This is a genomic window from Paenibacillus sp. 01T442, assembly GCF_056398345.1.
In genome coordinates this window covers 57,672-109,987 of record NZ_JBFTPF010000016.1, presented here as the reverse complement: position 1 = coordinate 109,987, position 52,316 = coordinate 57,672, and the positions used below count along the sequence as shown (strand labels likewise).

43 protein-coding genes and 2 riboswitches (1 of these 45 only partly in view) are annotated in these 52,316 nt (G+C 42.1%); of the genes, 38 read left to right on the top strand and 5 right to left on the bottom strand.

What is annotated here, in order from left to right:
- From AC1DLM_RS15905 to AC1DLM_RS15810, 20 genes are all read left to right on the top strand, one after another.
- Nucleotides 1–3,596, top strand: a 3,596-nt coding sequence (locus AC1DLM_RS15905; protein WP_477570523.1) for a beta strand repeat-containing protein, incomplete at its 5' end; no start/stop codon positions are given.
- Between the two features lie 71 nt (nucleotides 3,597–3,667).
- Nucleotides 3,668–5,722 (top strand): S-layer homology domain-containing protein, encoded by a 2,055-nt coding sequence (locus AC1DLM_RS15900; RefSeq protein WP_477570522.1) that lies wholly within the window; start codon nucleotides 3,668–3,670, stop codon nucleotides 5,720–5,722.
- 520 nt (nucleotides 5,723–6,242) lie between these two features.
- Nucleotides 6,243–7,013, top strand: a complete 771-nt coding sequence (locus AC1DLM_RS15895; protein WP_477570521.1) for a tyrosine-protein phosphatase — start codon at nucleotides 6,243–6,245, stop codon at nucleotides 7,011–7,013.
- A gap of 35 nt (nucleotides 7,014–7,048) precedes the next feature.
- A complete protein-coding gene (locus AC1DLM_RS15890; protein ID WP_477570520.1) occupies nucleotides 7,049–9,424 on the top strand; it encodes an S-layer homology domain-containing protein in 2,376 nt (791 codons plus the stop codon).
- 129 nt (nucleotides 9,425–9,553) lie between these two features.
- Entirely contained in the window at nucleotides 9,554–10,312 is a 759-nt protein-coding gene (locus tag AC1DLM_RS15885; RefSeq protein ID WP_171630259.1) for a YveK family protein, read from the top strand.
- On the top strand, nucleotides 10,293–10,982 hold the full coding sequence (locus AC1DLM_RS15880) for a CpsD/CapB family tyrosine-protein kinase (RefSeq protein ID WP_477570519.1): 690 nt from the start codon (nucleotides 10,293–10,295) through the stop codon (nucleotides 10,980–10,982). The genes AC1DLM_RS15885 and AC1DLM_RS15880 overlap by 20 nt, the downstream gene beginning before the upstream one ends.
- A gap of 67 nt (nucleotides 10,983–11,049) precedes the next feature.
- On the top strand, nucleotides 11,050–12,828 hold the full coding sequence (locus AC1DLM_RS15875; protein ID WP_477570527.1) for a polysaccharide biosynthesis protein: 1,779 nt from the start codon (nucleotides 11,050–11,052) through the stop codon (nucleotides 12,826–12,828).
- A gap of 74 nt (nucleotides 12,829–12,902) precedes the next feature.
- Nucleotides 12,903–14,129, top strand: coding sequence for a DegT/DnrJ/EryC1/StrS family aminotransferase (locus tag AC1DLM_RS15870; protein WP_477570526.1), 1,227 nt, complete (start codon nucleotides 12,903–12,905; stop codon nucleotides 14,127–14,129).
- Between the two features lie 4 nt (nucleotides 14,130–14,133).
- Nucleotides 14,134–14,763 (top strand): sugar transferase, encoded by a 630-nt coding sequence (locus AC1DLM_RS15865; protein ID WP_477570518.1) that lies wholly within the window; start codon nucleotides 14,134–14,136, stop codon nucleotides 14,761–14,763.
- Between the two features lie 15 nt (nucleotides 14,764–14,778).
- Nucleotides 14,779–15,498 carry a GNAT family N-acetyltransferase gene (locus AC1DLM_RS15860; protein ID WP_477570517.1) on the top strand — a complete coding sequence of 240 codons (720 nt, stop codon included), beginning with the start codon at nucleotides 14,779–14,781 and terminating at the stop codon, nucleotides 15,496–15,498.
- 42 nt (nucleotides 15,499–15,540) lie between these two features.
- Nucleotides 15,541–16,737: a glycosyltransferase family 4 protein gene (locus tag AC1DLM_RS15855; RefSeq protein ID WP_477570516.1), complete on the top strand. Its 1,197-nt coding sequence runs from the start codon at nucleotides 15,541–15,543 to the stop codon at nucleotides 16,735–16,737.
- 17 nt (nucleotides 16,738–16,754) lie between these two features.
- On the top strand, nucleotides 16,755–17,774 hold the full coding sequence (locus AC1DLM_RS15850; RefSeq protein WP_477570515.1) for a polysaccharide biosynthesis protein: 1,020 nt from the start codon (nucleotides 16,755–16,757) through the stop codon (nucleotides 17,772–17,774).
- Nucleotides 17,771–18,880, top strand: coding sequence for a capsular polysaccharide biosynthesis protein CapF (locus tag AC1DLM_RS15845; protein ID WP_477570514.1), 1,110 nt, complete (start codon nucleotides 17,771–17,773; stop codon nucleotides 18,878–18,880). The genes AC1DLM_RS15850 and AC1DLM_RS15845 overlap by 4 nt, the downstream gene beginning before the upstream one ends.
- Nucleotides 18,881–18,883: 3 nt before the next feature.
- Nucleotides 18,884–20,020 (top strand): non-hydrolyzing UDP-N-acetylglucosamine 2-epimerase, encoded by a 1,137-nt coding sequence (wecB, locus tag AC1DLM_RS15840; RefSeq protein ID WP_477570513.1) that lies wholly within the window; start codon nucleotides 18,884–18,886, stop codon nucleotides 20,018–20,020.
- Between the two features lie 7 nt (nucleotides 20,021–20,027).
- Entirely contained in the window at nucleotides 20,028–20,633 is a 606-nt protein-coding gene (locus AC1DLM_RS15835; protein ID WP_477570512.1) for a CatB-related O-acetyltransferase, read from the top strand.
- A gap of 16 nt (nucleotides 20,634–20,649) precedes the next feature.
- Complete coding sequence (locus AC1DLM_RS15830; protein ID WP_477570511.1) at nucleotides 20,650–21,849, top strand: glycosyltransferase family 4 protein; 1,200 nt, start codon at nucleotides 20,650–20,652, stop codon at nucleotides 21,847–21,849.
- 119 nt (nucleotides 21,850–21,968) lie between these two features.
- The gene (locus tag AC1DLM_RS15825) at nucleotides 21,969–23,258 is read left to right on the top strand and encodes a hypothetical protein (RefSeq protein WP_477570510.1); all 1,290 of its coding nucleotides are present in this window, start codon (nucleotides 21,969–21,971) and stop codon (nucleotides 23,256–23,258) included.
- Nucleotides 23,259–23,303: 45 nt separating this feature from the next.
- A complete protein-coding gene (locus tag AC1DLM_RS15820; RefSeq protein WP_477570509.1) occupies nucleotides 23,304–24,521 on the top strand; it encodes a lipopolysaccharide biosynthesis protein in 1,218 nt (405 codons plus the stop codon).
- Between the two features lie 14 nt (nucleotides 24,522–24,535).
- Entirely contained in the window at nucleotides 24,536–25,759 is a 1,224-nt protein-coding gene (locus tag AC1DLM_RS15815; protein WP_477570508.1) for a nucleotide sugar dehydrogenase, read from the top strand.
- Between the two features lie 123 nt (nucleotides 25,760–25,882).
- Nucleotides 25,883–25,971, top strand: a riboswitch (cyclic di-GMP riboswitch).
- A gap of 46 nt (nucleotides 25,972–26,017) precedes the next feature.
- Complete coding sequence (locus AC1DLM_RS15810; protein WP_477570507.1) at nucleotides 26,018–26,146, top strand: hypothetical protein; 129 nt, start codon at nucleotides 26,018–26,020, stop codon at nucleotides 26,144–26,146.
- 157 nt (nucleotides 26,147–26,303) lie between these two features.
- Here AC1DLM_RS15810 and AC1DLM_RS15805 read toward each other — a convergent pair whose 3' ends face one another.
- On the bottom strand, nucleotides 26,304–26,441 hold the full coding sequence (locus AC1DLM_RS15805; protein ID WP_171630222.1) for a hypothetical protein: 138 nt from the start codon (nucleotides 26,439–26,441) through the stop codon (nucleotides 26,304–26,306).
- Nucleotides 26,442–26,661: 220 nt separating this feature from the next.
- Here AC1DLM_RS15805 and AC1DLM_RS15800 point away from each other — a divergent pair, with 220 nt between their 5' ends.
- The 8 genes from AC1DLM_RS15800 to AC1DLM_RS15765 all read left to right on the top strand — a co-directional run bounded on the left by AC1DLM_RS15800 (nucleotide 26,662) and on the right by AC1DLM_RS15765 (nucleotide 31,818).
- Nucleotides 26,662–27,375, top strand: coding sequence for a hypothetical protein (locus AC1DLM_RS15800; RefSeq protein ID WP_477570506.1), 714 nt, complete (start codon nucleotides 26,662–26,664; stop codon nucleotides 27,373–27,375).
- Nucleotides 27,376–27,411: 36 nt separating this feature from the next.
- Complete coding sequence (locus AC1DLM_RS15795; protein ID WP_477570505.1) at nucleotides 27,412–27,975, top strand: hypothetical protein; 564 nt, start codon at nucleotides 27,412–27,414, stop codon at nucleotides 27,973–27,975.
- 23 nt (nucleotides 27,976–27,998) lie between these two features.
- The gene (locus AC1DLM_RS15790) at nucleotides 27,999–28,964 is read left to right on the top strand and encodes a copper amine oxidase N-terminal domain-containing protein (RefSeq protein WP_477570504.1); all 966 of its coding nucleotides are present in this window, start codon (nucleotides 27,999–28,001) and stop codon (nucleotides 28,962–28,964) included.
- A gap of 98 nt (nucleotides 28,965–29,062) precedes the next feature.
- Nucleotides 29,063–29,407 carry a hypothetical protein gene (locus AC1DLM_RS15785; protein ID WP_477570503.1) on the top strand — a complete coding sequence of 115 codons (345 nt, stop codon included), beginning with the start codon at nucleotides 29,063–29,065 and terminating at the stop codon, nucleotides 29,405–29,407.
- 238 nt (nucleotides 29,408–29,645) lie between these two features.
- On the top strand, nucleotides 29,646–30,569 hold the full coding sequence (locus tag AC1DLM_RS15780; RefSeq protein WP_477570502.1) for an NAD(P)/FAD-dependent oxidoreductase: 924 nt from the start codon (nucleotides 29,646–29,648) through the stop codon (nucleotides 30,567–30,569).
- A 26-nt stretch (nucleotides 30,570–30,595) separates the two neighbouring features.
- Nucleotides 30,596–30,835: a glutaredoxin family protein gene (locus AC1DLM_RS15775; protein ID WP_056624514.1), complete on the top strand. Its 240-nt coding sequence runs from the start codon at nucleotides 30,596–30,598 to the stop codon at nucleotides 30,833–30,835.
- 27 nt (nucleotides 30,836–30,862) lie between these two features.
- On the top strand, nucleotides 30,863–31,432 hold the full coding sequence (locus AC1DLM_RS15770) for a peroxiredoxin (protein ID WP_477570501.1): 570 nt from the start codon (nucleotides 30,863–30,865) through the stop codon (nucleotides 31,430–31,432).
- 116 nt (nucleotides 31,433–31,548) lie between these two features.
- On the top strand, nucleotides 31,549–31,818 hold the full coding sequence (locus AC1DLM_RS15765) for a hypothetical protein (protein WP_056624509.1): 270 nt from the start codon (nucleotides 31,549–31,551) through the stop codon (nucleotides 31,816–31,818).
- A 493-nt stretch (nucleotides 31,819–32,311) separates the two neighbouring features.
- On the opposite strand, the gene AC1DLM_RS15760 is transcribed toward AC1DLM_RS15765, so the two are convergent.
- Nucleotides 32,312–33,388: a LacI family DNA-binding transcriptional regulator gene (locus tag AC1DLM_RS15760; RefSeq protein ID WP_477570500.1), complete on the bottom strand. Its 1,077-nt coding sequence runs from the start codon at nucleotides 33,386–33,388 to the stop codon at nucleotides 32,312–32,314.
- A 218-nt stretch (nucleotides 33,389–33,606) separates the two neighbouring features.
- On the opposite strand from AC1DLM_RS15760, the gene AC1DLM_RS15755 reads away from it, so the two are divergent.
- Both AC1DLM_RS15755 and AC1DLM_RS15750 read left to right on the top strand, forming a co-directional pair.
- Nucleotides 33,607–35,022: an RNA-guided endonuclease InsQ/TnpB family protein gene (locus AC1DLM_RS15755; protein ID WP_477570499.1), complete on the top strand. Its 1,416-nt coding sequence runs from the start codon at nucleotides 33,607–33,609 to the stop codon at nucleotides 35,020–35,022.
- A 254-nt stretch (nucleotides 35,023–35,276) separates the two neighbouring features.
- Nucleotides 35,277–38,393: a beta-galactosidase gene (locus tag AC1DLM_RS15750; RefSeq protein ID WP_477570498.1), complete on the top strand. Its 3,117-nt coding sequence runs from the start codon at nucleotides 35,277–35,279 to the stop codon at nucleotides 38,391–38,393.
- A 67-nt stretch (nucleotides 38,394–38,460) separates the two neighbouring features.
- Here AC1DLM_RS15750 and thiC read toward each other — a convergent pair whose 3' ends face one another.
- Together thiC and AC1DLM_RS15740 are read right to left on the bottom strand one after the other, a co-directional pair.
- A complete protein-coding gene (gene thiC / locus AC1DLM_RS15745; protein ID WP_477570525.1) occupies nucleotides 38,461–40,230 on the bottom strand; it encodes a phosphomethylpyrimidine synthase ThiC in 1,770 nt (589 codons plus the stop codon).
- Between the two features lie 95 nt (nucleotides 40,231–40,325).
- Nucleotides 40,326–40,435, bottom strand: a riboswitch (TPP riboswitch).
- Nucleotides 40,436–40,559: 124 nt separating this feature from the next.
- Nucleotides 40,560–40,796, bottom strand: a complete 237-nt coding sequence (locus tag AC1DLM_RS15740; RefSeq protein WP_441991359.1) for an AbrB/MazE/SpoVT family DNA-binding domain-containing protein — start codon at nucleotides 40,794–40,796, stop codon at nucleotides 40,560–40,562.
- Between the two features lie 279 nt (nucleotides 40,797–41,075).
- Between AC1DLM_RS15740 and AC1DLM_RS15735 the strand changes: the two genes are divergently transcribed.
- The 7 genes from AC1DLM_RS15735 (at nucleotide 41,076) to AC1DLM_RS15705 (ending at nucleotide 48,788) form a co-directional block, all read left to right on the top strand.
- Nucleotides 41,076–41,930 carry a sugar phosphate isomerase/epimerase family protein gene (locus AC1DLM_RS15735; protein ID WP_477570497.1) on the top strand — a complete coding sequence of 285 codons (855 nt, stop codon included), beginning with the start codon at nucleotides 41,076–41,078 and terminating at the stop codon, nucleotides 41,928–41,930.
- A gap of 2 nt (nucleotides 41,931–41,932) precedes the next feature.
- Nucleotides 41,933–42,949: a Gfo/Idh/MocA family protein gene (locus tag AC1DLM_RS15730; RefSeq protein ID WP_477570496.1), complete on the top strand. Its 1,017-nt coding sequence runs from the start codon at nucleotides 41,933–41,935 to the stop codon at nucleotides 42,947–42,949.
- A 19-nt stretch (nucleotides 42,950–42,968) separates the two neighbouring features.
- On the top strand, nucleotides 42,969–43,751 hold the full coding sequence (locus AC1DLM_RS15725) for a glucosamine-6-phosphate deaminase (RefSeq protein ID WP_477570495.1): 783 nt from the start codon (nucleotides 42,969–42,971) through the stop codon (nucleotides 43,749–43,751).
- Nucleotides 43,741–44,922, top strand: a complete 1,182-nt coding sequence (locus AC1DLM_RS15720) for an N-acetylglucosamine-6-phosphate deacetylase (RefSeq protein ID WP_477570494.1) — start codon at nucleotides 43,741–43,743, stop codon at nucleotides 44,920–44,922. Before AC1DLM_RS15725 ends, AC1DLM_RS15720 begins: the two co-directional genes overlap by 11 nt.
- Before the next feature lie 99 nt (nucleotides 44,923–45,021).
- Entirely contained in the window at nucleotides 45,022–45,927 is a 906-nt protein-coding gene (locus AC1DLM_RS15715) for a helix-turn-helix transcriptional regulator (RefSeq protein WP_477570493.1), read from the top strand.
- Between the two features lie 25 nt (nucleotides 45,928–45,952).
- The gene (locus AC1DLM_RS15710) at nucleotides 45,953–47,032 is read left to right on the top strand and encodes a Gfo/Idh/MocA family protein (RefSeq protein WP_477570492.1); all 1,080 of its coding nucleotides are present in this window, start codon (nucleotides 45,953–45,955) and stop codon (nucleotides 47,030–47,032) included.
- A gap of 784 nt (nucleotides 47,033–47,816) precedes the next feature.
- A complete protein-coding gene (locus tag AC1DLM_RS15705) occupies nucleotides 47,817–48,788 on the top strand; it encodes a GNAT family N-acetyltransferase (protein WP_477570491.1) in 972 nt (323 codons plus the stop codon).
- A 54-nt stretch (nucleotides 48,789–48,842) separates the two neighbouring features.
- On the opposite strand, the gene AC1DLM_RS15700 is transcribed toward AC1DLM_RS15705, so the two are convergent.
- Complete coding sequence (locus AC1DLM_RS15700) at nucleotides 48,843–51,116, bottom strand: helix-turn-helix domain-containing protein (RefSeq protein ID WP_477570490.1); 2,274 nt, start codon at nucleotides 51,114–51,116, stop codon at nucleotides 48,843–48,845.
- Between the two features lie 335 nt (nucleotides 51,117–51,451).
- On the opposite strand from AC1DLM_RS15700, the gene AC1DLM_RS15695 reads away from it, so the two are divergent.
- Nucleotides 51,452–52,316, top strand: partial view of an ABC transporter permease gene (locus AC1DLM_RS15695; RefSeq protein WP_477570489.1) — the 5' portion only. It continues 41 nt past the right edge of the window; 865 of the gene's 906 nt are visible here — the first part of the coding sequence; it begins with the start codon at nucleotides 51,452–51,454; its stop codon lies beyond the right edge, outside the window.

The window sequence follows — 52,316 nt, the reverse complement described above, 5'->3', positions numbered from 1 at the left end:
GTACAGGAGCGGATTTTGCGGTAACGGACACAATCGGTTTAGCGCTTGATGGTACGTTGATATCCGCAGATAACCACTATACAGCGAAGAATGTAGTCGCTCATGCGGGTACGGGCAATTTTGGTTTGGCGCCAACAATTACGGGTATTACAGCTTCGAATACTGGGGGCAATCCTGGTGCGGAAATGAACGATCAGCTAACGATCACATTTAGCACGGCAACGAACCAGTCGACAGTCAATATTAATGATGTTACGGTGACTGCGGGCAATTTAGGTTCAGGAGCATCAATAATTGGTTGGTCTAGCCCAACTGAGTTGGAAGTTAAACTTGGTTCGAATCCAACGATCAAGTTTGGAGACACAATCAACCTTGCTAGCACAGCAGGCATTCGAAACGTTCAGAACCAAAGCGCGTTCTCTTCTGGCAGTCATGTCATTGATAGCGGAAGTTTTGGTGTAGGGATAATCCCTGCTATTGCATCGATTCAAGCCACAAACGATACAGGTCTAGGCGGTCCTAATCAGGGGGATAAGGTAATAATTGCCTTTACTGTTCCGACGAATCAACCAACGATAACGAGTGCGGTGTATGATTCTTTATTGCCAGTTGGAAAAACGTTTGGAGTGGGAGCAACAGCTGCGTGGAATTCGGTGGGCGATCAGTTGATCTTTACGTTAGGGACAGGTGCAACTGTAGCAGTAGGTGATATGGTTAACATTGGAATTGGCTTCGGAATTAAAGATTACAGCGGCGAGTCTGACCCGATAATCGACTCAGGCACGATTAGCGGAACATTTGGCGAGATCGTACAACCGATTTTGAGTAATTTATATGCAACGAATGGCGATGGCACTGCTGCTGTAGCTGAGGGCGATACATTGGAGTTTGTATTTAATACGCCAGTAGATCATTCTATGTTCAATATCTCAACAATCACTGTAAAAGACAGCACAGGAACTGTTACGCGCACAAATGCTTTTGGCGTTACTCAAAATGTATACTGGGTAGACTCGATCGGCGGATACGCTACGCGCTTGCAAATTGTGCTTGGTGCAAATCCGACAATTCAAATTACGGATAAAGTGAGTATTGCCGGATCAAATGGTATTAAAGATGTGACGCAAACGATTGAGATAGCTCCTGTGACAGATCGTACGATTGGCGGAACGTTCGGTGTTCCGGTAGCGCCACAAGCAACGAACGCATATGCATTGAACASMGGCGGAAGCGCAGCGGTGGATGAGACGGACAAGATCGTAGTGGTGTTTGATACGGACGTAGATTACAGCGGCACAAATGYGGTAACCATAGCCGGAGCGATTACCGTCAACGGCAATGCGCTGGGTAATACAGCATCCGTGGACATTAGCGACAGCAAGAAGCTGGTCATTTCGGTAGGAAATACAGCAGGCTTGTCCGTAGCGAACAACTCCAACACAATTGTAATTAACGGCGAGACGAGTGGAATCAAGGACATCACGAAGCAAGTATTCTTGGYTGATGTGAGTGAGACGGTATCAGGCAGCTTCGGCGTAGCCGTCGCACCAAACTTAACTCAAATCTATGCTGTCAATTCAAATGGTAATGTTACAACGACAGGCGATAAACTAGTATTTGTATTCGACAGAGCTGTTGATCACAGTCACTTCGATGCGACGAAGATTGTAGTAGATGGCGGCGTTCGAACGCTTGCGACAGTAACCAGTTCTACGTATGCTTGGGATAGCACGAACACCGTATTGACGATAACTTTGGGTTCGTCGGCTACCATCCAAAATGGTGATACACTCTCGTTTGTTGCCGGTCACGGCATTAAGGATGCCACTGGACAAGTGGATCTGACGGTAGTAAGCGGAAGAGTCTTCCAAGGTAGTTTTGGCACAGCATCAATTCCGTCAGTACTCTCTGCAATTGCTTATGATGCGGATGGAACGACTGGTATCTATGGAGATAAGATCGTTGTCATGTTTGATCGGCCGACGAATACACCTGTGATTACATCAGAGATGCTGAGAGCAGTGTTAGTTACGGGAACTACAGTAACGGGATCTGTGTACACGCTAGGAGATTTCGCAACAGCTTCCTGGACAACACCGCAAACGTTAACGATTACTTTAGCCACTTATGGCGCGGTAAGCAGCGCCGTATATGCAAACTTAGCAATCGGTAATTCCTTGAATCTTAGCGGTCTTGGCATCACAGATGTAACTGGAACTGTACCTGCGGCAGACACGAACGCGGTCGTATTAGGTGGAACCTTTACTCCGGGTATTCTTCCTCGCTTCTTGTATGCCATAGCGATGAATGGTGGAGCTCCAGGCGCAGGTGCAGGAGATACAATTGCTCTTATTTTCAATACAGCAACTAATAAGCCGTCAATTGATCCTAGGGATATTAAAGTGAGCAACGGACACACATTCGGAAATGGTGCAACAGCTGGATGGAGTTCGGACGGAGTTACGTTGACGATCCATGTGACCAATGGCGCTACAATTCAAGTTGGAGATCAAATTGATCTGACTAATCTTGGTATTAAGGATAGTAATAACTTGGCATGGCTTACTGATCTAGTACAAACGCTAGATGGAACTTTCGGTCAAGCGTTGGCTCCAAGCGTGAATGCGGTGGTTGCTACTGACGCAGGAAACAACGATAGCGCTGGAACGGGAGACAAACTCACGATCACGTTTGCTTCAGATACGAACAAATCTGCAACAGTTAATGCATTGTCCAATATTTTAGGAACCGGAGCATCGGCAGTGTGGTCGCTGGATTCAAGAACACTAGTTATCACACTAGGAAGTAATCCACAGCTTCAAGATAACGGTACGATTACTCTTGACTCCCTAGGTATTATGGATGTAACCGGAACTGCTATGGTGACAGGCACATATCAAATTCAAGGCACATTTGGCCACATCGCGGCGCCAGTCGTTGTTAGCGCGATTGCAGCCAGTTATGACATTGCTCAGTCTGGTATAACTGTAGGCTCAACAATTACCATTACCTTCGATCAAGCGACGAACAAGTCTGGGACAATGGACAAAGCAGCTATTGACAGCATTGTGGGCTTGGGTGGCAAAGTAATAGGTGCTGATTATAACGGGGTTTGGTCAAATGGCGGCAAAGTCTTAACAATTACAGTTGTTAATCCAGCCGGATCCACATTGACTGTTGGTAATACTAATTTAACGATAAGTGGAATGAAAAACGCTCTTGGAAATTCCGCAGTAACGAATTCAAGTGTTGTGTTGGCCGGAAGCTTCGACGGCAGACAGTATGAGATTGCAGGGGGTACTCTTGTCCGTTCCTCTAGCAATGGCTTGATCACAGCCAATGTTACAATCAACAAGATAAACGATCATCCAGGCAATGAAGTGATTGTATTTGAGTTAATGAATGGTAATACGCCTGTTCAAATTACGACAGTTTCCGCAAATTTAACAGAAGCCATTCAATCTTTCGAACAGAAATTTTATGGTATATCAGGCGATCTTTCAAATTATTCTGTTACTGTGCATGTTTACGATAGCTTAGATAACAGTTTAACCGCAGTTCAAAAGCTTCTCGCGGAGTCAAAGGTTATACGGTAGTTCTGAACCGGGGAATTTGCGAAATACTTTCGCAAATTCCCTCTCATATTGCAAGGGAAGGATGAAATCAATTGAAATTTACCCAACGTGTTTTTAGTTTGTTTCTTACCTTGCTCCTAGTGTGCGCATTTACATTAACTTCAGCTGTCTTTGCTGTTGTCAATCTGCAAGCACAAACCGATAAGTCCACCTATGCCCCAGGCGAGACAGTGAAAGTAACTGTAACGTCCCCTGCCCAATGGGATATTGTGATGAAAGTTATTGATGGTAATGGAAGTATTTTCCATACAGATGCCAAATCAGCCAAGTCAAATAGCACAGGTAACACAACGTTGACATTCACATTAGGAAGCTGGGTAGGACAATATACGATCGTTGTCGGCGGAAATGGGAATTCGACAAGTTCCATAACTGCTTCTCCTATGGTGATTAAAGTTGCTACTGTTGGTGGTGGCGGTGGTGGCGGTTTTGGTGGTCCTGGTACTGTGACTACGATTGACCCAGATCAACTCGTTAAAATCACGAATTCACTTAAATTAATCAATAATTCAAATGCATCAGACAAAGAGATACAAGAAGCGATTAACACCGCATCTGAACAATTAAATAAGATCTTAACAGAGTTAAGCACGCTTACAGACCCTGATAAATCCAAGCAGGTCCTTCAGTCCATTCTGGATAATATCACATTGATGGCTTCACTTTCTTCCAAAGTGAGTGCCGTAAATCAATTCATCGCATTGACGGAGAAAATTATTCCGTTAGCTGGGTCTGTGAGAAAATTAACGAATGACCAAGGTCTTTCCGATGATTCAAAGCTGATGACGACCGTCATCGATTTGGTGAATTCAATTAATCAAAAAGCTGGAACCCTAGATTCCACGCAGTTTAAAATGAATACCAGCGGAAAAGAAACCAAGATCGTTGTAGATGCTGATGCTTTACAGAAACAAATTCAAAGTGCTGACCAAACGACAAATGCATTGTCAAATTTGCTGAATCAAAATCATTTCTCGGATTTGGCAAATAAATTGGAAAAGCAAGTGATTATTAATGTGTCTAAAGATACATCAGTTGGAGACATTACAAATGTTACGATTCCTTCTTCTGGTTTAAGTGATTTGAAGACGAAGAACGTAGACTTGGTTGTCAACGTCGATGGTGTCGTTTTGAAATTTAGCCCTGATTCCTTACCAGTTGTCGATTCCAATAAAGTAAAATCGATCGAAGTCAGAGTAAGTCAACCAACTGATTCTAAATCACTGCTAGATAAAAAACCGTCATATGCAGATACGATAAATGTTCCTGTGAATGATTTGAATGTATCCTCCAAAAAGGATGACAATACCGAAACGCTGCTAAACAATCAGTTTGGTGATAAGATTGTCATCAGTATGTCGTTAAATGGAGTAGATAAGTCAAAAGTAGACGTTAATCAAATTGCACCACAGTATTTTAACCCTACGACAGGGAAATGGGAACTTGTTCCAGGTGGCAAATATAATGAAAAAACGAATTCCATTGAATTCAGTGTTAGTCACTTTAGTACGTATACATTGATGCAAATTAATAAATCGTTTGACGATGTACAGGGCCGTTGGTCGGAAACTTACGTTTCGCAAGCATTCGCCAAGGGGATTGTAACTGGCCGCAGTGATTCGTTATTTGATCCGACGGCAAACGTAACTCGTGCGGAATTTGCTGTCATGCTGTCTAATACGCTTGGCCTTACTACTAGTTCTTCTATTATGCCATTTAAAGATGTGGCAACAGATGCTTGGTATGCCAAAGAAGTTGCATCCGTTTATAAGGCCGGTTTCATTGACGGAGTTACTTCAGAGCAATTTGCGCCCAATGCAAAAATTACCCGTKAACAAATGGCCACAATGATCGGGCGCGCTTTGGAAAAAGTAAAAAATACGAAAACTGTGACTAATGCAGATTCATCAAAAATACTGACTTTGTTTAGTGACAGAAAAGAGATTTCAGAATGGGCAACCAATTATATGGCACTTAGTGTACGGGAAGGCTTATTGAGTGGAACCTCTGATACGACGTTATCTCCGTCCCAAGTGGCTTCTCGCGAGCAAGCGGCAAAAGTAATGTTGATATTATTTGAAAAATAAAAGCTGAAACTATAATCAGTACTTGATTTAATCCAGCATAAGGGAAGGCACCTACAACAGGTGCTTTTTTCCTTTTATTCACAATAAAGGGGGATGAATTTTATAAATCGTGGTTAGTTAATAGGTTGTGAGACATTTTCTAAATTTATGTAGTTTCATGTTGTATGATATAATTTACAGAAAATTCAACTATTAATATCGATAGCGGAAAATGTCGAAACTAAAAATATCATGTTTAAATTTGTCGAATTATATGAAAAAAAGAGACATTATAAACTTTTCTGGGATATTATAAAGAGATTAAGCCATAATTGCACATAAAATTCGGAACTATTACAAAGGTGAAAATTTGATTAATTTTCCATAAAAATCGTGAATTTGGTACTTGRTACCTAGTCCTTAAGGTAGGCAACACATCGTATATATGTTACACTCTCAGTAAGAGATTTGGGAGAAATATGGTTGAAAACCTGATTTTTTGTCGAAATTATATCGTTTGTTTACGTGATTGGGGTCTCCTATGATTGATATACATAGTCATATTCTGCCAGCTTTAGATGATGGGGCATCTGATCTGGAGCAAGCCGTTCACATGGCAAGGGCAGCCGTGGAACAAGGAATACATACAGTAATTGCTACCCCCCATCATGAAAATGGTAGATTCACGAACGATACAACTTTAGTTGTAGAGCAAGTGAAATTGTTTCAAGAGGAGCTTAATAACAGGAATATTCCTCTTCATATCCATACAGGTCAAGAGATTCGCGTATATCGGGGATTAATTGACGATCTTGAAGCTGGGCGCACTATCACGCTAGATGGCTCACGCTACTTGCTTATGGAATTCCCATCAGATCGAATACCTGCGGGAATAGATGAAGTCATGCACGAACTGCTGCTACTGGATATCGTGCCAATTATCGCACATCCGGAGCGTAATCGTGAGATTGCCCAGGATCCTACGAAGCTTCTTGAATTAGTACAGCTTGGTGCCTTGAGTCAAGTAACGGCTCATTCCCTGCTCGGTCACTTCGGTAAATCCATTGAATCACTGTCATTTGATTTATGCAGGAACCACTTAGCACATTTTATTTCGTCAGACGCACACAACACGACAAATCGTGGGTTCGCACTTGCTGAAGGATATGAAGCTTTACGTACTGAGCTAGGGCAAGGAATTGTGAGTTCTTTTCAAAACAATGCCAACAGGATCATACATAATCTTTCCATCGAAACACAATCCCCTGTTTGGTCGAGACCGAAATGGTTTCAGTTTTGGAAATCCAAATAAAGCAAGACAACTAATTTAAAGAGGTGAATTTTAGCATGACGATGAAAAAGAAATTAACTGTTACAACATTGGCAGCAAGCATCATGTTTGCATCCATTGCTGGACTTCCATTGAGTGAGCAAGGTCTAGCTAATAAACTGGGTATTACGGCAGGGGTTGCTTCTGCTGCTACGCCTTCCTTACAAGATAAACTTGAAGGTTTGCGTGTTGAGCTGGCTAAGGATGATGATGGGCTTACAGCAGTTAAGGCGACGAGAGATCTTGTTGCTGGTGCAGTTGCTAAAAATGAAATAACAACAGATGATATGAAAGTTTTACTTGGAAATGTCTGGTCAAAATTTAGCGATGTAGATGTAGATGTTAAAGCGATATTTGCGCTTATTAATGGCTTGGATTTATTCTACGATGAGTCTGGCGAAGCAATCAATGCATTGCTGAACGATTCGCATGTTAAACCAGCAATTGATGCTATTTTTACGAAAGTACCTGGTGGGAAAACTTTAACTAAAGCTGATGTGATAGCTTTCCAAGATGCTGCACTTCAAGCGATGGCTTCGGAACAAAACCAAAACAAGCTACTTGAAAGTGTAGGGAAAGTTTTCTTGCTCGGTGGTACCTCTCAAGATATCAAAGATACGTTGAGTACAATTGTTGACAATGACATTTTGACACAAAAGTTACTAATTAGTAACTTTCTGAAATTTTACGAAATTTCACTTGGCGATCTTAATGCAGTTCAGAACCGAGTTGCGAATAAGATTGGCCCAACGGCCATTGCAGCAAGAACAGCAATCGAGTCTGCTGGTATCCGATACCTATTGGCAGAAGAGTTGACACCAAGTGATTTGGATTCGAGCTCAGCAGTATACGAACCAAAACTTAGCGTGTTTAGCGTGTCTTTGAATCCATATCTAATCTGGAGTCAACAAAGTGGAACCAATGTGAAATTTGTTGGAGGTAAACTTGTACTTGATGGTGCTAATACAGGCAGCGGCGTACTACAAGCACGCGATTCCAAATTCGGCCTTCTACTTTACATCTCACCTAAGCTGACATTAACGAAAACAGATGATAGTAATACCACAGGTGGTGGCGGTGGTCCAGTTACTACAAACGATGAAACAACCAAAGAATTAAATGCTCTTAAAGATCAACTTGCAAATGCATCCGAAGAAAAGAAACAAGAGATTTTCCAAAAAGCTCAAGAAGCAGTGAAAAATGCACTTCAAGAACTAGCGACGTTAGATCTGAGCAAGTCGATTAAGGTTGAAGGCGACACAGCTAAACCGACTCTTAATGTAACTGAGCTTGCGGGCAAGATGAAAGAAATTGCTGCGAAAGCCAAAGTTTTAAATGATCAATTGAAACAATTGAATCCGAATGCAGCAGTTGAGAAGGTTCAACTTAAGCTTGATTTCGGTTCCATCACTGCCAAAACAACGGAAATTCCATTAGGTAAAGCCTTGTTGGATGCAGCAATTGCGAATGGTGTAAATACAGTAGCCATTTCCATGAATGGCCTTACATTAGGCGTAAGTCCAACTGAATTCGGAGCAGATACTTCACTTAAAGTGACGAATCAAGATACCAAAGTAGCAACAAATGCAACACAACTGCCTGTAGCAGCAGGAGTATATGAATTTGAATTTACATCTGGTGGAACGAATATTAGTAACTTCAATACACCTGTTGAAGTGACCATTCCAGTTCCTAACGGCAGCAAATTCGATACAGAGTTGTTATCCTTAGCCAAAATCGTAGATGGCAAATTAGAATTCTACGGCGGCAGCTATGAGAATGGCGTTTTGAATGCACTGCGTACAGGATTCTCTACGTATACAGTAGTCGAGAATAAAGTTGAATTCGGTGACACTGCTTCAGTTAAAGCGTGGGCTGGTAGACAAATTCAAGTTGCTGCATCCAAAGGTATTCTAGAAGGTCGCGCAGATCAATCTTTCGTACCGAACGGTCTAGTAACACGTGCTGAATTCGCGAAAATGATTGTAAAAACGTTCTCCTTGGAAAGTGCATCAGCAACTGAAAACTTTACGGATGTGAATGATTCCGACTGGTTCAAAGTCTACGTGGCTTCCGCCGTTAAGAATGGCATTGTAAACGGTAAAGAAGGTGGAAAGTTTGATCCTAATGGCAATATCACACGTGCTGAAATGGCAGTCATGTCATCCAGAGCGCTTGCACTTAAAGGGGTTTCCTTGAGCCCGGCTAAGGTAGACGAAGCACTTAAAGGATTCACAGATGTGACTGCAATTAACGCATCTTTGAAATCTGGCGTTGCGCTTGCTGCAAGTGAAGGTATTGTCATTGGCGAGGAAGGCAATGTATTTAATCCCAATGCTAACTCTACTCGTGCTCAAGCCGCGGTTGTTATCTATCGATTGTTGAACAAATAGAAACCGTATATTTCAGGAGGAATCCTCATCTCTACCAGATAGAGGGGGATTCCTTATCTTTTCTAATAAAAATATGATGAGACCAACAACCAAGGCGAGACATGACATCATGTAGACGGAGGGAATGGCATGGAACTGGATTTAAAAGATTACTTGAAGATTATCAAGAAAAGGGTGTGGATGATACTTTCAATTGTGGTTCTGGCAACAGTAGCAACGGGGATTATCAGCTATTTCTTTATGCAACCTATCTATCAGGCTTCAACCAAGTTAATTGTCAATAAATCAAATGATCAAGTAGGTCTATCTCAAGTTGACATCAACACAGTCAATTTAAATATCAGACTCATCGACACTTATAAAGAAATTATTCGTACACCAAGAATTATGGATAAAGTCGTTGCCGAATACCCACATTTGAAAATGACTGCTGAGCAGCTCGTGAATACGGTCAAAGTGAGCTCAGTTAACAATACACAAGTTATGACACTAATTGTACAGGATCCTTCGTACGCTCGCGCAGCGAGCATTGCTAATGCCGTGTCGATCGTATTCCAAGATGAAATCCCTAAGATTATGAAAGTCGATAATATTTCCTTGCTGAATGAGGCCAAAGATATTGAAAATCCTGTGCCTGTGAAGCCGAATAAAAAGTTAAATGTAGCTATTGCCTTCGTAGTGTCATTAATGATTGCGCTAGGAATTGCCTTCCTATTGGAATACTTGAACGATCAATTGACGACAGAAGAAGAGGTTGAACAATTCCTCGGCTTACCAACCCTAGCCATGATTACCAAGATGAGACCAGAAGATTTCCAAAATCATCATAGCAAACAAACTAACGAACAAGTAGTGGGAGGACGATCGGATGTCAAACTCAACCAATAAAAGGCCCATTATTACGCATCAGAACCCTAAATCTCCTATTTCGGAAGCATACAGAGCCCTTCGTACGAACATCCAATTCTCATCTATCGATGAGGAGCTAAGGGTCATCATGGTAACATCTGCTGGTCCCGGTGAAGGGAAATCAACCACACTAATTAATTTAGCTGTAGCCTATGCGCAGACAGACAAGAAAGTATTGATCATCGATGGGGATCTCAGAAAACCAACCATGCATCATACCTTACATGTATCCAATCGATGGGGACTTACCAACCTGTTAACGAATCAATTAACMATTCGCGAAGTAGTTCAAGACACGTTTATACCTAACTTACAGATTATTACTTCGGGGCCAATTCCACCTAATCCATCCGAAATCCTTGCTTCTAAGAAGATGATAAGCACGATTGATGAGTTGAAACAGCGCTATGATATCATACTGATCGATGCTCCACCTGCGATTGCTGTAACAGATTCACAGATCATTGCATCACGCACAGATGGTGTTATATTGGTCGTAAATTCGGATCGAACGAAGAGAGAGGCTGTACTCAAAGCGAAGCAAAACCTAGATAATGTGCGAGCAAGAATTCTTGGCGTTGTGCTGAACAATGTAGATCGTAAAAACAAGGATGCTTACTATTACTATTATTATGGAGAAAGTCAATAAGATCATTTACGAATGAGGGATTTCCGTGAAGTTAGGCAGCAAAAAGACAATACTTGTTTTGCTTGATATGGTTCTGATATGGATAAGCGTCGTGATTGCCTATTTGTTAAGGTTTGAATTGCATATTCCTGCTGCCTATATGAGACAGTGGATGGAATACTCAGCGATATCCATGGTTGTTGGATCAGCTTGTTTGATCTACTTCAAGATGTATAGACGCGTATGGGAATATGCGAGTATAGGCGAAGTCATATCGATTTTCAAAGCAGTCGTAGCTACCTGTACACTGTCTTATTTCATTATGATTTTGTTACATGAGCCCAAGGTTCCCTTCGCTGTCTACGTCCGAGTTATGGAGAATATGATCCTCATTATTGGGGCAAGCCGATTTGTTTGGAGAGTAGTTAGAGATAAATATAATAAGAAACAATCCAACCAACGGAAAGCTCTGATTATTGGGGCAGGAGACTGTGGGATCTTAATTGCGAAGGAATTGAAATATAATTCAAATTCTCCCGTATACCCTGTTGCTTTCGTTGATGATGATCCTTCTAAGTATAAGCACATCATTATGGGGGTTCCTGTCTTAGGCGACCGCAATGAGATTATTCGAATTGTAGAAACCAATGATATTGACGAAATTATTATTGCAATGCCATCCGTTTCCAAGCTAGAAGTATCCGAAATTATTACGATATGCAAACATACGAAAGCCAAAATGAAGATCATTCCTAGAATTAATGATTTAATTGAAGGCAAAGTCACAATAAATGCAATTCGCGATGTGCAAGTAGAAGATTTACTTGGCCGTGACCCTATTAACATTGATCTAGATGGCATTGCCAATTATGTACAAGGTAAAGTCGTTCTAATCACGGGTGCCGGCGGATCCATCGGTTCCGAGTTGTGCAGACAAATTGCACCTTTTCATCCGAAAAAGTTAATTCTGTTGGGTCATGGTGAGAACAGTATTTATGTCATTGAGAAAGAAATACATAGGCTTTTTCCAACATTACACATAGAACCAGTGATCGCAGATGTTCAGGATTTAGAACGGATGAAGGAAGTTTTTCAAACTTTTCAGCCAAAGGTTATTTTCCATGCAGCTGCTCATAAACACGTTCCACTCATGGAACGCAATCCAGCAGAAGCTATTAAGAATAACGTTTTCGGGACTAGAAATGTTGCAGAATGTGCCCATCAATTTAACGCGGAGAGATTTGTTCTCATTTCTACGGATAAGGCAGTCAATCCCACGAGTATCATGGGAGCTACCAAACGGATTGCCGAACAAATCATTCAAAGCATGGATCTAGTTAGTCAAACCAAATTCGTAGCCGTGCGCTTTGGCAATGTACTCGGTAGTCGCGGTAGTGTGATCCCGCATTTCAAAGAACAGATCGCCTTAGGTGGACCTGTCACAGTAACGCACCCAGAAATGGTGCGCTATTTCATGACCATTCCTGAAGCAGTTCAGCTTGTTATCCAAGCAGGCGCATTCGCGAAAGGCGGCGAGATCTTCGTATTAGATATGGGAGAACCTGTAAAAATCGTTGATCTAGCGACCGACCTCATTCGTCTATCCGGATTCGAGCCTGGAGTCGACATCGAGGTTCAATTCTCGGGCATCCGTCCAGGGGAGAAGCTGTATGAAGAGCTGCTTCTAAGTGAAGAAGGGCTTGGGAATACCTCGCATGACCGTATCTTCGTGGGAAGTCCTTTGAAGATTAGTCAAAGTGAACTAGCTTTGAAGATTGTAAGATTAGAAAAAGTAATTGCTGATAAACATGGAACGGTCTATGAGGCTGTGAAGCATTTGGTGCCGAGTTTTAGTAATGTGGGTTAGAGGGATTTTGGTAGTAAGTTTGATATTACAAAATACATTTAGCTAATGAGGGGGAAAATATGATAAACACAGATATGATTAATATTAACATGAGAAATATACCTTTCTCTCCTCCAGATATAACGGATGCTGAAATCGAAGAAGTAATAAAAGTAATGAAGTCTGGCTGGATTACGACTGGGCCAAGAACTAAATTATTTGAGATGAAGATAGCAGAATATATTGGTACAAATAAAGCTGTATGTTTAAATTCAGCAACAGCTGCAATGGAACTTACATTACGCATTCTAGGGATTGGTGTTGGAGACGAAGTTATTACTTCCGCATACACTTATACTGCAACTGCTTCTATTATTGATCATGTGGGTGCCAAAATTGTCTTGGTGGATACTGCTGTGGATTCCTTTGAGATGGATTATGACAAATTAGCAGATGCAATTACCGAAAGAACGAAAGCAATTATTCCTATTGATTTAGCAGGGAAAATGTGCGATTACGAAACAATATACAAAGTAATAGAAAGTAAAAAAGAGTTATTTAAAGCAAATAATGAACTTCAAAATCTATTTGATAGAGTGATAATAATGACTGATGCTGCACATGCTTTTGGAGCTGAAGCTAATGGAATGAAATGCGGAAAAGTTGCAGATTTTACTTGTTTCTCTTTTCACGCGGTAAAAAACCTGACAACAGCTGAAGGTGGTGCAGTTGTTTGGCGAGATAGAATTGGTTTAGATGATGAGTGGTTATATAAGCAATATATGCTTTATAGTCTTCATGGACAATCTAAAGATGCTCTGGCAAAAACACAAAAGGGCTCCTGGGAGTATGATATTATTTATCCCGCTTATAAATGCAATATGACCGACATTATGGCTGGGTTTGGGTTAATTCAGTTAAATAGATACGATGACTTAATGAGTAAGCGAAAAGAAATTATTGAAATGTATGATAATGCGCTTCTACCGTTGGGGATTCAAACTTTAGTTCATTACAGTGAAAATTTCTCCTCTTCTGGACATCTTTATTTAACTAGGATACCTGGTATAGGAGTAGTTGAACGAAATGAGATTATTGTTAGGATGGCTGAGGCTGGAATTGTTTGCAATGTCCATTATAAGCCATTACCCATGTTTACAGCATACCAGAATTTAGGCTTTGATATAAAGGATTATCCAAATGCCTTTAGTATGTATGAAAATGAAATTACATTACCACTTCATACATTATTAAGCAATGATGATGTAGAGTATGTGACTACTACTTTTAAAAATTTGCTAATTGAATTTCAAGTGAGGTAACACGATGTATAGGATTGTATTCAAAAGGGTAATTGATATTTTGCTCGCAATACTTACGTTACCGTTTTTAGTTATTATCTTGTGTATAGTCGGACCAATAATATATATGGAAGATAAAGGACCTATATATTACAATGCACCACGTCTTGGTAAAAATGGTAGGGTATTTATGATGTATAAATTGCGATCTATGAAAATGAATGCCCCTGACCTACGCAATGCTGATGGATCGACCTTTAATGCCGAGAATGATCCTAGATTAACCAAAATAGGGAAGTTCATACGTAAGACGAGCTTGGATGAATCACCACAACTGTTAAATATAATCAATGGTGATATGAGTATCATTGGACCAAGACCTGACTTGCCAGAACATGAAGCCCTATATGAGGGAAATGAAAAACGAAAGTTAGAAGTCAGACCAGGTGTTACTGGTTTCAATCAAGCTTATTATAGGAATACGATTCCTTGGAAAGAGCGAATTCAAAATGATATTTATTATGTAGATCATATATCTTTTTGGCTTGATATTAAAATTTTCTTGAAAACAGCGGTATCTGTAATAAAACGAGAAGATGTTTTTGTAACTGAGAATAGTGCAAAAAAGGCAGATAATAGTGGTGTTGGCCTGTAAGAAGTGGGGGTTTTAATGGTGGGAAATGCAGTAACATTTTATGATTTAGAGTGGGATACAGATTTCTTTGGAGTTACTAGTGCAAAAGCCATCTTACATAAACCACTAACAATGAACGAATGGAAATTACTAAAAAATAGGTTTTGTGAATATCAATTTGTTTCTATTGAGAATAGAAATTCAGAGCCAGTGAATGCACAACTAATCGGAAATGATACCACAGCATACCTAGTAGATGTGAATATACAATTTGTGAAGACATTGGAAGTGCCACATAGAGTATCATCCAATATTGTAGTACTTCAAGCTCTAGAGCAGAATGATCAAATTCTCGAGATGGCAGATTTTCAATTTTCAAAGTTTACTGAGGATAGTGAGTTGGCCAAACGGAACGGTGATCAAGTATATCGCCAGTGGTTAATAAATTCTTTTGGTAAGTTAGGGAAGTATTTTGCAATATCAAAAGATCAGAATGGTTTAGTAAATGGATTTTTATTGCATTCGTATTCTGAAAATAGTTGTGTGGTAGAGCTTATTGCTGTTTCTAAAGTTAATTCTAAGAGTGGGTTAGGAACAGAATTGTTTAAGACGGTTGAAGAATTTTCATACCAACGTGGGATAAAAGAAATTAAAGTCGGTACCCAGGTTCGAAATCTGGCAGCGATTAATTTTTATCATAAAGTAGGATGTATGCAAATTGGTTGCCATCAAGTTTATCACTTGTGGAATAAATAAGGTGTTACTGCTTTGCAGCAAGAGTAAGGAGATTGAGCGAAATTGAGAGTACTGTACATTGCCACTTCATTCCCGGAACCTGGTAAGGGAGCAACAATATATACTGATTTAGCAGAAGCACTACATGACTCAGGTCATGAGGTAACAGTTGCTGTATCAGAACAAGCTAGAAATAGAACAAAAACTGTATTACAAAAAGAACGTGATTTTGATGTGCTTCGGATTGTTACTGGAAACTACTATGACGTAGGATTAATAGAAAAAGGAATTACAACTTTAAAAATCCCAGTGATGATGAAAAAAGGGATTAATAAGTATTTAGGAGATAGAGAGTTTGACTTAATATTATTTGAATCACCGCCAATTACTAATGCAGGACTAGTAATGTGGGCAAAGAAAAAATTTAATTGTATTTCTTACTTAATGCTTAAAGATATATTCCCCCAAAATGCAATTGATTTGGGTATTATGAAGTTTAACAGTTTAATCTATAGATATTTCCTAGCAAAAGAAAAAAAATTATATCGAAGTGCTGATTATATTGGTTGTATGTCTATTGCTAATAAAAACTATTTAGTCGAGCATAATTCTTGGCTAGATAGTACTAAGATAGAATTATTTCCAAACACTAAAAAAATCATCTCGAATATTGAAATAGATGGATTTCCCATGCGTGAACGGTTTGGGATTCCAAAAGACGCTTGTGTATTTCTTTTTGGCGGAAATATGGGGCGACCTCAGTATATAGATCTTTTGTGTCAAGCAGTAAAAGAATGTAAAGATGATAGTTCAATTTATTTTCTTTTTGTAGGTAGGGGCACAGATAGATATAAATTGGATCAGACAATAAGAGATGTTGGTATTAATAATGCTCTTGTAATTGAGAATTTACCAAGAGATGAGTATGAACAGATTACAAAGGAATGTAATGTAGGGCTAATTGTACTAGATCCACGATTTACTATTCCTAACTATCCATCGCGAATACTTTCCTATATGGAGTACGCGAAGCCAGTACTGGCTGCTACTGATAATGTTACAGATCTCAGAGATTTATTAGCAGAGTCAAAGTGTGGAGATTGGGTATGGTCAGGGGATGTAAAAGCTTTTGTAGCAAAAATTAGAGAAATGGCTCACAGTGAAGAACTTATAATTAAAGGAACCAACGGACGGAAGTTTATAGAGGATAACTTTATGTTAAAAAATTCAATACGTATTTTAGAGAAACATTTCAAATAACTGGAAGAGGTAATTATATGTTTAAAAAGAAAACTTTATTAATTACTGGTGGTACAGGTTCTTTTGGAAATGCAGTAATGAAGAGGTTTTTAGATACTGACATTAAGGAAATTCGAATATTTTCTCGAGATGAAAAGAAGCAAGATGACATGCGAAAACTTTATAAAAGTGAAAAACTTAAATTTTATATAGGAGATGTACGAGACTTAGCAAGTGTAAAAAATGCTATGTATGGTGTGGATTATATCTTCCATGCGGCAGCGTTGAAACAGGTTCCATCTTGTGAATTTTTTCCTTTAGAAGCTGTGAAAACAAATATATTAGGAACGGATAACGTTCTAACAGGTGCAATTGAATGTGGAGTGAAGAAAGTAATCTGTTTGTCTACAGATAAAGCCGCGTACCCTATTAATGCCATGGGAATTTCTAAAGCTATGATGGAAAAAGTATTTGTTGCAAAATCAAATACTGTGAATCCAGATAGGACTTTAATCTGCGGTACTCGATACKGAAATGTTATGGCTTCAAGAGGTTCTGTAATTCCATTATTTATTGAACAGATAAAAAATGGGCAACCTTTAACAATTACAGATCCAAATATGACGAGATTCCTAATGAGTTTAGAAGAAGCAGTTGAACTTGTGATATTTGCATTCGAGAATGCAAAAGCAGGGGACATCATGGTACAAAAATCTCCAGCATCGACAATTGGTGATTTAGCAATAGCGATAAAAGAGCTATTTGACGTTGATAATGAAATAAAAATTATTGGTACTCGTCATGGTGAAAAACTTTATGAAACACTTCTTACTAGAGAAGAACATGTAGTTGCTCAGGATCTAGGAGGTTTTTATCAAGTACCCGCGGATAAAAGAGATCTCAATTACGACAAGTATTTTATAGAAGGTGACGAGGAATTATCTTCTGAAGTTGAGTATAACTCTCATAATACTGAGAGATTAAATGTTGAAGCCATAAAAGATAAGTTATTAACGCTGGATTACGTAAGGACAGAATTAAGAGGTTGGAAACAATGAAGATACTAGTGACAGGTGCAAAAGGATTTATTGGYAAAAATCTTGTCTCAGAATTAAGGAATCGTAATTTTACAGATATTTTCGAATATAGTTCAGATTCTGACCCGAATTTATTTGAAGAATATTGCGAAAAAACAAATTTTGTTTTTCATCTTGCTGGTGTAAATCGTCCGCAAGACCAGTCAGAATTTATGGATGGGAACTATGGTTTTACTGCAAAACTACTTGAAACATTAAAAAAATATCAAAATACTTGTCCGATAGTGATCTCATCATCAATACAAGCTGAATTAAATAACCCATATGGAGTTAGTAAAAAAGCAAGTGAAGAATTAATTGTTAATTACAGTAAAACAACCGGGTCAAAAGTGATGGTCTATCGTTTCCCAAATGTATTTGGAAAATGGTGTAGACCTAATTATAATAGTGCAATTGCAACATTCTGTTATAACATTGCTCATGAACTACCAATCAACGTTAATGATCCAACTGTTGTAATGAATTTAGTTTATATTGATGATGTAGTCGCCGAATTAATTAACGCATTAAAAGGAAATGAAAACTCCGTTGGAGATTATTGTGAAGTTCCAGTCGTTCATACTATCACTCTCGGAGAAGTTGTACGTTTAGTCCATACATTTAAAGAGAGTCGTGAAGAACGATCCATACCAGATATGTCAAATCAATTCACTAAAAAGTTGTATAGCACATATTTAAGCTATTTACCAAAAACAAATTTTAGCTACGCTCTAAAAATGAATACAGATAATAGAGGGTCTTTTACTGAGTTTATTAAGACGCCAGATAGAGGACAAGTTTCTGTTAATATATCTAAATCCGGTATTACAAAAGGTAATCATTGGCATCATACAAAAAATGAGAAATTTCTTGTAGTGAGTGGRACAGGAGTTATTCGTTTTAGAGATATTAACTCTGGGGAAGTTATTGAATATTTTGTTAGTGGAGAAAAAATGGAAGTAGTAGATATACCTACTGGCTACACACACAATATTGAAAATCTTGGGGATACCGATATGGTCACTATTATGTGGGCGAACGAGTTCTTCGATCCTGAAAAGCCTGATACATATTTTATGGAGGTATAACGAATGAATAAATTAAAGGTGATGACTGTCGTTGGGACCCGACCAGAGATTATTAGGCTATCAGCTGTTATTAATAAATTAGAAGAATCCAATGCTATTGAACATACGCTTGTCCATACAGGGCAGAATTATGATTATGAATTAAATGAAGTGTTTTTTAATGATTTCAATTTAAAGAAGCCAGACTATTTTCTAGATGCGGCTACCGGAACAGCAGTTGAAACGATCGGGAATATCCTAGTGAAAATTGATCCAATCATGGATAAAGTAAAGCCAGATGCTTTACTAATTTTGGGAGATACGAATAGTTGTTTATGTGCAATTGCAGCCAAGCGACGACAAATTCCAATATTCCATATGGAAGCTGGTAATAGATGTTTTGATCAAAGGGTTCCAGAGGAAACAAATCGAAAAATAGTGGACCATATTGCAGATATCAACTTAACTTATAGTGACATTGCACGAGAATATTTATTAAGAGAAGGACTACCCGCAGATAGAATAATTAAAACGGGAAGTCCAATGTTTGAAGTTCTCCGTTCTAGAGAAGTAGATATTGCAAAAAGTGACGTATTGGAACGATTGGAACTTAAAGAAGGTAAGTACTTTGTGATATCCGCACACAGAGAAGAAAATATTAATTCAGAACCCAATTTTTTAGACTTAATTGAGAGTATTAATGAAATCGCAGACAAATATAAAATACCCGTAGTTATAAGTACACATCCCCGAACTAGAAATATGATTACAGCTAAAGGTATAGAGTTTAATCCATTGGTGAWAACAATGAAACCTCTAGGATTTAATGACTATGTTAAACTTCAAATTAAGGCTAAAGCAGTATTGAGTGATAGTGGAACGATTAGTGAGGAGTCATCAATTCTAGGATTTAAAGCTTTAAATATTAGACAGGCTCATGAAAGACCAGAGGCTATGGAAGAAGCAACTGTGATGATGGTTGGCGTTAAGCGGGACAGAATAATACAAGGGTTAGAAATACTTGAAACACAACACCTAGATACTTTAAGGCCAGTGGCAGATTATTGTATGCCTAATGTCTCAGAGAAAGTATTGAGGATAATATTGTCTTATACTGATTATGTGAATAGAGTGGTTTGGGAAAAATTTAACGAGAGGTAAATAGCAGATGTCATTTCAATATTATTTTTCTAAATTACTAAAAAAACTCAACATGCCCGCAATCAGGCAAACTACAAAAGATAGGACTTCAAGAATTTGCTCAGGGTCACACGTTGTTAGTTCAATTTTAGGTAGATATTCTTATATCGGAAATTATTGTACTGTTGTTGATACTGAAATAGGTTCATTTTGTTCTATAGCGGATAATTGTATTATTGGAGGTGCAGGTCACTCAATAGATTGGGTTTCAACATCGCCAGTTTTTTATGAGGGAAAAAATATTTTGAGAAAAAATTTTTCAAATCACTCTTATAAAACTACAAATAGAACTACTATTGGAAATGATGTATGGATTGGTAGTAATACTCTGATAAAAAGCGGGGTAACTATTGAAAACGGGGCTGTTATAGGGATGGGTTCAGTCTTAACTAAAAATGTGGGAGCTTACGAAATATGGGCAGGAAACCCAGCTAAATTTATTCGAAATAGATTTAACATTGAGATAGTGAATAAACTCCAACAGAGTCAATGGTGGAACTATGATGATTCTGAATTAGAACAAGCTTCTGTAAATTTTATAGATATAATTAAATTTACAGATAATCTTAAATAAGATTGAGGCGAATGAAATGAGAATTTTACATTGGGATGAAATGTTTCATCCATCATTTGGTTATCAAATAAATGTCCTTCCAAAATATCAAGCAAAACAAGGCCATGAAGTAATAATTCTCACTTCAGATAAAATTAGTGAACATCCTACTTTTTCTAAGTTTGGGATTAATGATGACATAGAGCAAGAAGACAAAAAATACATGGATACATATGGAGTGAAAATTATTCGTTTACCTATTCATAAAGTGATAAGTGGGCGGGTGATTTATAAATATGGTTATATAAAAAAAATAAAAGAATTAATGCCTGACGTGATTATGTGCCACACAAATGATACATTATCTTCAATTAGAATAACACAAAAATACAAATCGCTTAATATTCCAATTGTTTTTGATAATCATATGTTAGAGATGGCATCTAAAAATCGATTAAGCAAATTTTTTCGACTTTTTTTTAGAATGTTTGTTTCCCCGATTATAAAAAAAAATGAATTGATTGTAATTAGGACACAAGATGATGATTATGTTAACAAGCACTTGGGAATCCCAGCAAATCAAACCCCTTTTATTTCATTTGGATCAGATTTGACATTATTCCATCCGGATTCTATAGAGAAAAAAAATCTTAGAGATAAATATAATATTAAGGAAAATGACTTCGTTGTTATTTACACTGGTAAATTAACTGAGGAAAAAGGTGGAAAGCTATTGGCGAAAGCTTTCGAATCAAAATTTGAAGCCCCCAAGAATGTGGTACTAGTTACAGTCGGAAGCTCTAGTAGTGCTTATGAAAAAGAGGTGGAAGAAATATTTAATAATTCGGAAAATAGAATTATTAGGTTTCCTACACAAAAATATATAGATTTACCAATGTTTTATAAAATGGCTGACTTATGCGTTTTTCCAAAACAATGTAGTTTAAGTTTTTATGATGCTCAGGCTTGTGGATTACCAGTAGTTTCTGAAAATAACAATATTAATATCGATAGACTTAGCTTTAACAATGGATATACTTTTATGAAAGATGATGTCGAGGATTTCAGAGGAAAAGTTTTAAAATGCATTCTTTTGTCGGAAACCGAATATAGTATTTTGGTAAATAACTCCTATAATTTTGTGAAAAATAATTACAATTATGAGGAGATCACAAATAAATATACAGAAATATTAACTCATGAATACTTGAAATTTCATGGAAAGCGGGGGGAGTAAATAAGAATACTTCCTTTTCCAATACAGAAGTCAGGTAGGTATCTATACAAATTGTAAAAGATAGAGGTAAATGATTCTTGTATGCACGTATTAAAAGCAAAATATGGAGGAAAAAGATTTTGAGTATAGAATCTAGACAGAATAAATTTACTTCATTAGAAATATTCCTAATTTTATTTTTGTATAAAATAATCATCGAGTTTATATATATTTTTAGTATTTCTAGAACATATAGTTATAGTGGACTGACTTTAGATTATAGCTTTTTAGCGTTTTGGATATCGATATTATATCTGATAGTTCTTGCTTTGTCTTCTCCAAAAGAAAAATCCAGACCTTCAACATATATGTTTATCACGATAGAATTATTCATAGTGGTTCCGCTACTTTCTTATTTTTGGTTGAATAACCAAAGTAAAGTTTATACTACATATATAATAATATCAATGATTATTATATCTACAATATTAAAAATAAAGCCAATATCACTAAATTTAAAAGAAAAAACAGCACAAATATGGATAAATTTCATTTTTATATTTTATGTATTAATTACACTGTATTTAATAGCTAAAAGAGGTGGGATTGACCCACGAGCACTGGATTTTGATTCGATTTATGAGTTGCGTTCAGAAAATGAGATACAAGGACTATTAGGCTACTTAATGAATTGGTGTACAAAAGCATTTTTTCCTTTTTTCTTCTTGTACTACTATTATAAAAAAAAATATTTTATGCTTTTGCCTATCATAATATTTCAGTTATTGATGTATTTAAGTTTTGGAAATAAAGCTTTTTTATTTTCAATAGGAATTGTATTAATCTCGACATATTTAATGCAAAAGAAAAATTATTTATATGGAATGGTATTATATATGTCTAGCTTACTCATTTTTGCATATCTTGCAAAAATATATAATATTTCAGATGCTCTTCACAGAGCAATTCCGTACAGAATGATCTATATTCCTGCACAAATACAATATCAATACTACGAATTTTTTAGTATTAGAGAAAAAGTCTATTTCGCCGATGGAGTCATTGGTAAACTTTTTTCTATTGATAACCCGTATTCAGCGCCAATACCGTTAGTAATTAGTAGGTTTTTTTTAGAAGTAGATGCGTATTCTAACACTGGTATATTTTCTGATGCTTATGCTAATGGGGGAGTATTACTATTACTAGTATTTGTAATAGTTTTCGCATTAATATTATATCTTATCGATTCTACGACAATGAAACTTCCATTGTATACAATAGTAGGATCATTTAGTTATATTATGTTTGTTTTGAACGATACAGGCTTATTGACGACATTATTAACAGGCGGCTTAGGATTAATGATTTTTTTATTTTTATTATTTAATTCTAGTATTTCGGATAGTTCAGATTTGATTGAAAATAGATGAATACATTTGAAAATGAAATGTCTAATAACAGGATGAGTGTATAGTATGAATATAGTTCGGCGATTTTTAAAACAAAGAATTAATATTTTAAATGATTTTGCATTAAATATTATTGCATCAGTTATTTTAACTTTTGCAACTCAAATTGTGGTATTTCCTTATATTGGAAAAGTGATGCCGATAGGAGACTACGGGCAGGTCTTGACAATTATGGGAATGGTATATGTATTAGGAGTTTCGCTTGGAAATCCTTTAAATAATACTCGAATATTACTTCAGACAGAATATGAGAAAAGAAGCTTAAATGGAGATTATAATCCAATATTCATTGTACTTCTGATTTTTAATATTTTTTTCATGTTAATTATCACCACAATTTTATATAAAAGTTTAAATACTAGTGTAATAGGTTTAACAATCATTTCTTCTTTAGTCATGTTTCGTTCATATTACTCTGCAGGTTTTAGATTGAAAATTGATTATAAGAAAAATTTATATGCTAGTTTTTATGGTTTAATTGGGTATTTTTTGGGAATATGTGTTGCGTATTATACGGAAATGTGGATTTTTATTTTTATATTTGGTGAATTAATAACGTGTGTTTATATTTTTTTATCAGTGGAAATAGTTCGCGATAGATTTGCAATTACAGAGTTATTTACGCATAGTTTACGCAAATATAAATATATAATGGCATCGGCTGCGATATCCTCGATACTTATATATATGGATCGCTTTTTTATTTATCCAATTTTAGGTGCTGAGTATGTTTCAATATATAATGTTGCTTCTTTTCTAGGGAAGACAGCTGGGGTTATAATGGGACCAATTTCAGCTGTTTTACTCACATATTATGCAAGAGAATCAACAATTTCAAAAAAGGATATTTACATTAGGACAGGGATAAGTATCATTATTTCATTTTTTTTTATTGTAATAATAAAATTTATAGGTGTGCCAGTAACGCATTTTCTGTATCCAACAATTGCGGAGTATACTAAGCCATATTTTTTTGTATCAAATTTAGCAGCAATCGTTTTGATTTTAGGGAATATCTTACAGCCAATATTACTTAGATTTTCGGAAGATAAATGGCAATTAATAATCCAAGGTTTATATTTTTTGTTTTATTTGGTATTTGGATTAATTGGTATGAAAAATTATGGATTAATTGGCTTTTGTTATTCTATTTTATTGGTGAATATCTTAAGATTTATTTTTATGTTTATTGTTGCGATTTTAAGTTTAAAGCAAGATGAGTAGAGGAGTAGATTGTTTTGATTATTAATGTAATTGGACTTGGATATATTRGTTTACCGACGGCTCTTATACTCGCGAATAGTGGGATAAAAGTAGTAGGTACTGATAAAAATACGAATTTAGTGAAATCATTAAGAAGTGGAATACTTACTTTTGAAGAAGAAGGTTTAGAAGAGCTATTTAAAGAAGCGCAAACTAGTGGAATTGAATTTACAACAGAATATATTAGGACACATACTTATATTCTTGCTGTTCCTACACCATATATTAAACAAAGTAAGAAACTTGACCCAACATATGTTATATCAGCTTTAAATAGTGTTCTTGATGTGTGTGAGATAGGAGCTTTAATAATTATTGAATCCACTATTTCACCTGGTACAATTGATAAGTATATTCGTCCTGAGATTGAGAAGAGAGGTCTTACCGTTGGGGAGGATATACATTTGTTTCATGCACCTGAAAGAATAATTCCAGGTAATATGATTTATGAACTTCAACACAATTCAAGAACTATTGGTGCTGATAATTTTGAGATGGGGGAAAAAGTTAAAGGATTATATTCAAGTTTTTGCAAATCAGAAATAATTGTGACAGATATAAGATCGGCAGAAATGTCGAAAGTTGTGGAAAATACATATAGAGATATAAACATAGCATTTGCAAACGAACTAGCAAAAATTTGCCGTACGGACAATATGGATGTTTATGAGATTATTAAGATAGCTAACAAACACCCACGAGTAAATATTCTGCAGCCAGGTCCGGGGGTTGGTGGTCACTGTATATCAGTTGATCCATGGTTCTTGGTTGGGGATTATCCAGATTTAACTAATCTAATTTTGACAGCAAGAAAGATTAATGATTCTATGCCTAGACATGTGCTCGGACGAGTAAGAGATATTATGAGAGAACACAATATAAAGGATATTTCTAAAGTGGGGCTTTATGGTCTGGCATATAAAGAAAATGTTGATGATACAAGAGAAAGCCCAACTCTACAATTACTAGAGAAAATGGATGAACATTTGGCTTTTGGTGTGAAAGTGTATGATCCATTTGTAAAAACAAGAATTGTAGATCATCAATTTATGAATTTCGATGACTTTTTAAATGAGATTGAAATTCTTGTAATTATGGTTGGGCATAATCATATTAAAGAAAATTTGGATCGCATAGAGGACAAGCATGTACTTGATACAAGAAATATCTGTACTTTTGATGGTACATATAAATTATAGATAGTTTATCATGACAACCTAGTACTTCCGCCCCTCCCTACCTCCAAATAATCACGACGAATAGACCATTTGCCGCAAATTATGTATTTGCTACAATAGGTATATAAGTCAATCACATAAATCGGACGATAATGGCAAAGCTGATGAAAATCAGTGACGCAAAGCTATAGGGACTAAGGTGGTTTATGCCAGTATGTCAGCCAGCTTCCGAATCATCGTGCCTCCCAGTGATTTATGTGAAATCGAGGAGGGAATTAGATGGATAAGTTTTGGCATTCTTTTTGGTTGAGATTTAACGAGGCTATCCTGGATAGCTGCATCTGTGATGTGGAGCGGACGAAGATTTTTAATAAAATTAGTTATCATCGTACGAAACTGTATACATAAGGAAAGCACCCAAAGGGTGCTTTTTTCGTTCGTATTCTTATTGACGCCGCGGGTATTGCTTCAAGCTAGAAATAGGACTATTGACTATGACTTAGGTCCCTCTGCAAATGTCGCAGACTCAGGTATAATGAAAATATTAACAGCTTGTACCAAACAGTTATTTGGGACTGTCGGTGAAACGTCTGCGTTTAAATCCCCAGCATTTGATCCAAATAGCGCCTTCATCATCTTTGAAAAGCTTGATACCGAGTAGTTTCAAAGGGGTCCATACTTCTGTAAAGTAGTAGTTAGGCAAGTGCATCGTCTCCCGTGTATGGTGTATATTACCTTTTAATATAACTGTTATCAATTGAAATGTATGTCGAAATTTGTCACCTTTCTTGTAGGKTGATTATTTTTGCGTTAAAATGCACCTTGAGGTGCATTTTTTTTGCGTTTTCTGCGACAATATGTGACTTCTGGGCTCTTAGAGTTTATAATAAACATATCTATTATGTGACTTGGTTGGTGAATATATGAAGAAAAAGAAGTGGATGAAGCGACTAGTATGGGTAGGAAGTAGTGCTGCTATGCTGCTTGTCATTGGGTATTTTGGCATGAATATAGCTATGTCTTATTTCCTGGATTCGATGATTCCCACCATGCCTTTGGAAATCAGTCAAGCAGCTGAAGATGAGACTAGTTTAATAGTTTCTGATGTTAGTGATGTTAATAGTAAAACTAACGCAACAACAGTAACGATGGAGTCTACAATTCCCAATGTGCAGAAGCCAGATGATGCGACGCCTACGCTTAAACCGCAAGGGACAGCGATTCCGATAGATACGCCAACTGAGAAACAAGCTACTAGTTCATCTACTCAGAAGTCGAATGAATCTAAGAGTGCTGATCAGATCTCGACACCATCTCCAGCAGCGTCTAAGAATGGGACAGGTTATGAAGCTCAAATTACGACGGAGAAAGCAAAAGAGGTCCAGGATGCGATCACACTTAAGGAGAAGGCTTCGGTGACTTCGGTGCTTTTGAAGAAATTAAGTGCGTCAGATCTCCAACTTTTTGCGAAGATGGCTGGTAACGGTTTATCTGTCGATGAAAAGAAGAAAGCCAAGGATATTATTCTGCAGAAGCTATCGGAAGACGAGTATAACCAATTGATTGGAATTGCTGCGAAGTATGGCTTAAGTCAAGGGAAGAAGTATGCTGAAACGCAGCCGAAATCTACAAAGTAATGTAAACACAGTTGCTAACTACAGTAGGGGGTTGAGATGAGAAAAAGACTCATACTGACAATCATTGTGCTAGGTATGCTAGGGGTTGGCGGTTATACGGCTTATAGTTATGCGATGAATGTGATTGCAGATAAAATAGCCAATCAACTTGTTGTGGATGGTGGGACAAGCCAGCAATGGTTGAATTCCATGGATTTGTCCGCTGTTGCAAATACGATTGAAATTCCTCCTTCTGTTACCCCGAGTGCTGAGAAGCCGAAGTCTGCAACCGAAGATAAATCGAATGGAAACGTGAACCCGAAGAACTCGAATGAGCAGGAAAACGCTGCGAATACCGTAAAGGGGCAAGAGCCAACAACGGGAAATGAACAGAAGAAGTCGACTGCAACGGAGAAGAAGGAAGATGTTCAATTCGAAAATAAGCAGGAGGCTGTGAAGTTCGTGATGAGCCGATTCTCGGCATCTGAACTCAACAAACTTAGGCAAATGGCTAGTGGTGGACTGACGCCTGAGAAGAAGGCAGAACTGAAGAAGATCGCGTATACGAAGTTTACATCGGCAGAAATTGCGGCCGTACAGAAAGTGGTTTCTTCCCAATAATACATAGAAGAGGTGTTCAGAAAGTGAAAGCAAGTCAACGAATGAAAGCAATTACAGGTTTATCCCTAGCCCTGGTGATGGGAGTGTCAGCGCAAGCATCAGCAGCTCAAGCGCCAATGGATGTGGATGTGTATCAGGTTCCGATGCATTTTACGTTTGATGGGAAGGAATATGCGCCGCCAGTGGATCAGCAGGGTTTCATTTATGAAGGCACGACGTATGTTCCCATTCGATTCATTTCTTACTCGCTAGATAAAGCGGTCAACTGGGACCCGAATACCTATACGGTAACGATTGCAGAGCCTAAGACGACAGAGAAAATTAATATTAGTGAATATAAATTAAATACGCAGGTTTTTTCGAAAAGCAATGAAAAGTTCGATAAATCGAAGTTAGCGCCAAGTAATTTGAAGGTATATAAAGAGAAAATTAATTATGTTTTTGATGGTGTAAAGAAGAGCCCATCTGATGAATTGCCAGGGTATATTGTTGATGGTAGTTTGTTTGTTCCGATTCGTTTCTTCTCGGAGTCTGTTGGGAAAACGATTAACTGGGATCCGGAGACGTACACGGTGTCCGCGGTTACGAAGGAAGAGAAGAAGCCTGAGGTGAAATTGCCGGAAGTGAAGCCAGAGACGAAGCCTGTAACACCGCCAATAATTGGTGGTGGAGGCGGTGGTGGTGGCGGAATCACAAAACCATCTGAAGCTTCGATTAAGTCTGAGGCTGAAGCTAAAATGGCCCAGTTAAAAGCAGATGCTAAAGCTGCGTTACAAGAGCTATATGATCAATATAAAGAAAATCCAAGTCCAAGTTTAATCGCGCAAGGCTTTGCGAAAGTCGATCAAATTAATAATCAGTTTGATCAAATTAATAGTGACACGAAAGCAAAGCTAAGTGAGAACGGTTATGATACGTCCATTACAGATACCTACAAAGAACAATATGAACAAATGAAGGCAGATGAACTGGCTAAGATAAACAAGTAATGCGCCCATTTTTTGGGCTTTCGTTCACCGAATAGGCAATCGCACACATACAGTATAGTAGAAAATCAAACTATACAGAGATTGTGAGTGATTACGATATGACGAAGCGTGAAGATCAAGAATTTCGTCCGCCGGTCGGAGGGCATGGTGGCGGTATAGGACATGGACCTGGCGGTATCGGAGGCATAGGTGGACCTGGAGGTATTGGCCACGGACCTGGAGGTCCCGGGCACTTCCCAGGTGGCCCAGGAGGTCCTGGACATTTTCACGGTGGCCAAGGCCACTTCCATGGCGGCGGCTTTAACAATGTACTACCTTGGGTAGTGGCTCCCTTACTATACGGTGCGGCGACACAACCATACTACCCACCCTACTACCCACCCTATTACCCGTACCCATATCCATATCCATACCCATACCCATACCCGCCGTACAATCAGTAATATCCACCATATCCGACGTACCCTGTGATCAGGGAAGAGGATAATTTGTAGTCTCCAAAGCATTTATAATCAAAGCTGCCTAACGAGTGGGAACCCCCTACTTGCTAGGTAGTTTTTTTTATTAATTAGAATTATTATAAACAAGGTTGATTTTATTTTTATTTTATTTATAATAATTATTATCTGATATCGATTATCAATTATATGAATAAGGCCGTATGGAAGGAGTGCATCACCGATGTATGATGTCATTATTGTTGGAGCTGGTCCCGCTGGAGCTTCTGCGGCGATATATACAGCAAGAGGGAATTTGAAAACATTAGTTATCGATAAAGCACCGAATACAGGAGCACTGGCCATTACGCATAAAATTGCGAATTATCCTGGTGTCATTGGTGAATTGTCAGGGAAGGATCTGCTGGATACGATGCGCGACCAAGCCAAAGTCTTCGGAGCTGAGTTCATCCAGACGACGATTACGGACGTGGATGTCGAAGGCGAAACGAAGTACGTGTTTACCGCTGACGGGATGTTTGAAGGCAAGGCGATCATCATTGCAACAGGCTCTAAAGGACGTAACCGCATGCTGCCTGGTGAAGAAGATCTGATGGGGCGCGGCGTGAGTACGTGTGCGACGTGTGATGGTGCTTTTTTCGAAGGAAAAACGGTCGCAGTGATCGGGGATTCGGAAGAAGCGCTGGAAGAAGCACAGGCATTGAGCAAGTTCACGAAATCCATTCATTTCGTTGTGCCTCGACCTGAGCTGCAAGGCATTCACCACGTTCCAGAATTGAAAGGCACGAACATTCTCTATAAGACGAAGTCGCTCGAGGTTCTTGGCGATAAGCAAGTTCATGGTCTCAGAATTCGTACGAGCTCTGGTGGCGAGGAAGTGCTGGATGTGGATGGTGTCTTCGTTTTCCTATCTGGCAGCAAGCCAGGTACGGATTTCTTGCAGGATCAAGTTCCTCTGGATGAGGATGGCTTTATGATTTTGGACAGCTCAATGCAGTCGCCGGTTTCGGGTGTTTTTGGTGCAGGAGAAGTTAGACGTACCCCAGTGAAACAAGCGGTCGTTGCCGCTGCGGATGGTGCGATTGCCGCCATGGCAGTCGATAAATTCATTAATAAACGGGCTCAACTGATCCCGCAATACAAATAATTCAACCTTTTAGGAGATGACCAACTATGTCTAATGTAATTGTATATTCCAGTACGAACTGCCCTTATTGTGTCCAACTGAAAAAATATTTAACAGATCAGCAAGTCGGTTTTGAAGAAAGAAATATCGATTTGAATGATCAATTCGGACAAGAACTGCACGATATGGGTCTCATGTCCTTGCCTGTCACTGTTATTGGTGAGCACAAAATTCTTGGTCTCAACGTCACCAAACTCAAAAAAGCACTAGCCGAAATCGCTAGCTAATCCCATACATCAAAGGAGATAACAACCATGACACAACAACTAACCGTTCAATCTCAAGCTACTTTTGCTAAAATAGGGTTGCCAGCACCGAGCTTCACCCTGCTCTCCACGAAAAATATGGAAACGCTCGAGGAAAAAATCTCGCTCGAGGATTACCGCGGCAGATGGCTCGTATTCTTCTTCTGGCCATTCGACTTCACATTCGTGTGCCCGACGGAAATTACTGCATTCAGCGACTATTACGAGCAGTTCCTTGACCTCGATTGTGATATCGTAGGAGCGTCCGTAGATAGCATCTACACGCATCGTGCATGGACACAAACACCGCGCGATCAAAGGGGCATTGGTCCTGTGAAGTTCCCATTGGTCAGTGACTTCTCCAAAGAAACAGCACGTGCCTATGGCGTCCTCGATGATGAAACAGGTGCTGCACACCGCGGCTTGTTCATCATTGATCCGGATGGCGTGCTTCGCTATCAAGTGGTCACGGACATGAATGTTGGCCGCTCGGTTGACGAAACGCTTCGCGTGCTTCAAGCACTTCAAGCTGGCGGTCTGTGCCCAGCGAACTGGAAGCCGGGCGATCGCACGTTGTAAGGCAAAGAGTCCTAATCGACATCTTGTCGGTTGGGGCTTTTTCTCCTACTCGTATTCGTATCCCCATTTGAAGTATAATGGGTAAACTACAGGTAGATAGTGAGGTCGAATGCAGCATGGCGTCCATTGCGGACAAGGTATTTATGGGTTCTTTAATTTTGATGATGGTAGCTGTTGTCGTTAGCGGGATTGGCTTTCAATTCGTGAATTGGAAATCGCAGGTGACCAATGAACTTGAGGGAGAAACGCAGACGAGCAGCAGTCGAAAGAAATCCGTTATGGATCGACAAGATAAAAGTCTGAAACGCATAGGGCGCTCTTATTTATTTTGGATTGCGCTTGCGGGTATGCTGATCTCTATTGGTTTAAGTTATTTATCAAAATAGGTAGTTGGAAAAAGCGTATTGCTGCTCATGTTCATGATGAGTATGCTGTACGCTTTTTTGCGTAATTCCAGGGGGMGACAAAAATCTACATGAAATGATCTACAAGATTCTCCAACATTTTCATCGATTGTGCGTTATAAAGAATATAAGTATTCTTAATAAAGGAAGGAAATGTTGAATTATGAAAACTTACTCACAATTGAAAACCGAAATTCAAACGATATCGGATGAAATATTTTTGTTATATAAGATACAAGATGAGCTAAATAAGCACTTACAAGAAGTTTGTCTCCACGAGAACAAAGTTACCCTCGACAATGTTGAATATTCAGGAATGCTACAAAGTATTGATTATTGTATGGATTGCAGAAAACCTTTGCCCCTTGCTAGCTTTACATCAAGTGTTTAAATAAACTCAAATAGTTATATTTTTCGTTATACACAACAGTGAATAAACACGCCGTAATTGGTGTGCTTACTCACTGTTTTTAATTTAACCAGAATCCCGCGCAATAAAACGAGAAGATAACACCACTTTCTCAACCTGTCTCCCCGGATGCTGCAGTCGGTATAACAGTGTTTCTACAGCTCGAATACCTAGGGCTTCTTTCCCGAGCTCAATTGTACTTAGCGCAGGAGTCGCATAAGCGGCTGCTTCAATATTGTCCAGCCCGATGACTTTAACTTGACTAGGCACATCAAGGCCATGACGCTTCAGGATCGGCAACAACGCTAGCGCGAGGTGGTCATTGGCGCAAACAAAGCCATCGGGCATGGTTTCCGGCGTCAATGCCGCGACTTTGCGCTCCAATTGGTGAAGCATGTGTGGCCCGGAGTAGGCGATTTGCCATTTCTTCAGATGGTAGTGCTCAACAGGTCCAGATCCGGTCATATCTTCGAGCGCCATGCGGCAGCCCCACCATCGCTCTTTGAAACTGACGGCGAATTGATCATCGCCGATAAAAATAACACACTTCGCGCCAGAAGAGAGCAGGCGTTGACAGGCCATTTTGCCAGCATCCAAATTGTTATTGAGCACACAATCGACTTCGATGAGCGGTTCATGATGGTCAATGAGGACGAGTGGAATCCCACTCTGCTTCAACGAAATAACAGACTGCGCAGGAAATGTGCCTGCTAGCAGCTGCCCTATGCAATGCGACGGATCGAGATAGGAAGGCATTTGCAATCCCAGTTGATGATGAGGTGCGATAGGAACGATGAGATGCTCAAAGCCCAATTCTTTGCTGGCTGCGGCAATACCGGTGAGAACCTTTCCCCAAAAAGGGTTGTCCTCTAAATAGGTAGACTGAATCCACACCAAGATATAGGGAGTGATTTCAGTTTTGGCGTGTGTATCTCCAATGACATGGCTGGCAGTTTGATGATGAGTTGGCGTGCGTTGTGGCTGCTTCTGCTTGAGCGTATAGCCCATCGCTTTCGCAGTCTCCTGAATACGAAGACGGTTCTCTTCACTGACGCCTGATTTACCAGATAAAGCTTGAGAAACGGTATATTTGGACATACCTAGTCGGTCGGCAATTTGTTGCATGGAAACTTTTGGGCTCATGGGTGACATCCTTCTATGTCGAAAATGCTTCCGTGTTTTGTATAAAACCTAACAAATCTATCAATTCCGCCGAGAGGACTCCCACTTTTACAAGTGGCGAGGTGAATCGGCAACTTCCTGAGGTCACTCTAAATGTACTTCCTTTTCCAAATCATATGCGGTAAAATAAATGCAGAACATTTTTTCTTATTCGCTTTATGAACTGGAGGTGAAGTTATATGTCAGAGTTAAACCTAGTATACAGAACCCATCAAGTATGGATCAAGCCCGGCCATCGGTTGTATCCGTATCTGGAGCAGGTGTGTCAGGATGCCAAGAACCTTTACAACACGACCAACTTTTATATCCGACAAGTGTTTACTGCCTTTGGGCGGAACCAACCGTTGCAGCCACTGCAGCAACAAGTGGTTGACACGCTGCAAACGCACATCGACGCCATGAATGAACGACTGAGCGTGAAGAATCGTTCCCGTCCGTTCCAATTACCATCGCAGGAGAGTCCTTTTGTCAATTACCGCTTTCTGGACGCCTTATTCAAGGTGATGGAGCAAATCGACTATCGAACGCTTCCCACGCAGAGCAGTCAAGGGATCATGCAGGTTGTGTTTCAGAACTGGAAGTCCTTCTTCTCAAGTATAAAGGACTATCGTAATCATCCTGAGAAGTACAGCGGAAAACCACGTATTCCGGGCTACGCTCGCAGTCAAGCAAAAGAAGTTGTTTTCACGAATCAGGATTGTGTGATCAAAGAACGGAAATATCTAAAGCTTCCGAAAACGCGATTGCAGCTTAACATTGGAAAGCTGGGTTATACCGATGGACAGTTGATGCAGGTGCGTGTTGTTCCAAGATATGGACAATACGTGGTGGAAATGGTCTTCGCATGTCGGATTGAAGAGAGAAAAGCAGAGAAAGAACATGTACTAGCGATTGATCTTGGCGTCGATAATCTTGCAACCATCGTCACCACGACCGGATCCAAACCGGTGTTGTTGAAGGGCAAGGTAGTTAAAGCCATCAATCAGTATTACAACAAGATGAAGGCTCGTTATACTAGTATTCTTCGGCAAGGTAAGGAGCCGCATGAAGGCGTACGTACTTCCCACCGTTTAGAACGATTGCATCTGAAGCGCAATCGGAGGCTCAAAGACTTGTTCCATAAGGCGAGTTATCATATCATCAAGCTGGCTGTGGAGCTAAACATCGGCACAATCGTCATCGGGCATAACGACGGGTGGAAGCAATCTTCTGATATCGGTAGGCGAAACAATCAGTCCTTCTGTCATGTCCCTCATCAGATGCTCCTTTCGATGCTCCAATATAAAGCTGCTGAACAGGGGATAGCCGTCATCCTGACAGAAGAAGCCTACACCTCGAAAGCCAGTTTCTTGGATCATGATCCATTGCCTCGTTATAACGAAGAGGGTACTTGGACCTTCTCGGGGAAACGGATTCATCGCGGACTGTACAAGGGTGTGAAGGGCTTGATCCATGCTGATGTCAATGGCGCAGCCAATATTATGCGAAAAGTATTCCCAAAAGCATCCGCCAAGGAAGCTAATGGGATAGAGGGGTTGGATGGTACAAAAACCATCAATGTGTCAACTCCACTGGTGTTAAGCATCCTGAAATAAGTAAGGTTGATACACTAGAAACCCCCACTTCAAGCTATGCGTTAGCAATAGGTAAGTGGCGGGAGTATTCATTGTTCCTGATCAGGTGGAGATTGTCAATGTTCGCTTAAATAAAAGGTTCATGCAAAATAAAGATTGACCTCTGACAAGAAAGTGAGTAAATTATGTTCATCATTAAGAATTGTTAGCCTAACAAAAATAACAAATCATAAATGAGATGTCTTCTGACACACACCCATTTGGAGGATGAAAGCATGCTTACAACGATCATATTTTACGATCCCACATTTCCATATGAAGGAATTCGGCCCGATGACAAGGCTGTTGCACAGCTTGGAGAAATAGGAAGAGTGGTTGGAGCGCAGGAGCTAGAAGCAGCGCTGGGGCAGGGGGCAGATAACTTCATCCATCTTCACGGGCGTTACTTCCCGAAATCAGCATGGCAAGCAATCCTAACTCACGCGCGTAAAGGCAAAGGATTCGTACATCTAGGCAGCGCTCCTTTCCGAGTACCGGCTTACCAAGGTGCCGAAGGCTGGGAACTGGAAATCGAGCAGACAGCGTACCATCAGCAGCTTCAAATTCATGAAATTCTTTCCGTAGACGACGCTCCTATCGCTGGATATGCCGTGAATACCGAGCTGCCGTTGCTGGCAGGCAAAGAAAACTTGTTCGCTATTCAACCAACGGTTGGATTCGCACTGCATGTGACACGGACCGATGATCATCCAGGTCAAATTGGTTCTAGTGGTCCGATGGATGCGCATTTCACGCCTCTTCTGAAAGGGATTTCCAAGGAGGGACGTGAAGTGGCAGCGCCGATCGTACTTCTTGAGAATACGAAKGGGGTGTTCGCGGGAGGCCGCCACATTTTCGCCAATGTGGTTACGGATGAAACTTTCTGGGGTAACGGGGGAGCGGCGTTAGTAAGTGAGTTAGCGGCATATACGCAGCGAGGCGTTACGGAAATATGGTTCAAACCGAACTATGCTTGTTATGATCCGGGCGACCGTGCAGCGTTGACGGTTCAATTGCAGACGCTTGCGAATCGTACGGGGGCTGTATCGGAGAATGAGTCTTGGACATTCCACGTTCAAGTATCCAAAGACGGTGCATCATCACCGATCTGGGCGACGGAATTCTCGATGAGTGCGTCACGGGAGCTCTCTTTTAAAAAGGTAAACATACCTGTTGATATTGAAGCGGGTTACTATATAGCGGTTTGTAAAGCGGTAGCGAATACGGGGGAGACGCGCACGTTTAACCAAGGCTTCTGGGGATATGATGCGGAGTTGCTTCGCGAAGGGACGCCGATGTCCTGTGATCGCGACTACTTCTGGAAGGACGGACGTCCGCTTCCGATTGTTGGGATGACGTATATGACGAGCGATGTGGCGAGGAAGTTTCTGTTCTTGCCGAACGTTTCCGTGTGGGATCGCGATATTGCGCAAATGGTCAAAGCGGGCATTAACCTGCTTCGTACAGGTGTGTGGTCAGCGTGGCGTCAAATCATGTTCGTAGACGGACATCCTTATGAGGAAGTGCTGCGCAGCATAGATGCTTTTATTTTGACTTGCAAAAGACATGGGATCGAAGTCACGTTCAATTTCTTCTCTTTTACACCTGAGCTGTGGGAGGGCGTGAATCCGTATTTGGATCCGCGCAGCGTGGAAGCGCAGAAGCGGTTTATATCTTCCGTGGTGTCCAGACATAAGGAAACGACGAATGTGCACTGGGATCTGATCAATGAGCCGTCGATGTTCAATCCGAGCAAGCCTTTTGCTGGGCCGCAGTCGGCGCATGATGCTTTCGAGCACGAAGCGTATGTAGCTTGGCTGGAGGAGCGACATGGAGATATTCGCAAGCTGCAAGAGCGCTGGAATATGTCTCCTGCGGAACTGCCGAGCTTTGCAAGTGTCCGCTTGTTGAATCCTTCTGAAGTGAACATGAGCACAACGGAGACGGTGGAGAAAAAAGGTTCCCCATGGCTGGATTATACCMTCTTCACCATGGACATGCACAATCGTTGGGCGAAGGAATTGATCGCAACGATTCGCAGTATTAACCCCGCACAGTTGGCGACTGTGGGACAGGATGAGGGCTTAGGGGCGCAGCGGCCATCGCCATTCTTTTATGCAGAAGCAGTGGACTATACGACGGTGCATACGTGGTGGTTGATGGATCAGTTGGTGTGGGACGGGATTTTCTCCAAGGCGCCGACGAAGCCAAGCTTGATTCAAGAAACGGGCATCATGTATGTCGAGACGGCGGATGGGCGTGCAAAGCGGTCGGAGTATGAGTTGCGAAATATTTTGGAGCGTAAATATGCTTATGCCTTCTCAACAGGTGGAGCGGGTGCTGTTCAGTGGATTTGGAATATCAACTTCTATATGAACAACATCAATGAGTCGCATATTGGTGCGCTGCGGGCAGACGGGACAGAGAAGCCAGAGGCGGATGTTTCCTATGATTTCGGGGCCTTCATGGGTGAGATACGCGATCTCTTTGTTGGCCGCAAATTAGAGGATGTCGTGGCGGTGTTCCCGTATTCGAATGATTTCTCCACGCGTAAAGTAGCCGGTGACGCAACAGCGAAGCTGACTCGCACGCTAGCTTATGGGATGAACGTACCGTTCCGCGGGTTGAGCGAGTATCATCTCGAGGCATTGTCGACGGATCAGCCGAAGTTGATTATCGTGCCGAGTGCGCATAACTTCAGTGATGCCGCTTTGGAGAAGTTGACGACGCATGTCCGTGAAAATGGCGGAACGCTGCTGTTTACTGGGCCGCTTGGATTAAATGAGTACTGGGCACCTGTCGCTCGGTTGACCGATATTGTAGGTGAAACGGTGCTCAGCAACATTGTGCGTGAAGAGGCGATGGTGTTGGAAGGAGAAATGGTTCCTGTGTCCTTCGGAGGTGCACGGATCGCTGAGTTGAATAAAGAGGTACCACTATCCGATGATGGAAAATGGAATTCACAGCATGGCGTCGTTCGCAGCTACGAGCTGGGCAAAGGGCAGCTGATCTGGTGTCCACTCCCAGTGGAGCTTGGTGAGCGCAGCGATGTACTCGAGAAGCTGTACGCGTATGCACTTAAGTCAGCTGGCGTTGAAGCGGAACTGACATGGGTAAAAGGCGGTCAGCTGCCGGGCGTGTATGGGCGGAAGCTCGGCTTCGACAGCGGTTCGTTGTTCATCTTCGTCTCGGAGTTCGGTGTGGACACGCAGGTTGAAGTGACCGATTCGGCGACGGGCCGGAGCTATGCGTTCGAGCTGGAAGCTGAGCGCACGGTGATGTTCGCCGCGAATTCTGCGGGCGAATTGTTGGCGGTGTATCGACCTGAGCAAGTGCAGGTCGAGGTGAAGTAGTAGCAGCTGAATGAAAAAAGGGTTGCGCGCGCATTGCACGCGCAACCCTTTTATTCTATAACATCACTTACGTATATAGGGCGTGGCCCGCTTTCTTAAACTCCTCTGACTTTTCATTCATTCCTTTTTCGATGGCTTGAGCTTCCTCAAGGCCCTGTTGTTTGGCAAAGTCTCGGATATCTTGGGAAATTCGCATGGAGCAGAATTTAGGACCGCACATCGAACAAAAATGAGCAACCTTGGCACCATCTGCTGGAAGTGTTTCATCATGGTACTCTATGGCTCTTTCTGGATCCAAAGATAAGTTGAATTGATCATGCCAACGGAATTCAAAACGTGCCTTGGATAACGCATTATCGCGATCCATGGCGCCTTTATGACCTTTGGCCAAATCAGCGGCATGAGCAGCAATTTTATAGGTGATAACCCCTTCGCGAACGTCATTTTTATTGGGCAAACCCAAATGTTCTTTGGGAGTTACATAGCACAACATGGCAGTACCAAACCAGCCTATCATCGCTGCTCCAATGGCCGAAGTGATATGGTCATAGCCCGGAGCAATATCCGTTGTAAGCGGTCCTAATGTGTAAAAAGGAGCCTCATCACAGATTTCAAGTTGTTTATCCATATTTTCTTTGATTAAATGCATGGGCACGTGACCAGGACCTTCTACCATGACTTGTACATCATGTTTCCAGGCGATTTTGGTGAGTTCGCCTAGTGTTTCTAGTTCTGCAAACTGGGCCTCATCATTGGCATCTGCAATGGAGCCTGGGCGTAAACCATCGCCTAAAGAAAAGGATACATCATAGGTTTTCATGATTTCACAGATCTCTTCAAAATGTGTATACAGGAAGTTTTCCTGATGGTGGGCGAGACACCAGGCTGCCATAATGGATCCGCCTCGTGAAACAATACCTGTCACTCGTTTGGCCGTAAGAGGAACATAACGCAGCAGAACACCAGCATGAATCGTAAAGTAATCGACACCTTGCTCAGCTTGTTCAATAAGCGTGTCACGGTACACTTCCCACGTCAAATCTTCTGCTTTTCCATTGACTTTCTCTAGTGCTTGATAAATTGGCACGGTACCAATAGGAACAGGGGAATTACGAATAATCCATTCTCGGGTGGTATGAATGTTTTTACCCGTTGAGAGATCCATAATATTATCAGCGCCCCACCGAGTAGCCCATCTCATTTTTTCCACTTCTTCTTCAATGGAGGACGATACAGCAGAATTTCCAATATTCGCATTGATTTTTACGAGAAAGTTACGTCCAATAATCATAGGCTCACTTTCAGGGTGATTAATATTGGCGGGGATAATCGCTCTACCTCGAGCGACCTCGTCTTTCACAAATTCCGGAGATACATTTTCGCGAATCGCGATATATTCCATTTCGGACGTGATGATACCTTGACGTGCATAATGCATCTGGGTTACGTTACGACCTGTTTTCGCTCTCATCGGGTGACGATGTAAGCCTGGAAAAACTTCGGTAACGTTCTCTTCCTTGGTATATCCGTTATCTTCCGGTTTAATCGTTCTTCCTTCATATATTTCTACATCGCCGCGTTCTACAATCCAATTCAAACGATTAGGCGCAATACCTGCACGAATATCGGTTTGGATTTCCTCATCTGTATAAGCACCACTTGTGTCGTAGACACGCAAAGGGGCATTTTCCTGTTCGCCGTAAGCGCCCGTGGTAGGACTCAAAGTGATTTCACGCATAGGGACTCGGATGTCCTTTCGTGAGCCCTCGACATACACTTTTTTGCTTCCCGGAAAAGAGGAGATTGAAGAAGAGTCGGTTTCTTTACTTGTTTCCATTGACATTTACATGCCTCCTATAATTGATTTGATCAAGCGGAGGATTCATGCTGCGAAAAAAAGACCGCATCTCTAATAGAGGCGGTCTCCTGGTATACAAAGAGATCTTGTGTTCCTCCGCTGGCATTATCCAGATCAGGTTTAACGGTCGATAGTTATAACTATCCTCTCAGCCTGGTCTCACCAAGCTCCCGTGATTATGCACTTAGGTATTTAATCTACACTTTATTTCTAACTATTGCAATCGTTATTTTATAAAAAATAGCCMATCAGGATCATCCCTGAGGGCTATGTTCGACTTTGCCGATGTTCGTGTGTCACGAGAATTACTACGTAATCTCTTCAATACAATTGCCGCATACAAGCTTCCCTTTGAAATAGGTCATGTCCTCGAAATTCCCACAGAACACGCACGCAGGCATATACTTCTTGAGCGTAATACGCTCAGGGTCCACATAGACTTCGATGGCGTCACCGATCTCAATATGGAGTGTCCGACGCAACTCAATAGGTAAAACAATCCGTCCCAATTCGTCAACTTTTCTTACAATTCCCGTCGATTTCATACAATTACCTCCTTTTTTCATGAACGAAGGAACTACTTCTCGTAGTTACAAAGACTCATATTGTGTATATAGACTATTCCACATATGCACTCAAATTCCTTTTATTTACTGGCTGTGATTTTCATGTAGTTGCCCATATCAATACTGCTGAAAGAAAGCGAAAAAAATGTAAACTTACTTCAATAGAAACGTCAACTTTGACCGAGACAATCTTGGTATAGTTAGGAAAAATAAGAAGAAAACAGAATCGCATGCTCAAGCGAAGGTGGAGGTTATTCATTGATTTGGAATCGATTAGGCGTACTGACGGATGAAGTATCTCCGGATTTCGAGAAAGCGTTGAATTGGGCTGCAGAGCAGGGTTTGCAACATGTTGAAGTAAGAGTTGTGAATGGCATGAATGTATCCGTGTTGGCTGACGATCAGATCGTTGGCATCCGCAAAATGGTTGAAGAGCGTGGACTGTATGTCTCCGCCATTGCATCTCCTTTGTTTAAATGCGCGTTGGATCCGAAGCGAATGGTTGAATCGGGGGACACGTTTGGGCAGAAGGAGGAAAGTGTAGAGGAGCATTTTAAGAAACTGGATAGAGTGATCGAAATCGCAAAACTGCTGGGGACAACGCGCATCCGTATTTTCTCGTTTTGGCGAGAGTTGGAGCCGGAGCAGCATCGTGATGAGATTGTTCATCATTTAAAAAGGGCAGGCGACATTGCAGCACGCGAAGGCGTGATCCTGCTCCTAGAGAATGAGCCTTCCTGTAACGGAGGCTTTGCTGAGGAAGTGGCGGCACTTGTGTCTGCCATCGATTCTCCAGCTGTTCGGGGCCTTTGGGATCCAGGCAATGAAGCGTATGGCGCCAGAGAGGCATTCCCAAGCGGGTACCAGTACATGAAAAATGCATTGGCCCATGTCCATTTGAAGGATGCTTACATTCGTCAAGATGGAACACCGAAATGTGTGCCTCTTGGTTCTGGGAATGTGGATATAACAGCTCAAATTAAGGCGCTTGAAGCGGATGGGTATACGGGGTTGTATACGATTGAAACGCATTTTGTTCCAGAAGGCGGAACCCAGCTGACAGGTACGCGAATGACGCTGGATGCGCTTCGAGCTCTGCTTGAGGAGGTGTAGGGTTGGCTAACTGGAGGTTCGGCATTATCGGCTGTGGATCGGTAGCTGATTTTCATATCGAGGCTATTCGTCAAATCGAAGAGGCAAGCCTAGTCGTGGTATCTAGTCGAGCGGAAGCGAAGGCGAAAGCGGTAGCTGAGCGAGAAGGCTGCACCTGGACGACGAACTACCGTGAGCTCTTGACCAGGTCTGATGTGGATATCGTCTGTGTCACAACTTCAAGCGGCAGTCACGCTGCCATCGGTTTGGAGGTCGTGAGTGCGGGCAAGCATCTGATTATCGAGAAGCCTATCAGCATGAATGTGAACGATGCGGAACGGCTTGTGCAAGCGGCCAAAGCGAATAATGTTACACTCTCTGTCATCTCACAGCGGCGATTTGAAGCACAGAATCAAGCTATTAAACGGGTTTTGGATGAAGGTGATCTCGGTAAGCTTCTGCTGGTTGAGGTGTCACTCCCCTTTCATCGATCCCAGTCTTATTATGATAGCGCGAAATGGCGTGGAACGATTGCCGAAGATGGAGGAGCTCTGATGAACCAAGGGATTCATTGCTTGGATCTGCTGCTGTGGTTCGCTGGTGACGTACACACTGTCTTTGGCAAGGTGGCTACTCAGACGCACGAGATGGAAGCGGAGGACTTGGGTTTAGCCATTTTGCAATTTAAAAATGGCGCGTTCGGTACGATCATGGCCTCGACCAGCATTGCTCCAGGCTTTGCAGCGACGATTAATCTGTACGGGGAAAAAGGCTCGATCAAGCTGGAAGGCTCGACGATCGTCCATTGGACAGTGCCAGGGCGAAGCGAACCGACTTGGGCAGAGGCAGGTGCCTACGGTGGCATTACCGATCCGCGCAGCATTGTGTCGGATTTTCATCAAAGCCAGCTGCTGGACGTCATGGCTGCCATCGAAGCCGGCGATGAACCTCTGGTTACGGGGGAATCTGGCCTGCGAGCGGTACAGCTAGTTGAACAGATTTATAAGAGCGCTGCCGAAGGGCGGCAGCTGACTATATGATAATTGGAGGAACGATCCTATGAGCGAGCCACAAGTACAAGATCAACCTGTTTGGCATACACGAATCGATGCGTTGAAGGTTAACGTGTATCAGAACCGGATCGCGTTGGGGCAAGCGGCTGGGCGAGATGCAGCCAATCAAATCAAGTCGCTGCTTGCTGAGAAAGCGGCTATCCGAATTATTTTCGCGGCAGCGCCCTCGCAAAATGAAATACTCGAAACGCTGGCTCAAGATGAAGCCATCGACTGGTCACGGATCACTGTGTTTCACATGGATGAATACATCGGGCTTAGTGAAGATGCGCCGCAGCGATTTGGGAGCTTTTTGAACGATCGATTGTTCGATCAGGTGAAGCCTGGCACGGTGCATTTGATTAATAGCATGAACCAGGCAGAGGACGAGTGCAAACGGTATAGCGCACTTCTTGAAGAAGCGCCGATTGATATTGTCTGTCTTGGCATTGGCGAGAATGGTCATATCGCTTTCAATGATCCGCCTGTTGCTGATTTCGCAGATCTGGAACTGATCAAGCGTGTGGAGTTGGATGACGTTTGCCGGCAGCAGCAGGTGAATGATGGATGTTTTGACCGTTTAGCTGACGTACCGACCCATGCATTAACTCTGACGATTCCAGCGCTGATGTCGGGTACGCATTTGTTCTGCTCTGTACCTGGTGTAACGAAGCATCAGGCGGTAAAACGCACATTGAACGGAGCCATCTCGACCGAGTGTCCATCGACGATTCTCCGCGAGCATCCAGACTGCACGATGTATCTGGACCGCGATTCGTATGGCCGATAAAACGAGCTTCATTCGCGCACGCCATTATGCCACAGGAGCACCTGTCACGATTACTGTCCGCGATGGACGGATAGGTGAAGTGATTCAGCTGGACGCTTCCCTGGAAGAGGAACTGCCGATCGTCGCCCCTGGCTTGGTCGATCTGCAGATCAATGGCTATGCTGGATTAGACTTCAACCAGCTTCCGCTGCAAGCGGAGACGGTTAGTCAGATCATCCGCAAGCTATGGCGGGAAAGGGTTACCTCCAGTTACCCCACCGTCATTACGAACACGCCCGAGGCAATCGCTAGTGCGCTCGGCAGTATTGCAAGCGCCTGCGAAGCGGATCCGGCGACGGAACAAGGTATTGCGGGCATTCATCTGGAAGGCCCGTTCATTTCACCGGATGACGGAGCGCGGGGCGCTCACCGTCTGGATGCCGTAAGGCCGCCGGATTGGGACCTCTTCTGCCGCTGGCAGGAAGCGGCTGGTGGCCGCATCAAGATCGTGACGCTGTCGCCGGAGTGGCCGGACAGTGCTACTTTCATTAGGCGCTGCGTCGATAGTGGCGTGATCGTGTCTATCGGTCACACCGCTGCGGACGCTTTGCAGATTGGCGAAGCAGTCGCGGCAGGCGCGCGGATGTCGACGCATCTGGGGAACGGGGCACACCTGATGCTGCCACGTCATCCCAATTACCTGTGGGAGCAGTTGGCACAGGATGATTTATGGAGCTGTGTGATCGCGGATGGATTCCATTTGCCGGACCAAGTGTTGAAGGTCGTGCTGAAAGTGAAAGGAGAGCAAGCGCTGCTTGTTAGCGATGCCGTAGCTATCAGCGGTCTTGAACCAGGCGTCTACAAGACGCACATCGGTGGAGATGTTGTACTTACCACAGAAGGCAAGCTTCACTTGGCTGCTGACCCCCGGCTGCTTGCAGGCTCGGCTCAGATGCTGCTGTGGGGCATTGCACATTTGTACAGACGGGGCATCGCTGAATTCCCAGCTGCTTGGGAAATGGCCTCGACACGACCGGCGCGTTTGATGGGATTACCCGTCGCAGAGGGCTTGTCGGTAGGAGCACCAGCTGATTTCGTTCTCTTGGATCGGGTGCGAGATGACGGACGCATTCGCTTGCGTCAGACTTACAAAGCTGGCAGGCTCGTCTATGATGACAGCTGCAAGATCTAAGGCCATGCATCATGTCATGCGTCTGCATAGAAGGGTTGTTCTATTCCGCCAATTGGCATATGCTTGAAGGAAATATGGCATCGGACAGGTGGTAATCGTATGAACATGGGGAAGGGAATGTCCTATTTTCAAAGTAATTTAACGCTGAAAAAGGAATTTCCTTTTAAAATATTCAGCTACTCCAGCCTCTCGCTGAAGCAGCCCTTGCATATCCACGAATATACGCAGATTGCTTACGTGCTTAAGGGTGTATGCAACCATCAGCTGCGTGGCAAGTCGCTGAAAGTCAGCAGAGGGGATATGTTCATCATCACTCCTGGGGTGGAACACAGTTTGAGCGCCACCCAGGATCATGAGTTCGAAGTGGTGCTGATTGATTTTCTCCCCTATTTGGTGAGGGAGCAGTTGAAGCCTTTCTTGGATACTTTGCAGCCTCTTCTTCAAAATGCTGACGAATTACCCGAGCTATCGTCCTTGCCTCAGCCGTGGCTGCATATCGCGAAGTCGAAGCAACTTCTCGTCGAGCAACTGCTTCAAGATATTCAGGAAGAATTTGAGCATCGTGAAGCGGGTTATGAATATGCCATATGTACGAGCCTCGTCAAGCTGCTCATCATCATGGATCGCGAATATCGGCGTGCTAGGCGCAAGCAAAGTGTACAATCAACATCGACGAGCCAGCATCCAATTGAAGAGGTCAAACGATATATACACGACAATTACAGTCAGGATATTCCGCTGGAGCAAGGAGCTTTCCTAGCCAATATGGCGCCTGCTTACTTTAGTACGGTTTTTAAGAAAGAAACTGGCCAGAACTTCGTCGATTATGTGAATGAGGTACGCATTGAAAGGGCAATGGAGCTGATTCAGCGCAACATGCATACGATTACACAAATTGGCTTTCAGGTCGGATTTCATCATCTCAGTCATTTCATCCGAACATTCAAGAAACGAACAGGCATTACGCCTACTGAATATAAGAAAACGTTTGGCAAGACCCCCTAAACCTACGAAGAAAGAGGTAGTTGAGATGACCAAGAAAATTGTGAAGGTAGGTATTATCGGACAGGGACGCAGCGGGCGCGATATCCATGGGAATTTACTTGTTCAATTGCCTGAGCATTACCGGATTACGGCGGTAGCGGACTCTATTCCAGAGCGTCAAGAACTGGCGAAGTCAGAATACGGATGCCAAGCCTATGCCTCCTGGGAAGAGATGGTGGCTCATGAGGAGCTAGATTTGATCGTGAATGCTTCTCCTAGTCATCAGCATTTTCCGATTACGCTGGAGCTGCTTAACCGCGGTCTACATGTGTTGTGCGAGAAGCCGCTTGCGAAGTCAACGGAAGAGGTTGATCAGCTGATTGAGGCATCGGAGCGTACAGGCGCTATATTAGCTGTATTCCAACAATCCCGTTATCAGCCGGCTTTTGTTCAGCTGCGTAAAGTGATTGAGTCTGGCGTGCTGGGACGCATCGTGCAAATCGACTTCAGCTATAACGGGTTTGCCCGCCGTTGGGATTGGCAAACGTTGCAAAGCAATAATGGCGGCAGCTTGATGAATACGGGGCCACATCCGCTGGACCAGGCACTGCAGCTGTTCGGTGCGGACGCACAGCCAGAGGTGATGTGCATCATGGACAGAACGAATACCTTCGGTGATGCGGAGGATTATGTGAAGCTTCTTTTGCGCGGTAAAGGTCGCCCTACGATAGATGTGGAAATTTCATCCAGTTCTGCCTTTCCTCATGATTTGTTCAACATTCAAGGAACGAACGGTGGCCTCCATGGAACGGGGAATAAGCTGGAGTGGAAATATTTTAAATCGGAAGAAGCACCTGAGCAGAAGCTGATCCGAGAGCCTTTATTTTCGGCGGATGGGAAGCCTGCTTATTGCAGTGAGAAGCTGCCTTGGCAAACGGATAGCTGGGAGCTTGCGATTCCAGACGGTAAATCAGCTTTCGAGCATATGACTGAGAAGCTGTATCTGATGCTGTATGACACGCTGACTGAGGGGAAAGAGCTGGAGATTACGCCTCAGCAGGTGCGCAGACAACTGTGGGTTATCGAGGAATGCCAACGCCAAAATCCTCACATATATGCGGAATAAGTAATAGGATGCTATGGCCCCGATCTCGCTTTTGGCGGGGGCGGGGCTTTTTGAAACGCAAGGGAAGAATCCCGTCGGCCGTCGCACGCTAGCGCACAAATATTGTGCGCAAGTGAAGCATACCTGTCGGCCGTCGCACGCTAGCGCACAAATATTGTGCGCAAGTGAAGCATGCCGGTCGGCCGTCGCACGCTAGCGCACAAATATTGTGCGCAAGTGAAGTATCCCCGTCGGCTGACGCACGCTTGCGCACAAATCTTGTGCGCAAGAGAAGCATGCCGGTCGGCCGTCGCACGCTAGCGCACAAATATTGTGCGCAAGTGAAGCATCCCCGTCGGCCATCGCACGCTAGCGCACAAATCTTGTGCGCAAGTGAAGTATCCCGTCGGCTGACGCACGCTAGCGCACAAATATTGTGCGCAAGGGAATCATGCCGGTCGGCCGTCGCACGCTAGCGCACAAATATTGTGCGCAAGTGAAGCATGCCCGTCGGCCATCGGACGCTAGCGAACAAATCTTGTGCGCAAGTGAAGAATCTCCGTCGGCCGCCGCACGTTAGCGCACAAATATTGTGCGCTAAGGAAGAATCCCGGTAGGCCATCGCACGGCGGCGCATGCCGCCTTTTCATAGCCCTGTGAGTGGATTAGATTCTTATCATCTACAAACATTTGAAAGATTTGCTTATAGGCGAGATCGCCCAGATGTCCTATATTTCTCAGTAAGGCTATGCCATTTGCCGTGAGTTACGTATGTGTAATCAGGGATACCCAGAGGAGGAGCAGCATGAACTGGATTTTCGAACGAATGGAAGCGTCGCATCTGAGTGATATGGTCGCGCTATGGAATAAGGAGTTGTCGGACTCGTTCCCGATGAGGCTTCGATTGTTGGAGCAGAATGTCGTAGGAGACCGACTTTGGCTAAGGGAAGGATCCTGGGTGACGTTAGAGCAATCGTCCGGACGTGTTGTTGGATTCGTCATTGCCAAGATGGCTAGTGAAGTTACTGCGCGTTTTGGCATTCGCGGGGATATGGGATGGATTCAGGCGCTGATGGTGGACCCTGAGCATAGAAACAAGGGAATCGGGAGTTACTTGCTTTACAAAGCCGAGGAATCCCTGCAGAACGCCGGAGCACGGCGGATCATGCTGGGCAATGATCTGCACGGCCGTCTGTTTCCGGGGATTCCAGATCAACTTGAGGAAACGAAAGCGTGGTTTGAGAAGCGAACATACACCTTCTTGGAGCATTCTTTCGACCTACTGAACGCTTATGAAGAAGGTCAGATCATATCTCTGCCAGCTGTTCATGAGGCGACATTCCGAGTCGCCAATCGGAATGATCGAGAAGGCTTAACAACGTTCATGAATCGCTGCTTTCCTGGCACATGGGATTATCAGCATCGTGACTATTGGGAACGCGGKGGTACGGGCAGAGAGTTCGTCCTGTTAGAGAAAGAGGGCTCAATTATTGGGTTCTGCAGGATGAATGATGCGCAGTCTCCTTTGTTAGCTCAGAATATTTACTGGTCGCCGCTCTTCGAGGGAGAATTGGGCGGCATAGGCCCTTTAGGCATCGATGAGAGCTTCCGAGGACATAAGTACGGTATCTCCATTGTACAAGCAGCGATTCATTACTTGTTGCAGCGTGACGTTCGCCACGTGGTTATTGATACGACACCTTTCGTAGATTTCTATGGCAAGTTGGGTTATCAGAGTTGGAAATGCTATGCGAGATACGCGAAAGATCTAAATTAAGGGAAACCAAGAGGGAGCAAATACACCATCCAGGTGTATCTGCTCCCTTTTCATTTAATTCTTATTATTAAGCCTTCTGAACTCGCTTGGCGTAATTCCTGTATGCCGCTTGAAAACACGGTTGAAAGAAGCGGCAGTGAAGTAGCCAACAAGTGAAGCGATCTCCTGCACTTTCAGGTCGGTATCTCGCAGCATTTCAATCGATTTATTCATTCGAACGGTGAAAATGTAATCGCTGAAATTCGTCCCCGTCTTTTCCTTGAAGTAGGTCGATAAATACGGACCGGTAATTCCCAGCTTAGCTGAGATCGCTTCCAGTGACAGATCATCTCCGAAATTGGACTCCACATATTCCATGACGAACTTGGTCATGACGTCGGTTTCAGATTTTTTCTCTTTCATGGCGGCTGCGGACCGAGATAGGAACCAGTGCAAGAAATCTTTGTACTGCTCTAAGGTATGGCATGCTTTCAAGAGCTCGTAAGGTGAACCTCTGTCTGAGAACGTGTGGATAGAAATATTTTGGGCGTACATACTCTTCATCGCTTTGTTCACGATATCTTTGGTGAAGTCTTGGAACTGGTGGGCTAGTGCGCCAGCCTTGGCAAGCTGATCAAGCAGCTTATCGGCTAGAGGAATCGTGACGGCATCAGACCCTGCTTGTAGATTAGCTGTCAGCTCGTTCTCCTCAGACGGTGTAGGAATCAGTAGAGCAGGCTGTGGACGCCATTCCGTAATGATCTGAACATCTTCGCCAAGCCTCCGTTGTTTAATGAGATCTAGTGCGTTCTGATAGGTTTCCACAAAGTCAGATGAGTTCTTGTGAATAGGACTTGGTGCAATGGTGAAGTTGCAATACGCAGAGTCAATATCCAGCATACGAACAAGATGATCTAGATCATCAGGGTGCCTAACATCTTCCTCATTTTCGATAAAAAGAATGGACAAGATCTGATCCTTCTCCAATTGAAAGGTTAATGAATCTGTGTATCTGCGCGAGAAATGAGTCTCGATCAGTTCCTTATACGTGTTGAAAATGCGCTGATGCCCGTTCGTAATTTCCGTGAGGAACTTATCCTTGAAGTCGATTTGAAAAAGGATGAGCTTGTACGGCTTGTTCGCGTCGATAGATGTATGCAATTGTGAGCCTTTGCCTTCGAGTTTCTTCAATCGTGTCATATAGGCAAATTGCTGCAACAGTGTATTCTTAGAGCGAATATCGTTATGAAATTCCTGATTCGATCGGGATAGATCGTGAAGGGTATTATGAAGCAAGTTGAATTCCTTAATTCGGCTATTCGTAATGCCTTGCAGGCCTGCAGGATGATACGCTTCCAGCGAGCGAAGCATATTCGCAAGTGGATTATGGAATCTCCTAGCAATCAGATAGGAAACTGCAAGTGAGATGAATAGGGAAAGTAGGATTAGAACCAGCATATTGAGGTTAAGTCGGTGAATTTGCTTGGTGAGACCTTTGTCGGAAACGATCTCGATATATGTTAAACCTGTCTCTGCGCTGGTGTGATAGAAGTAATAGGTATTCTTARTTAAGGAATAGCCACTTCCAGATTGCTCCTTGATTTCAGAGGGTAGTTGAGCCTCATCGGAGGAGAAAATCACGTTGTGATTACCATCCATAATGAGGAGGCTGCTTTCAGGCTGTGACTGATGAAAAGCTTCATAGACCTTTGCGCTCTTCATGAAGACGATAAAAGCGAAATTCGTATCATAAGCGCTCTTAATTAGGATAGGCATGAGGCTGCCGATTGGTTTGTTTTCAAATGCAGTAACCGAGTTGAAGACGGCGGAAGGGTAGATTTTGAAGCTCTGTGAGCTTGCCAACTCCTTGTTCCAGAAATCGACCGTATAGGAAGACTGGGCATAAAACTTACTGAACATGGTCTCGGCATTCCGGGTACCATCTTTCTCAATGACAAACCGACTATCTTTGAAATAATAGAGGATGTTGTCTAAATAGAGCAAGGAAATATTAAGTGAGTACTGTAAATTAGTTTGCGCTTTAACCACAATATCGTAGTGGGACAACGGATTGCCATTCTTTAAGATCTCTGTGTCATTGCTGAACAGATAGCCGACCATGATGCTTCGAATCAACTTGATATGCTTCTCATAATTAGCGACAGTCGTATTCAAATTCAGACCGCTATTGAGGATAATCTCATCCTTGATCCGATCGCGGAAGAAGGAATAAGACCACGTATTAATCGATACGAGCAATAGAATAATCGCGATGAAGCTGAAGAACAAGGTGTAGAACAGTGATACTTGATTTTGGATTTTTGTCGAAAATCGTGCTATCCACTTCATCGTGTCATTCCTTTCCTGAGTAGGAGTTAACCATATTGAGTATATCACGGGACAGTGGGAKGGGTTCAATACTCTGAGCTTTAAAAAGTTCTCTATTTTCATGATTCATGCCTCATGAAGTGTAGTTAGGGTGCAAAATAGTGACAGATGGTGGATGCCCATGCGGAATTTTCCAATCAGGCTAGAGCAGCGAATATTGACTTTCCTTAAGAATCTATGTCGATTTCTGGAATGTAGAAAATAGTGAGGAATCGAAAGTATGACTCATTGTTGAGGAGTCCCCGTTGCTTTAAAGTTTGAAGCATAGACAGGATATTCAGACTGGAGGTCAAGGCATGGGGCAATTCCAAAAGAGATGGCATAACAGCAAGTATTTAATGCTCTTGTTTTTGCCGGCGCTTATTTACTACTTATTATTTAAGTATGTGCCGATGTTCGGGATTTTGATTTCGTTTAAGGACTATAACACCTTCAAAGGTGTGTGGGCAAGTGAATGGGTTGGTTTGAAATACTACTCACTTTTCTTTCATAGTCCTGATTTTCTGAAGCTACTGAAAAACACAGTGCTCCTTGGGATTTCCAAAGTTGTTTTCGGATTCCCGGCGCCAATTATTCTAGCTCTACTACTAAATGAAGTACGCAGGGCTGCATTAAAACGATTTGTTCAATCGATTAGTTATTTGCCTCACTTTATTTCGAATGTCGTTGTTGTAAGTATGATGTTCTTGTTTCTCTCGCCAACGAGTGGATTAGTCAATAATGTGATCCAGTGGTTCGGATATGACGCTATGAACTTTATGCAGAATGAAGACTACTTTCGAGCGATTTATATTTTATCAGAAATTTGGCAGCATGTCGGTTGGGAAACCATCATTTATCTAGCAGCTCTAAGCGCGATTGATCCTCAATTATATGAGGCGGCAAGAGTGGATGGCGCGAATCGCAGACACCAGTTACTGCATATTACAATTCCGGGCATTCGGCCGGCGATTATTATTCTGTTTATTTTGAACATCGGACATGTCTTAGATATCGGTTTCGAAAAAGTGCTTCTGATGTTAAATCCTTCCATTTATGCTACCGCCGACGTGCTATCCACCTATGTGTATCGGACAGGTATTCAGTCCATGAACTATAGCTATGCGACAGCGATCGATTTATTCAGCAGTATCATTAACCTCATCTTCATTCTGACTGCCA

What these genes read in the sequence shown, in the direction of transcription:
- AC1DLM_RS15775 (WP_056624514.1), top strand. Translation starts at nt 30,596, where the DNA reads ATGTCTAATGTAATTGTATATTCCAGTACGAACTGCCCTTATTGTGTC.
- AC1DLM_RS15860 (WP_477570517.1), top strand. Translation starts at nt 14,779, where the DNA reads ATGGTGGGAAATGCAGTAACATTTTATGATTTAGAGTGGGATACAGAT.
- AC1DLM_RS15770 (WP_477570501.1), top strand. Translation starts at nt 30,863, where the DNA reads ATGACACAACAACTAACCGTTCAATCTCAAGCTACTTTTGCTAAAATA.
- AC1DLM_RS15780 (WP_477570502.1), top strand. Translation starts at nt 29,646, where the DNA reads ATGTATGATGTCATTATTGTTGGAGCTGGTCCCGCTGGAGCTTCTGCG.
- AC1DLM_RS15875 (WP_477570527.1), top strand. Translation starts at nt 11,050, where the DNA reads ATGGTTCTGATATGGATAAGCGTCGTGATTGCCTATTTGTTAAGGTTT.
- AC1DLM_RS15865 (WP_477570518.1), top strand. Translation starts at nt 14,134, where the DNA reads ATGTATAGGATTGTATTCAAAAGGGTAATTGATATTTTGCTCGCAATA.
- AC1DLM_RS15755 (WP_477570499.1), top strand. Translation starts at nt 33,607, where the DNA reads ATGTCAGAGTTAAACCTAGTATACAGAACCCATCAAGTATGGATCAAG.
- AC1DLM_RS15870 (WP_477570526.1), top strand. Translation starts at nt 12,903, where the DNA reads ATGATTAATATTAACATGAGAAATATACCTTTCTCTCCTCCAGATATA.
- AC1DLM_RS15895 (WP_477570521.1), top strand. Translation starts at nt 6,243, where the DNA reads ATGATTGATATACATAGTCATATTCTGCCAGCTTTAGATGATGGGGCA.
- AC1DLM_RS15835 (WP_477570512.1), top strand. Translation starts at nt 20,028, where the DNA reads ATGTCATTTCAATATTATTTTTCTAAATTACTAAAAAAACTCAACATG.
- AC1DLM_RS15820 (WP_477570509.1), top strand. Translation starts at nt 23,304, where the DNA reads ATGAATATAGTTCGGCGATTTTTAAAACAAAGAATTAATATTTTAAAT.
- AC1DLM_RS15720 (WP_477570494.1), top strand. Translation starts at nt 43,741, where the DNA reads ATGGCCGATAAAACGAGCTTCATTCGCGCACGCCATTATGCCACAGGA.
- AC1DLM_RS15890 (WP_477570520.1), top strand. Translation starts at nt 7,049, where the DNA reads ATGACGATGAAAAAGAAATTAACTGTTACAACATTGGCAGCAAGCATC.
- AC1DLM_RS15740 (WP_441991359.1), bottom strand. Translation starts at nt 40,796, where the DNA reads ATGAAATCGACGGGAATTGTAAGAAAAGTTGACGAATTGGGACGGATT.
- AC1DLM_RS15715 (WP_477570493.1), top strand. Translation starts at nt 45,022, where the DNA reads ATGAACATGGGGAAGGGAATGTCCTATTTTCAAAGTAATTTAACGCTG.
- AC1DLM_RS15765 (WP_056624509.1), top strand. Translation starts at nt 31,549, where the DNA reads ATGGCGTCCATTGCGGACAAGGTATTTATGGGTTCTTTAATTTTGATG.
- AC1DLM_RS15800 (WP_477570506.1), top strand. Translation starts at nt 26,662, where the DNA reads ATGAAGAAAAAGAAGTGGATGAAGCGACTAGTATGGGTAGGAAGTAGT.
- thiC (WP_477570525.1), bottom strand. Translation starts at nt 40,230, where the DNA reads ATGGAAACAAGTAAAGAAACCGACTCTTCTTCAATCTCCTCTTTTCCG.
- AC1DLM_RS15785 (WP_477570503.1), top strand. Translation starts at nt 29,063, where the DNA reads ATGACGAAGCGTGAAGATCAAGAATTTCGTCCGCCGGTCGGAGGGCAT.
- AC1DLM_RS15885 (WP_171630259.1), top strand. Translation starts at nt 9,554, where the DNA reads ATGGAACTGGATTTAAAAGATTACTTGAAGATTATCAAGAAAAGGGTG.
- AC1DLM_RS15830 (WP_477570511.1), top strand. Translation starts at nt 20,650, where the DNA reads ATGAGAATTTTACATTGGGATGAAATGTTTCATCCATCATTTGGTTAT.
- AC1DLM_RS15760 (WP_477570500.1), bottom strand. Translation starts at nt 33,388, where the DNA reads ATGAGCCCAAAAGTTTCCATGCAACAAATTGCCGACCGACTAGGTATG.
- AC1DLM_RS15810 (WP_477570507.1), top strand. Translation starts at nt 26,018, where the DNA reads ATGGATAAGTTTTGGCATTCTTTTTGGTTGAGATTTAACGAGGCTATC.
- AC1DLM_RS15725 (WP_477570495.1), top strand. Translation starts at nt 42,969, where the DNA reads ATGAGCGAGCCACAAGTACAAGATCAACCTGTTTGGCATACACGAATC.
- AC1DLM_RS15795 (WP_477570505.1), top strand. Translation starts at nt 27,412, where the DNA reads ATGAGAAAAAGACTCATACTGACAATCATTGTGCTAGGTATGCTAGGG.
- AC1DLM_RS15710 (WP_477570492.1), top strand. Translation starts at nt 45,953, where the DNA reads ATGACCAAGAAAATTGTGAAGGTAGGTATTATCGGACAGGGACGCAGC.